Origin of the sequence: Catellatospora sp. NPDC049609 (assembly GCF_040675365.1) — a bacterium.
Lineage (GTDB): Bacteria > Actinomycetota > Actinomycetes > Mycobacteriales > Micromonosporaceae > Catellatospora.
On record NZ_JBFAOU010000061.1, the window covers coordinates 1 to 42,260 of the forward strand.

40 protein-coding genes and 1 pseudogene are annotated in these 42,260 nt (G+C 72.7%); 33 read left to right on the forward strand and 8 right to left on the reverse strand.

Annotated features, from left to right (window positions below; translation table 11 throughout):
* Nucleotides 1–177 precede the first annotated feature (177 nt).
* From AB0J67_RS18680 to ispG, 6 genes are all read left to right on the forward strand, one after another.
* On the forward strand, nt 178–717 hold the full coding sequence (locus AB0J67_RS18680; protein ID WP_363483871.1) for a hypothetical protein: 540 nt from the start codon (nt 178–180) through the stop codon (nt 715–717).
* Nucleotides 718–719: 2 nt separating this feature from the next.
* The gene (locus AB0J67_RS18685; protein WP_363483874.1) at nt 720–1,259 is read left to right on the forward strand and encodes a GNAT family N-acetyltransferase; all 540 of its coding nucleotides are present in this window, start codon (nt 720–722) and stop codon (nt 1,257–1,259) included.
* A 256-nt stretch (nt 1,260–1,515) separates the two neighbouring features.
* Entirely contained in the window at nt 1,516–2,061 is a 546-nt protein-coding gene (locus AB0J67_RS18690; protein ID WP_363483877.1) for a Uma2 family endonuclease, read from the forward strand.
* Between the two features lie 42 nt (nt 2,062–2,103).
* A complete protein-coding gene (gene dxr, locus AB0J67_RS18695; RefSeq protein ID WP_363483880.1) occupies nt 2,104–3,303 on the forward strand; it encodes a 1-deoxy-D-xylulose-5-phosphate reductoisomerase in 1,200 nt (399 codons plus the stop codon).
* Nucleotides 3,300–4,520, forward strand: coding sequence for a site-2 protease family protein (locus AB0J67_RS18700; RefSeq protein ID WP_363483979.1), 1,221 nt, complete (start codon nt 3,300–3,302; stop codon nt 4,518–4,520). Before dxr ends, AB0J67_RS18700 begins: the two co-directional genes overlap by 4 nt.
* Before the next feature lie 7 nt (nt 4,521–4,527).
* Complete coding sequence (gene ispG, locus AB0J67_RS18705; protein ID WP_363483883.1) at nt 4,528–5,694, forward strand: flavodoxin-dependent (E)-4-hydroxy-3-methylbut-2-enyl-diphosphate synthase; 1,167 nt, start codon at nt 4,528–4,530, stop codon at nt 5,692–5,694.
* A 174-nt stretch (nt 5,695–5,868) separates the two neighbouring features.
* On the opposite strand, the gene AB0J67_RS18710 is transcribed toward ispG, so the two are convergent.
* Nucleotides 5,869–6,465 (reverse strand): PadR family transcriptional regulator, encoded by a 597-nt coding sequence (locus tag AB0J67_RS18710; RefSeq protein ID WP_363483886.1) that lies wholly within the window; start codon nt 6,463–6,465, stop codon nt 5,869–5,871.
* Between the two features lie 173 nt (nt 6,466–6,638).
* Here AB0J67_RS18710 and AB0J67_RS18715 point away from each other — a divergent pair, with 173 nt between their 5' ends.
* Both AB0J67_RS18715 and AB0J67_RS18720 read left to right on the forward strand, forming a co-directional pair.
* Nucleotides 6,639–7,475 (forward strand): GNAT family N-acetyltransferase, encoded by an 837-nt coding sequence (locus AB0J67_RS18715; RefSeq protein ID WP_363483889.1) that lies wholly within the window; start codon nt 6,639–6,641, stop codon nt 7,473–7,475.
* Nucleotides 7,476–7,604: 129 nt separating this feature from the next.
* On the forward strand, nt 7,605–8,129 hold the full coding sequence (locus AB0J67_RS18720; protein WP_363483892.1) for a hypothetical protein: 525 nt from the start codon (nt 7,605–7,607) through the stop codon (nt 8,127–8,129).
* Nucleotides 8,130–8,262: 133 nt separating this feature from the next.
* On the opposite strand, the gene AB0J67_RS18725 is transcribed toward AB0J67_RS18720, so the two are convergent.
* Complete coding sequence (locus AB0J67_RS18725; protein ID WP_363483895.1) at nt 8,263–9,483, reverse strand: FAD-binding oxidoreductase; 1,221 nt, start codon at nt 9,481–9,483, stop codon at nt 8,263–8,265.
* A 131-nt stretch (nt 9,484–9,614) separates the two neighbouring features.
* Here AB0J67_RS18725 and AB0J67_RS18730 point away from each other — a divergent pair, with 131 nt between their 5' ends.
* The 7 genes from AB0J67_RS18730 to AB0J67_RS18760 all read left to right on the forward strand — a co-directional run bounded on the left by AB0J67_RS18730 (nt 9,615) and on the right by AB0J67_RS18760 (nt 16,315).
* Nucleotides 9,615–10,958, forward strand: coding sequence for a glutamine synthetase family protein (locus tag AB0J67_RS18730; RefSeq protein WP_363483982.1), 1,344 nt, complete (start codon nt 9,615–9,617; stop codon nt 10,956–10,958).
* 14 nt (nt 10,959–10,972) lie between these two features.
* A complete protein-coding gene (locus tag AB0J67_RS18735) occupies nt 10,973–12,304 on the forward strand; it encodes an aldehyde dehydrogenase family protein (RefSeq protein ID WP_363483898.1) in 1,332 nt (443 codons plus the stop codon).
* 105 nt (nt 12,305–12,409) lie between these two features.
* On the forward strand, nt 12,410–13,174 hold the full coding sequence (locus AB0J67_RS18740) for a 3-oxoacyl-ACP reductase (RefSeq protein WP_363483901.1): 765 nt from the start codon (nt 12,410–12,412) through the stop codon (nt 13,172–13,174).
* A gap of 5 nt (nt 13,175–13,179) precedes the next feature.
* Nucleotides 13,180–13,923 (forward strand): gamma-glutamyl-gamma-aminobutyrate hydrolase family protein, encoded by a 744-nt coding sequence (locus tag AB0J67_RS18745; protein WP_363483904.1) that lies wholly within the window; start codon nt 13,180–13,182, stop codon nt 13,921–13,923.
* Between the two features lie 163 nt (nt 13,924–14,086).
* Nucleotides 14,087–14,644: a pyridoxamine 5'-phosphate oxidase family protein gene (locus AB0J67_RS18750; protein WP_363483907.1), complete on the forward strand. Its 558-nt coding sequence runs from the start codon at nt 14,087–14,089 to the stop codon at nt 14,642–14,644.
* 10 nt (nt 14,645–14,654) lie between these two features.
* Nucleotides 14,655–15,512: a type I methionyl aminopeptidase gene (map, locus tag AB0J67_RS18755; protein WP_363483910.1), complete on the forward strand. Its 858-nt coding sequence runs from the start codon at nt 14,655–14,657 to the stop codon at nt 15,510–15,512.
* Between the two features lie 107 nt (nt 15,513–15,619).
* Complete coding sequence (locus tag AB0J67_RS18760) at nt 15,620–16,315, forward strand: VIT1/CCC1 transporter family protein (protein ID WP_363483985.1); 696 nt, start codon at nt 15,620–15,622, stop codon at nt 16,313–16,315.
* 96 nt (nt 16,316–16,411) lie between these two features.
* On the opposite strand, the gene AB0J67_RS18765 is transcribed toward AB0J67_RS18760, so the two are convergent.
* The 6 genes from AB0J67_RS18765 to AB0J67_RS18790 form a co-directional block, all read right to left on the reverse strand.
* A complete protein-coding gene (locus tag AB0J67_RS18765) occupies nt 16,412–16,876 on the reverse strand; it encodes a nitroreductase/quinone reductase family protein (protein WP_363483913.1) in 465 nt (154 codons plus the stop codon).
* Nucleotides 16,877–17,219: 343 nt separating this feature from the next.
* A complete protein-coding gene (locus tag AB0J67_RS18770) occupies nt 17,220–19,898 on the reverse strand; it encodes an FtsX-like permease family protein (protein WP_363483916.1) in 2,679 nt (892 codons plus the stop codon).
* The gene (locus AB0J67_RS18775) at nt 19,895–20,617 is read right to left on the reverse strand and encodes an ABC transporter ATP-binding protein (protein WP_363483919.1); all 723 of its coding nucleotides are present in this window, start codon (nt 20,615–20,617) and stop codon (nt 19,895–19,897) included. The genes AB0J67_RS18770 and AB0J67_RS18775 overlap by 4 nt, the downstream gene beginning before the upstream one ends.
* Nucleotides 20,614–21,177 carry a PadR family transcriptional regulator gene (locus tag AB0J67_RS18780; RefSeq protein ID WP_363483922.1) on the reverse strand — a complete coding sequence of 188 codons (564 nt, stop codon included), beginning with the start codon at nt 21,175–21,177 and terminating at the stop codon, nt 20,614–20,616. Before AB0J67_RS18780 ends, AB0J67_RS18775 begins: the two co-directional genes overlap by 4 nt.
* Nucleotides 21,178–21,225: 48 nt before the next feature.
* Nucleotides 21,226–21,660 (reverse strand): ferritin-like domain-containing protein, encoded by a 435-nt coding sequence (locus AB0J67_RS18785; RefSeq protein WP_363483925.1) that lies wholly within the window; start codon nt 21,658–21,660, stop codon nt 21,226–21,228.
* A gap of 55 nt (nt 21,661–21,715) precedes the next feature.
* The gene (locus AB0J67_RS18790) at nt 21,716–22,252 is read right to left on the reverse strand and encodes a hypothetical protein (protein ID WP_363483928.1); all 537 of its coding nucleotides are present in this window, start codon (nt 22,250–22,252) and stop codon (nt 21,716–21,718) included.
* 189 nt (nt 22,253–22,441) lie between these two features.
* On the opposite strand from AB0J67_RS18790, the gene rimP reads away from it, so the two are divergent.
* From rimP to dapB, 18 genes and pseudogenes are all read left to right on the forward strand, one after another.
* Nucleotides 22,442–23,098: a ribosome maturation factor RimP gene (gene rimP / locus AB0J67_RS18795; protein WP_363483931.1), complete on the forward strand. Its 657-nt coding sequence runs from the start codon at nt 22,442–22,444 to the stop codon at nt 23,096–23,098.
* Entirely contained in the window at nt 23,095–24,150 is a 1,056-nt protein-coding gene (gene nusA / locus AB0J67_RS18800; protein WP_363483934.1) for a transcription termination factor NusA, read from the forward strand. Before rimP ends, nusA begins: the two co-directional genes overlap by 4 nt.
* Nucleotides 24,151–24,210: 60 nt before the next feature.
* Nucleotides 24,211–24,486 (forward strand): YlxR family protein, encoded by a 276-nt coding sequence (locus AB0J67_RS18805; protein ID WP_363483988.1) that lies wholly within the window; start codon nt 24,211–24,213, stop codon nt 24,484–24,486.
* Between the two features lie 223 nt (nt 24,487–24,709).
* Complete coding sequence (infB, locus tag AB0J67_RS18810; RefSeq protein WP_363483937.1) at nt 24,710–27,796, forward strand: translation initiation factor IF-2; 3,087 nt, start codon at nt 24,710–24,712, stop codon at nt 27,794–27,796.
* Nucleotides 27,797–27,978: 182 nt separating this feature from the next.
* Nucleotides 27,979–28,995, forward strand: coding sequence for an SAM-dependent methyltransferase (locus tag AB0J67_RS18815; protein WP_363483940.1), 1,017 nt, complete (start codon nt 27,979–27,981; stop codon nt 28,993–28,995).
* Nucleotides 28,996–29,016: 21 nt separating this feature from the next.
* A complete protein-coding gene (locus AB0J67_RS18820; protein ID WP_363483943.1) occupies nt 29,017–29,310 on the forward strand; it encodes a DUF503 domain-containing protein in 294 nt (97 codons plus the stop codon).
* A gap of 192 nt (nt 29,311–29,502) precedes the next feature.
* On the forward strand, nt 29,503–29,985 hold the full coding sequence (rbfA, locus tag AB0J67_RS18825; protein WP_363483946.1) for a 30S ribosome-binding factor RbfA: 483 nt from the start codon (nt 29,503–29,505) through the stop codon (nt 29,983–29,985).
* Nucleotides 29,982–31,016, forward strand: coding sequence for a bifunctional oligoribonuclease/PAP phosphatase NrnA (locus tag AB0J67_RS18830; RefSeq protein WP_363483949.1), 1,035 nt, complete (start codon nt 29,982–29,984; stop codon nt 31,014–31,016). Before rbfA ends, AB0J67_RS18830 begins: the two co-directional genes overlap by 4 nt.
* Nucleotides 31,017–31,099: 83 nt before the next feature.
* Nucleotides 31,100–31,507 (forward strand): hypothetical protein, encoded by a 408-nt coding sequence (locus AB0J67_RS18835; protein ID WP_363483952.1) that lies wholly within the window; start codon nt 31,100–31,102, stop codon nt 31,505–31,507.
* Nucleotides 31,504–31,722, forward strand: a complete 219-nt coding sequence (locus AB0J67_RS18840) for a DUF6186 family protein (RefSeq protein WP_363483955.1) — start codon at nt 31,504–31,506, stop codon at nt 31,720–31,722. The genes AB0J67_RS18835 and AB0J67_RS18840 overlap by 4 nt, the downstream gene beginning before the upstream one ends.
* Before the next feature lie 613 nt (nt 31,723–32,335).
* Nucleotides 32,336–33,250 (forward strand): PH domain-containing protein, encoded by a 915-nt coding sequence (locus AB0J67_RS18845; protein WP_363483958.1) that lies wholly within the window; start codon nt 32,336–32,338, stop codon nt 33,248–33,250.
* A 58-nt stretch (nt 33,251–33,308) separates the two neighbouring features.
* Nucleotides 33,309–34,651, forward strand: a pseudogene (locus AB0J67_RS18850) (MATE family efflux transporter).
* Between the two features lie 62 nt (nt 34,652–34,713).
* Nucleotides 34,714–35,622 carry a tRNA pseudouridine(55) synthase TruB gene (gene truB, locus AB0J67_RS18855; RefSeq protein ID WP_363483961.1) on the forward strand — a complete coding sequence of 303 codons (909 nt, stop codon included), beginning with the start codon at nt 34,714–34,716 and terminating at the stop codon, nt 35,620–35,622.
* Nucleotides 35,622–36,557, forward strand: a complete 936-nt coding sequence (locus AB0J67_RS18860; RefSeq protein WP_363483964.1) for a bifunctional riboflavin kinase/FAD synthetase — start codon at nt 35,622–35,624, stop codon at nt 36,555–36,557. Before truB ends, AB0J67_RS18860 begins: the two co-directional genes overlap by 1 nt.
* Nucleotides 36,558–36,815: 258 nt before the next feature.
* Nucleotides 36,816–37,085 (forward strand): 30S ribosomal protein S15, encoded by a 270-nt coding sequence (rpsO, locus tag AB0J67_RS18865; RefSeq protein ID WP_363483967.1) that lies wholly within the window; start codon nt 36,816–36,818, stop codon nt 37,083–37,085.
* A 230-nt stretch (nt 37,086–37,315) separates the two neighbouring features.
* Nucleotides 37,316–39,643, forward strand: a complete 2,328-nt coding sequence (locus tag AB0J67_RS18870; protein WP_363483970.1) for a polyribonucleotide nucleotidyltransferase — start codon at nt 37,316–37,318, stop codon at nt 39,641–39,643.
* Nucleotides 39,644–39,747: 104 nt separating this feature from the next.
* Nucleotides 39,748–41,178 (forward strand): pitrilysin family protein, encoded by a 1,431-nt coding sequence (locus AB0J67_RS18875; RefSeq protein ID WP_363483973.1) that lies wholly within the window; start codon nt 39,748–39,750, stop codon nt 41,176–41,178.
* A gap of 211 nt (nt 41,179–41,389) precedes the next feature.
* Nucleotides 41,390–42,145, forward strand: a complete 756-nt coding sequence (gene dapB / locus AB0J67_RS18880; RefSeq protein ID WP_363483976.1) for a 4-hydroxy-tetrahydrodipicolinate reductase — start codon at nt 41,390–41,392, stop codon at nt 42,143–42,145.
* Nucleotides 42,146–42,260: the final 115 nt, after the last annotated feature.

Consider the following 42,260-nt stretch of genomic DNA (forward strand, 5'->3'; position numbering starts at 1 on the left):
CAACCCGACGCTCTCCCTACCGGCCGTCCCGCGCGCCGAACCGACCGGGGCAGCGCCACCGCCGAACTGCCGGTGGCGCTGCCCGCCGTCGGCATCGCGCGGGACGGTCGCGGCCCCTGACCAGCGACGGCGATCTTCGCCGTTGACCGGGGGAGGGGCGGTCGCGATACTGCGCGGATGCAGATCCACCGCGAGGACCTCGTCGAGGTGACGTGGATGTGGGACCGCGCGGGGTTCCGCCGGGTCGCCTGGCAGGAGCGGTCGTCGTACAACCGGTTCTACGGGATCGTCGTCACGGTGAGCCTCACCGTCGCGGCCTGGATGTTCCACCTGTGGGCGCAGGACGGCGGCACGTTCCCGTTCGGCGCGGTGTGGATCACCGCCATCGCGCTCGCGCTGACGGCGCGGGTCGCGCTGACCGGCTGGGCGTGGCTCAAGATCACCCCTGATCTCTGGTACACGCGGCTGACGGTGCGCATCGACGCGAGCGGCGTCCGGCTGACCTCGGCCGGTTCCGAGCACTTCTACCGGTGGTCGGCGCTCGGGCCGGTGGTCCGCCACGAAGACTGGATCTTCAACGCCGCCGGGATGGGCATGGTCCGGGTGCCGCGCAACGCGATCTCGCCCGCCGACGACGCGGCGATCGCGGTGGTCGTCGACCGGTACGCGCACCTGGTCGGGCGCCCCGAGGACATGCCGCCCCCGGCGGGGGTCTGACCATGCGACTGGAGACCGCGCGGCTGGTCGTCCGGGAGTGGACGTATAGCCCGGCCGACCTGGACCGCAACTACGACACCTACCGGCGCGAGGAGGTCACGCGCTGGCTCGGCGTGCCCACCCCGCTGGCCAACCCGGCCCAGTCCACGCTGCTGATCGACCGGCGCCGCGAGTACTACGCGGCGAACCCGGGCTACGGGGTGTGGGCCGTCGAGGTGCGCGCGTCCGGGCTGATCGCCGGGTCTGTGCTGCTCAAGCCGATGCCGGAGCCGGCCGACGGGCCGGGGCGGGGCGAGGTCGAGATCGGCTGGCACTTCCACCCCGACTGCTGGGGGCACGGGTACGCGACCGAGGCGGCGCGCGCCGTGCTCGCGTACGGCTGGTCGCTGGGCCTGACCGAGATCCACGCCATCGCGCGCCCGGACAACGCGCCGTCGCTGGCGGTGATGCGCCGCCTCGGCATGACCCCGCTCGGCCGCACCGGCCGCTGGTACGGCATGGAGGCCGAGCACTACCTGATCACGAAGGAGGCGTCGGCGTGACCGACGAGGTGCGTTTCGCGTTCACCCCCACCCGGCAGCACTGGCTGCCCGCAACCGCGACGGCCTGAGCCGGATTCGCCGGACGGCGGGCCGCGGCTCGGTGGGGAAACTTTTTCATCCGGTCTGTCCGGATCACGACACCTGCCGCCGCACGGAATGCGCCGTTAGGCTGGTGTCGGCAGAATCGCCCGCGGAAGGGGGTGGAGGCGCGATGGCGGCACCGGCGAGAACACGGCAGCTGCACACCATAGAGGACATGGCGGAGGTCGAGGAGTGGACGGCCGAGCTGGCGCTGCGGCTTCTCCCCGAGACGAACGGCCCCACGGTCGAGGTCTTCTGCGGGAGTGTCATCGTGTCCCCTCACGCCGACATGGATCACCAGGCGGTCATGCGTGAGCTGGTCTACCGGCTGCATCGCGCGGCCCGCGGGATCGGCTGCTGGGCATACCCGGAGAGCAACCTCATCTCGGGTGACGACCTGTTCATCCCGGACTTCGGCGTCTTCCGGAAGTCCGGTGGCGGCAGGGTGGCGATGGACATCGCGGACGCGCTGCTGCTCGGGGAGATCGTCTCGCCGGGCAACCGGCGCAAGGACGTCATCGACCGGCCCAAGCAGTACGCCGCCGCGCAGGTGCCCTGGTTCATGCGGGTCGAGTGCCGCGACCGCATCCCCGTGGTGGCGCTGCACCAGCTCGTCGAGGGGGACCACCAGCCCGTCGCGGCCGCCGCCGCGGGCACCCGGTTCGTGATGCGCGAGCCGTTCGCGTTCGAGATCGATCCGGCCGACCTGCTCGACGAGTAGCCCGCTCAGCGGGCGTCCAGGCGGCTCGGCGAGAATGGGACGATGATCCCCCGCGAGATTGTCCTGCTCGGCTCCACCGGATCGATCGGCACCCAGGCCATCGACATCGTGCGCCGCAACCCGGACCGGTTCCGCGTGGTCGCGCTGGGCGCGGGCGGCGGCAACGTGGCGCTGCTCGCGCAGCAGGCGCTGGAGCTGGGCGTCGAGGCGGTCGGGGTGGCCCGGGCCAGCACCGCGCAGGACCTGCAGCTGGCGTTCTACGCCGAGGCGCAGCGGCGCGGCTGGTCGTCGGGCGAGTTCAAGCTGCCGAAGATCCTGGCCGGGCCGCAGGCGATGACCGAGCTGGCCCAGTGGCCCGCCGACATCGTGCTCAACGGCGTGGTGGGCTCGCTGGGTCTGGCGCCGACGCTGGCCGCCCTCAAGGCGGGGCGCATCCTGGCGCTGGCCAACAAGGAGTCGCTGGTCGCCGGCGGCCCGCTGGTGCGCGCGGTGGCCGCGCCGGGGCAGATCGTGCCGGTGGACAGCGAGCACTCCGCGCTGGCGCAGTGCCTGCGCAGCGGCTCGCGGGCCGAGGTGCGCAAGCTGATCCTGACCGCGAGCGGGGGCGCGTTTCGCGGCCGCCGCCGCGAGGAGCTGGGCCAGGTCACCGTCGAGGAGGCGCTCAAGCACCCGACCTGGGACATGGGCCCGGTCGTGACGATCAACTCGGCCACCCTGGTGAACAAGGGCCTGGAGGTGATCGAGGCGCACGAGCTGTTCGGGGTGGCGTACGACGACATCGAGGTGATGGTGCACCCGCAGTCGGTGCTGCACTCGCTGGTCGAGTTCACCGACGGCTCGACGCTGGCCCAGGCGAGCCCGCCGGACATGCGGCTGCCCATCGCGCTGGCGCTGGGCTGGCCGGACCGGGTGCCCGCGGCGGCGGCGCCGGTGGACTGGACGCTGGCGCACAACTGGGAGCTGCGGCCGCTGGACGTCGAGGCGTTCCCGGCGGTGGAGCTGGCCAAGGCGGCGGGGCGGGCCGGGCGCTGCCGGCCGGCGATCTACAACGCGGCCAACGAGGAGTGTGTGGCGGCTTTCACAGCCGGGCGGCTGCCCTTCCTGGCCATCGTCGACACCGTGGCGGAGATCCTCGAGGGTGCGCCGGACTATGACGAACCGGGTACCGTCGAGGACGTGCTCGCCGCGGAGCACTGGGCGCGCACGCGTACCCATGAACTGATCAAGGAGAAGAGCGCCTGATGACTGCGTTGGGCATCGTTCTGTTCGCGCTCGTGATCCTGATCTCGGTCAGCCTGCACGAAGCCGGGCACATGGGCACCGCGAAGGCCTTCGGCATGCGGGTCACCCGCTACTTCGTCGGCTTCGGCCCGACCCTGTGGTCGTTCCGCCGCGGCGAGACCGAGTACGGCGTGAAGGGCATCCCGCTCGGCGGCTTCGTCAAGATCGTCGGCATGACGCCGCAGGACGAGGACGCCGACGACCCGAAGGCGATGTGGCGCTTCCCGGTGTGGAAGCGCTCGGTCGTGATGTCCGCGGGCTCGATCGTGCACTTCATCCTGGCCGGCGTGGCCATCTGGCTGCTCGCGATCTTCTCCGGCCTGCCCAACCCGGCCCTGCCGAACGGCCCCGAGTCGCAGCCCGCGGTGCTGGCGGTGCAGCCCTGCGTGGTCAAGACCCTGCCGCTGCGCGAGTGCGCCGCGGGCGACCCGGCCAGCCCGGCCTCGCAGGCCGGGCTGCGCGACGGCGACAAGCTGGTCGCCGTCAACGGCAAGCCGGTGGCGACCTGGGGCGAGGCGATCGAGCAGATCCGCCCGCTGACGGTGGGCCAGACCGCCGCGATGACGGTCGAGCGCGACGGCGGGCAGCAGACCGTGCAGATCGCCCCGGCCGAGGTCGAGCGTCAGATGACCGACGGCAGCACGCGCAAGGTCGCCGCGATCGGCGTCGGGCTCACCTCGACGATCCCGTACACGGTCACCTACGGCCCCGGCGAGGCCGTCGTCGCCAGCGCGAAGTACGCGGGCTCCATGGTCACCGCCACGTTCGAGGCGCTCAAGCAGTTCCCGCAGCGCATCCCGGCGCTGTTCTCGGCCATCGGCGGCGCGGAGCGCGACCCGAACACCCCGATCAGCGTGGTCGGCATCAGCATCCTGGGCGGCGAGGCGGTCGAGCGCGGCGCGTGGGACATGTTCACCGCGCTGTTCATCGGGTTCAACCTGTTCGTGGGAATCTTCAACCTGCTCCCGCTGCTTCCCCTGGACGGGGGACACCTGTTCATCGCGTGGTTCGAGAAGATTCGTTCATGGGTCTACGCTCGTCTTCGCAAGCCCGACCCGGGCCGGGTCGACTACTTCAAGCTGATGCCGCTGACCTATACGGTCATCCTCATCTTCGGTGCGTTCACCCTGCTGACCGTCACCGCGGACCTCGTCAACCCCATCTCGATCTACAAGTGAGTGTGCTGTGACTGCGATCAACCTTGGTATGCCGGCCGCTCCCCCCGCGCCGCTCGCGCCGCGTCGCAAGAGCCGGCAGATCATGGTCGGCAGCGTGCCGGTCGGCGGCGGAGCGCCGGTCAGCGTGCAGTCGATGACGACGACGCTGACCTCGGACGTCAACTCGACCCTGCAGCAGATCGCGGAGCTGACCGCGTCCGGCTGCCAGATCGTGCGGGTGGCGGTGCCCTCGCAGGACGACGTCGAGGCGCTGCCCGCAATCGCCCGCAAGTCGCCGATCCCGGTGATCGCCGACATCCACTTCCAGCCGAAGTACGTGTTCGCGGCGATCGACGCCGGGTGCGCGGCGGTGCGGGTCAACCCGGGCAACATCCGGCAGTTCGACGACAAGGTCAAGGAGATCGCCGCGGCGGCGTCGGCGGCCGGCGTGCCGATCCGCATCGGCGTCAACGCGGGCTCGCTGGACAAGCGCCTGCTGGAGAAGTACGGCAAGCCCACCGCCGAGGCGCTGGTCGAGTCGGCGCTGTGGGAGTGCTCGCTGTTCGAGGAGCACGGCTTCCGCGACATCAAGATCAGCGTCAAGCACAACGACCCGGTCGTCATGATCAAGGCGTACCGGCAGCTCGCGCAGCAGTGCGACTACCCGCTGCACCTCGGCGTGACCGAGGCGGGCCCGGCGTTCCAGGGCACCGTGAAGTCGTCGGTGGCGTTCGGCGCGCTGCTGGCCGAGGGCATCGGTGACACCATCCGCGTGTCGCTGTCCGCCCCGCCGGTCGAGGAGATCAAGGTGGGTACGGCGATCCTGGAGGCCCTCGGCCTGAAGGAGCGCGGCCTGGAGATCGTGTCCTGCCCGTCCTGCGGCCGCGCCCAGGTCGACGTCTACACCCTCGCCGAGCAGGTCACCGCGGCCCTGGAGGGCTTCCCGGCACCGCTGCGCGTGGCCGTCATGGGCTGCGTCGTCAACGGCCCCGGCGAGGCGCGCGAGGCCGACCTCGGCGTCGCGTCCGGCAACGGCAAGGGCCAGATCTTCGTCAAGGGCCAGGTCATCAAGACCGTCCCCGAGTCGCTGATCGTGGAGACCCTGGTCGAGGAGGCCATGAAGATCGCCGCCGACCTGGGCATCGACGTCCTCGGCGAGGGCGAGCCGGCCACCCCCGTCGTCACGGTGCACTGACCCCGTCGTCACCCGCGAGGGCCCCGTTCCCCTGGGAACGGGGCCCTCGCTCGTCTGCGCCACGCCCGGCGCCGGGCGCCGTGATCGCGACGATCTTGCGTGAACTGTTGCCCATCTGTCCGGCAGGTGCGTGTCGTCCCCACCGTACGCGCAAGATCGTCTGGATCATGGGGGTCACTCGGCGAGGATGGTGTAGAGCTTGCGCTTGGTGTCCTGGAGGGTGGCCAGGGCCTTGGCGCGCTGGGCGGGGGTGCCGGTCATGGCGACCTGGCGCAGCGCGTGCATGATGGCGAAGCTCGCCTCGCGGAACTCCTGGGACTGGGCGACGTGGTCGGCGTCGAAGTCCTGCCACGGCCTGCCCTGGCCGGCGTCGGTCGCCTGGGTCGCCTGCTCGCGGCCCGCCTCGGTGAGGGTGAAGCGCTTGCGGCCGTCGGCCTCCTCGCTGACGATCAGGCCCTCGTCCTCCAGCAGCTGGAGCGTCGGGTAGATCGATCCGGGGCTCGGGCGCCAGACGCCGCCCGTGCGGGCCTCCAGCTCGGAGATCATCTCGTAGCCGTGCATCGGGCGCTCCAGGAGCAGCCCGAGCACCGCCGCGCGGGTGTTGCCGCGCCGGCCCCGGCCCCGGCCGTGCCCGCGGCCGAAGCCGGGGCCGCCGCCGCCGAACGGGGGCCGCATGGGGCCGAAGGCGAACAGGCGCGGGTCGTGCCCGCCGCGGCCGTGGTGTCCGTGTGCGTGCTCGTGCAGGTCGTGTCCGTGGTGTCGGCGGAACATCTCGTCGTCCTCTTCTCTGCGACGTCCGTGGGCGATCGGTGCGGCCGCGGACTCTCGTCGATTGTCGCTGTGCTGTCGGCGATACGTTAACGATATATCGGCAATGTGTCGCCGACAACCTCTCTTTCCGGGGTACCACTGGCGGGCGGCGCGGATCTCATTAGGCTGTTGTCATGCTCACCCTCCCGGTGCGGCAGCTGGCCGAAGCTGACCGCGCGGCAGTGGAACGCCTCCTCGCGGCGTACCCGATCGCAGCGGCGCAGGTGGCTGAGCGGGTGGCCCTGCGCGGGCTGGGCTGGCGCGCCGACGGCCGCCTCTACGGCTACGGCAACCGCCGCCACCCGGAGGCAGTGCTGTGGTCCGGCGGGCAGGTGTCGCCGGTCGGCGCCGGTGCCGAGGCTGTGGCCGCGTTCGCCGAGATGGTGTCGGGGCAGCCCCGCGTGTGCGCGTCCCTGGTCGGCGAGGCGGAAGCGGTGCTGGGCCTGTGGGACCTGCTGCGCCCCGCCTGGGGTCCGGAGCGGACGGTGCGCCCTGACCAGCCGCTGATGGTGGTGGACAACCCGCCGGCCGTGACCGCCGACCCGCTGGTGCGCCAGGTCCGCCCGGACGAGGTCGACCTCGTCTTCCCGGCCTCCGTGGCGATGTACACCGAGGAGGTCGGCGTCTCGCCGTGCGGCGACGACGGCGGGCGCGGCTACCGCGGGCGCGTGGCGGAGCTGGTCAAGGCCGGACGTTCGTACGCCCGGATCGTCGATGGCACGGTGGTGTTCAAGGCGGAGCTGGCCGTGGTCACTCGGCACACCGCGCAGATCCAGGGCGTCTGGGTCGACCCGTCCTGGCGGGGGCGCGGCTACGCGACGTCCGGGATGGCGGCCGTGGTGCGCGACGCGCTGCGCCGGGTCGCGCCGACGGTGAGCCTGTACGTCAACGACTTCAACGGCCCGGCCCGCCGTGTCTACCAGCGGCTGGGATTCCGCCAGGTCGGCACGTTCGCCACCGTCCTGTTCTGACACGCCGCCGGAGCCGGGCGCGCCACGCCGTGGTCATGACCATTTTCGTGACTTCCTGCACCTAGCTAACTACGTTACGTAACGATTGGTGCTGACCAGATGTTGCGGGCCGGCGAGGTGAAGACCCCGATGGGGCGGATCGTAAAACAGCTCTCTGATACCACCACCAAGTACTACTGGTACCCCGGAGAGAAGCAGGAGTGGATCCGCGCCGTGGTGGCCGTCGGCTCCGGCGGCGCCGCCGCCGCGCTGCTGATGCTGCTGACGCGCAACACCCTGGCCGCCGTCGTGATCGGCTGCTCGGTGACCCTCGCGGTGTCCGGCTTCAACTTCGGCCGCCGCGACGCCAAGGCGCTGGCCGGATTCCCCAACCTCAGCGACAAGGCCGCCCGCCGCGCCGCCGTCGCGCACAGCGGACGCGCCGCCTGGCGGGCGAGCGCGCACGGCGTGGGCGGCGCGGTCGCCGCGATCGTGGTGCTCAACCTCGCGCACCGGGGCTGGGTCGCGGACTGGCTGCTGCCGGTCGTGCCCGCCGTCGTCGGCGCGCTGGCCCACCAGACCGGCATGATCTGGGCGCAGCTCGCCAGCACGGTCGCCACCACCGGCCCCGCCGCCCCCGCCCCCGCCGCAACCCCCAAACCCACCACCGACTGACCCTGTCTCCCCGCGAACGGCGCACTTCCGCGGCTCGCGGGCAGGCATGATCGCGAGTTTCGGTCGAGTCGTGAGGTCGGACCGCAGCTTCCGACCGACGGCGGCGATCTTGCGGGTGGCCCGGTGGGCCGGGTCAGCGGCGGAGGGCGTCGAGGGCGCGGGAGGTGGTCCAGTCGCGGTTGGCGGCGGGCGGGCCGAAGCGGTCCGGGAGCAGGGCGTCCAGCTCCCAGCTCGGGGTGCCGGCGGTGATCCACTCGGCGAGGTGGCGGCCGACGCCGCCCGCCAGCGCCATGCCGTGCAGGCCGAACCCGGCCGCGATCCACAGGCCGGGCAGCGTGGAGCGGCCCGCGAGCGGGGCGCCGTCGGGCGTGAACGCCTCCACCCCGTGCATGATCTTCACGAGCTTGGCCCGTTTCAGCTCGGGCATGCGCTCGCCGGCGAGCTGCCACAGCGGGGCGAACGCCGCGTCGTCGGGCGCGGCCAGCTCACGGGCCTTGGCCAGCGGCTCGGCGTCGCCGGTGGGCCAGGCCGCCAGCGGGTCCGGCCGGCTGCCGCCGACGATCACGGCGCCGTTGGCGGCGCGCAGGTAGAGCGACTGCTCGGGGACGCGGCAGGTGGGCGTGGTGTCCGGGTCGAGCGCGGGGTGCAGCACCTCGCTGACGCCGTACTGGTGCAGGACGGGGACGACGGGGACGACGACCCCGGCCAGCGCGCCGATCGCGCCCGCCGCCGCGCCTGCCGCGTTGATCACGACCGGGGTCTCGATGACGCCGTCGCTGGTGTGCACGGCGCGCACCCGGCCGCCGGTGGTGTCGATGCCGGTCACGCGTACGCCGGTGCGGATGCTGACGTCGTGCGCGGCCGCCCCGGCGACCAGCGCGTTGACGAAGTCCTTGGGGCGGACGAAGCCCTCGCCGGGCAGCCACGCGGCGGCCTGCACGTCACTGAGGTCGAGCCGGGGGGCCAGGCCCATGGTGGCCGACGCGCCGCGCAGCTCCAGCGGGACGCCCAGCTCGTCGGCGCGGCGGGCGAGCCGGCGCAGCTCGTCGACGTGGGTGTGGCTGAGCGCGAGCCGCAGGCCGCCGACCGGGCGCCAGCCGGGGTCGTGGCCGGTCTCGGCGCGCAGCATCGCGGCCAGCGCGGGCAGGTAGCCGGCCAGCCGGGCGTGCCAGGCGGGCCCGTCCGGGCCGCGCATCGCGGTCACGAAACCGGCCGTGTGCCAGGTCGTGCCGTCCATGAGCTCGTGCTGTTCGAGCAGCACCGTGTCGCGCCACCCGGCCCGGCCGAGGTGGTATGCCAGCGAGCAGCCGACCACGCCGCCCCCGATGATCACCGCCCGCGCACTCGCTCCCATTCGGTCAGTCGTACCCGCTGCCAACGCCGAACGGAAGGGGTCCGTCACAACTTTGCGCCGCGACCCGCCGGGAGCAGCGAGCCATGCGAGTTTGTTGACGCGGGTGTGCCGTGGCGGTAGACCTTGTGGACATGTGGTCGGTGGAGCGCCTGCGCGCGATGGTGGAGGCGGGCGACATCGACACCGTGTTGCTGGCCATGACGGACATGCAGGGCCGCCTGCAGGGCAAGCGGCTGCACGCGGCGTACTTCCTCGACGAGGTGGTCGGCCACGGCAGCGAGGCCTGCAACTACCTGCTCGCGGTGGACGTCGAGATGACCCCGGTGGACGGGTACGCCGTCTCCGGCTGGAACCAGGGCTACGGCGACTTCGTGCTGCGCCCCGACCTGGACACGCTGCGCCCGGTGCCGTGGCTGCCCGGCACGGTGCTGGTGCTGGCCGACGTGCTGTGGCACGACGGCGGCCCGGTGGTGCAGTCGCCGCGCCAGATCCTGCGCCGCCAGCTCGACCGGCTCGCCGAGCGCGGGCTCACCGCATACGTCGGCACCGAGCTGGAGTTCGTGGTCTACCAGGACACCTTCGAGCAGGCGGCGGCCCGGCGCTACCAGGGGCTGACCCCGGCCAACGGGTACAACGTGGACTACTCGCTGCTGGGCACGACGCGGGTGGAGCCGCTGCTGCGGGCGATCCGGCTGGGCATGGCCGGGGCGGGGCTGGCCCCGGAGAGCGCCAAGGGCGAGTGCAACCTGGGCCAGCACGAGATCGCCTTCCGGTACGCCGGGGCGCTGAAGACGGCCGACCAGCACGCGATCTACAAGCACGGGGCCAAGGAGATCGCCGCCCAGCAGGGCATGTCGCTGACCTTCATGGCCAAGCCGAACCAGCGCGAGGGCAACTCGTGCCACATCCACTTCTCGCTGCGCGACGCCGACGGGCGGCCGGTGATGGCCGACGGCGACCGGCTGAGCCCGCTGGGCGAGCAGGTGCTGGCCGGGCTGCTGGCCACCACGGTCGACCTGAGCGTGCTGTACGCGCCGAACATCAACTCGTACAAGCGCTACCAGGCGGGCTCGTTCGCGCCGACGGCGCTGCGCTGGGGCCGCGACAACCGCACCTGCGCGCTGCGCCTGGTGGGTCACGACAGCTCGCTGCGGGTGGAGCACCGCGCGCCGGGCGGCGACGTGAACCCGTACCTGGCGGTCGCGGCGATGGTGGCCGGGGCGCTGCACGGCATCGAAAACGAGCTGCCGCTGGAGCCGCTGTTCACGGGCAACGCGTACGCGGATCCGTCGGCCGCGCGGATGCCGACGACGCTGCGCGACGCGCTGCTGCGCTGGGAGTCCTCGGCAGTGGCGCGGGAGGCGTTCGGCGACGAGGTGGTCGCGCACTACGGCCATGCCGCGCAGGTGGAGCTGGCCGCGTACGACGCCGCGGTGACCGACTGGGAGCTGGTGCGGGGGTTCGAGCGGCTGTGAAGATCATCAACCCGGTGACCGAGGAAGCGATCACCACGGTCGAGCCGGTCGACGCGGCCGGGGTCGACGCCGCCGTGACGCGCGCCGCGAAGGCCTTCGAGAGCTGGCGCAACGTCGCCCCGGGCGACCGGGCGCGGCTGCTGCGCCGCTTCGCCGCCGTGGTGGACGCCCACGTCGAGGAGCTGGCGCTGCTGGAGGTGCGCAACGCCGGGCACACCGTCGGCAACGCGCGCTGGGAGGCGGGCAACGTCCGCGACCTGCTCGACTACTACGCCGGTGCGCCGGAGCGGCTGTGCGGGCGGCAGATCCCCGTCGCGGGCGGGGTGGACGTCACGTTCCACGAGCCGCTCGGGGTGGTCGGCGTGATCGTGCCGTGGAACTTCCCGATGCCGATCGCGGCCTGGGGCTTCGCGCCCGCGCTCGCCGCCGGCAACACGGTGGTCGTGAAACCGGCCGAGACCACGCCGCTGACCGCGCTGCGCCTGGCCGAGCTGGCGCTGGAGGCGGGCCTGCCCGAGGGCGTGCTGACCGTGCTGCCGGGCCACGGCGAGGTCACCGGCCACGCCCTGGTGACCCATCCGGGGGTACGCAAGATCTGCTTCACCGGGTCGGTGGAGGTGGGCCGCCAGATCATGGCGGCGTGCGCGGCCGACCTGACCCGCGTCACGCTCGAACTCGGCGGCAAGAGCGCCACGCTGCTGTTCGCCGACGCCGACCTGGACAAGGCCGCCACAGCGCTGCCCGGGGCGGTCTTCGACAACGCCGGGCAGGACTGCTGCGCCCGCTCCCGCCTGCTGGTCCAGCGCGAGGTGTACGACGACTTCCTGGCGCTGCTGGAGCCGCGGGTGGCGGCGTGGCGCTGCGGCGACCCGATGGACCCGGCCACCGGCATGGGCCCGCTGATCTCCGCCGACCAGCGCGCCCGGGTCACGGGCTACGTGGACGGCGCGGACGTGCTCATGCGCGGCGGCGCGCCGGACGGCCCCGGCTACTGGCACCCGGCGACCGTGCTCGCCGCGCGCGACACCGCCGAGCCGCACTGGCGCGAGGAGGTGTTCGGGCCGGTGCTGTCGGTGCTGCCGTTCGACACCGAGGACGAGGCGCTGCGGTTGGCCAACGACACCGAGTACGGGCTGTCCGGGTCGATCTGGACCCGCGACATCGGCCGGGCGCTGCGGCTGGCCCGCGGCGTGGAGGCGGGCGTGCTCAGCGTCAACTCGCACAGCTCGGTGCGCTACTGGACCCCGTTCGGCGGGGCCAAGCAGTCCGGTCTGGGGCGTGAGCTGGGCCCGGACGCCCCGCTCGCGTTCACCGAGACCAAGAACGTCTTCATCTCCACGGAGTGACTTCGCGCGGATCCCGCGCGGGGTGGTCGTCAGGTCCGGCACGCTGTCCTCACGGGCCGCGGGTCGCGCCGGGCGCCGTCAACCGAAAGGGCAGGCACAGGCAGCATGAAGCGGTTGCAGGACCGGGTGGCGGTCATCAGCGGGGCGGCCAGCGGCATCGGCGCGGCCACGGCGCGGCGGTTCGCCGCCGAGGGCGCGTACGTCGTGGCCGTCGACCTCGCCGAGCAGGCGGGCAAGCAGCTCGCCGACGAGGTGGGCGGCGAGTTCGTGCAGTGCGACGTCGCCGACGAGACGCAGGTGCGCGAGCTGTTCGACGGCGTCGCGGCCCGGCACGGGCGCGTCGACGTCGCGTTCAACAACGCGGGCATCTCCCCGCCCGACGACGACTCGATCCTGGACACCGGGCTGGACGCCTGGGAGCGGGTGCTGCGGGTCAACACCACCAGCGTCTACCTGTGCTGCAAGTACGCGCTGCCGCACATGCTGGCCCAGGGCAGGGGCTCGATCATCAACACGGCCAGCTTCGTGGCGCTGATGGGCGCCGCGACGAGCCAGATCGCCTACACCGCCAGCAAGGGCGGGGTGCTGGCGATGAGCCGCGAGCTGGGCGTGCAGTTCGCCCGCCAGGGGGTGCGCGTCAACGCGCTGTGCCCCGGACCGGTCGCCACCCCGCTGCTGATGGAGCTGTTCGCGAAGGATCCGGAGCGGGCGGCTCGCCGACTCGTCCATGTGCCGATGGGCCGGTTCGCCGAGCCACAGGAGATCGCCGCGGCGGTAGCGTTTCTCGCCAGCGACGACTCCTCATTCATCACCGCCTCGCAGTTCGTTGTGGACGGAGGCATTACCGGGGCCTATGTGACGCCGTTGTGAGCGATGTGACCAGACCGTTGATCGGTATCACCACCTACGTCGAGTCCGCCCGATACAGCGTCCACGACACCGTCGCCGCGGTGCTGCCCTGGGCGTACGTGGAGCAGGTGAGCCGGGCCGGCGGCCGGCCGGTGCTGATCCCGCCGCAGCCCGACGGCGGCGTCGAGGTGCTCGACGGGCTCGACGGGCTGATCGTGGCGGGCGGCGCCGACGTGGAGCCCGCCCGCTACGGCGAGGCGCCCCACCCGACGGTCTACACCAGCCCGCAGCGCGACGCGGGCGAGCTGCCGCTGGTGCGCATCGCGCTCAAGACAGGCCTGCCGCTGCTCGGGATCTGCCGGGGCATGCAGGTGATGGCGGTGGCCAGCGGCGGGCGGCTGCACCAGCACCTGCCCGAGGCGGTCGGCCACGGCGGCCACAGCACCCCCGGCGTGGTCAAGGTGTACGCCGAGCACGGCGTGCGCTTCGCCACCGGCTCGCGCTGCCGCGAGCTCTACGGGGCCGAGGCGCTGGTGAACTCGTACCACCACCAGGGGGTCAAGGACCCGGGACGGCTCGTGCCCACCGGCTGGTGCACCACCGACAACCTGATCGAGGCGGTCGAGCACCCCGACCACCCGTTCGCGGTCGGCGTGCAGTGGCACCCGGAGGACATGGCGGCCAACGGCCTGTTCCAGGCCCTGGTCGGGGCGGCCGCCCAGGTGCGCGGCGCCCGCGGCAGCAAGGCCGAGTTCTTCGCCGCCGCCTGAACCGCCTCGGGCGGCCCGTTTTGGCATAGACGTTGGCCTATCTGGATGACTTCGATCGCGAATCCGTCATCCAGATAGGCCAACGCCTATGAAAAGCGTGGGGCGTCCCACGTGGCGGATTCCGGGGCGGCCGGCCGGGCGGGGTGGGGGTAGCGTCGCGGGCATGGGGCAGGTGTACGAGCAGATCGACGATCGGATCCGGGACTTCCTGCTGGCGCAGCGGGTGTTCTTCGTGGCCACCGCGCCGTCCGGCCCGGACGGGCACGTCAACGTGTCGCCCAAGGGCCTGACCGACTCCTTCGCGGTGCTCGGCCCGCACCGGGTGGCGTACTACGAGTACGGCGGCTCCGGCATCGAGACCATGGCGCACCTGCGCGAGAACGGCCGGATCGTGCTGATGGTGTGCGCGTTCGACGGCCCGCCCAAGATCTACCGCCTGCACGGCCGAGGCGAGGCGGTGCTCGCCGAGGACCCGCGCGCCGCGGAGCTGATCACGCACTTCCCGGCCCCGCCGCACGTCGGCCTGCGCAGCATCGTCGTGATCGATGTCACGCGGGTCTCCGACTCCTGCGGCTACGGCGTGCCGCTGATGTCGTACGAGGGCGACCGCGACCTGCTCGTCCGGTTCTGGGAGCACAAGACCCCGGAGCAGCGGGAGCACTACCGGGCCACGCGCAACGCGGCCAGCATCGACGGCGCCCCGATGTTCGCCGAGCGCTAGAGTTCAGGGCATGAACGGCCGTGCCACGCTGACCCCAGGCAAGCTCTCCCCGTGGCGGGAGGTGCCCGCCCACATCCCGCGTCCCGAGTACGTCGGCCGCAAGCAGCCCAAGCGCTGGGACGGCCCGCTCACCCAGGACGCGGAGTCGATCGAGAAGATGCGTGTCGCCGGGCGGATCGCGGCCCAGGCCGTGCAGCTCGCGGGCGAGCACTGCAAGCCGGGCGTGACCACCGACGAGATCGACCGCCTGGTGCACGAGTTCCTGCTCGACCACGACGCGTACCCGTCGACCCTGGGCTACAAGGGCTTCCCCAAGTCCTGCTGCACCAGCCTCAACGAGGTCATCTGCCACGGCATCCCGGACACGACGGTGATCGAGGACGGCGACATCATCAACGTCGACGTCACCGCGTTCAAGGACGGCGTGCACGGCGACACCGACGCCACGTTCTGCGTCGGCGAGGTCGCCGAGGAGGCCCGGCTGCTGGTCGAGCGCACCCACGAGGCGCTCATGCGGGGCATCAAGGCGGTCGCGCCGGGCCGCCCGATCAACGTGATCGGCCGGGTCATCGAGTCGTACGCCAAGCGCTTCGGCTACGGCGTGGTGCGCGACTTCGGCGGCCACGGCATCGGCCAGTCCTTCCACAGCGGACTGTTCATCCCGCACTACGACAACCCGAACGCCGACACGGTGATGGAGGTCGGCATGACCTTCACCATCGAGCCGATGATCACGCTCGGCACGATCGCGTACGAGACGTGGCAGGACCAGTGGACCGTGGTCACCAAGGACCGCCGCTGGACCGCCCAGTTCGAGCACACGCTGGTCGTCACCGAGTCGGGCGCGGACATCCTGACCCTGCCGTGAACCCGGACAAGCCCGATCCCACCATCGGCACCCACCCCGCGGCCGATGCCGATGCCGCGGCCGGTGCGGAGCGCGCCGCCCGGTCGCATGCGACCGCCGACGCCGCGCTGCCGCCCATCGACCACGAGCACGCCGACGTGTCCGGCGGGTGGCTGCGCGCGGCGGTCTTCGGGGCGATGGACGGCCTGGTCTCCAACATCGGCCTCATCGCCGGTGTGGGCGGCGCCGGGGTGAGCTCGCACACGGTCGTGCTCACCGGGGTGGCCGGCCTGGTGGCCGGGGCGATCTCGATGGCGCTGGGGGAGTACGCCAGCGTCCGGACCGCGAACGAGCAGATCGACGCCGAGATCGCCAAGGAGCGCCGCGAGCTGCGGCACAACCCGGCAGCCGAGGCGGCCGAGCTGGCCCAGCGCTGGATCGACCGCGGGATCTCCCCGGAGCTGGCCCGGCAGCTCGCCGACGACCTGCGTGCCCAGCCGGACGAGGCGCTGCGCATGCACGTGCGCGAGGAGCTGGGCATCGACCCGGACAGCAAGCCGAGCCCGTGGACTGCCGCGATCTCGTCGTTCGTCTGCTTCTCCGTCGGCGCGCTGATCCCGCTGCTGAGCTACCTCTTCGGCAGCGACTCGCTGTACGTGGCACTGTGCGTGGGCGGTGTCGGCCTGTTCGTCGTCGGTGCGCTCACGGCCAGGTTCACCCGCCGTCGCTGGTGGGCCGCGGGCCTGCGCCAGCTGCTGCTCGGCGCGGCGGCGGCCGGGGCCACGTACCTCATCGGCGCCGCCATCGGCGTCAACGCCGCCTGACCCGAAGGAAGGGCACCTTCTTGACGCCATGCGTAGCGGAGGGCGCCCTTCTCGACGTGTCCCGGCGCGGGGTGCGCCTCACCGTGCCGCGGGGCGTCAGCGGGGGATCAGGCTGAAGACGCGGATCACCCGGTTCGACGCGCGCTGCTGATACGTGGTGTACGCCGGCCAGACCTCCAGCAGCAGCTTCAGCAGCCGCTCGCGCTGCTCGCCGGTGGCCAGCTCGCCGCGCACCGGGATCTCGCGCCCGCCCAGCGTGACGACGGCGTCGGGGTTGGCGAGCAGGTTCGCCGACCAGGCGGGGTGGCTCTGCTGGCCCCAGTTCGAGCCGATCACCACGTAGTGGTCGCCGTCGCGGGCGTACGCGAGCGGCTGGGTACGGGGCAGGCCGGACTTCTTGCCCGTGGTGGTGATGATCAGCGTGGGGATGAGGCCCAGCGCGACGACGCGGCCCTTGGTCAGCTTCGCCACGGTGCGGTCGAGCGGGACGAGGACCCGGCCGGCGCGGGCGAACCAGCTGCGGTGGCCCAGGTAGCGGGCGAGGCGTCTCAGCATCGGCACAGTGTGCCGCAGGCGTCGGCGGCGCGGAAGGGCACCGCCACCGTCCAGCCGCCCGCCAGAACCTGGCCCGTATGCCGCCCCTGCCGTCCGCGCGCCGCCGGAGGCTGCTGCAGTTTCGGGGAAAGTGCAGCTTTCAGCCGCTGATTCGCGCAGTTTCCCCGAAACTGCAGACCGCCCTGAGCCCTCGCCTCACGACCGGGCCGTCCGGCGTCGGGTCTGGAGCCGGAATCCGGCACGTGCCACCGGGTGTCGCACCCTCGGCAGGCGACCCTGCTACCCGCGGCCGAGTTAAGAAGGGCACCTTCTACAACGAATAGCGTTAAGAAGGTGCCCTTCCTTTTCGTCAGAGGCGGCGTTCGATGGGGAGGCGGGAGCGGGTGAGCAGGCCTGCGCCGGCCATGGCGACCAGGGGCACGGCCAGGACGATGGCGAGGGTGTCCCAGGGCAGGGTGAGCGTCATCGGCTTCACGTCCATCAGGTCCGCCATGCGGTTGTGGTTGACCGCGGCGATCAGCGCCGCGGCGGTGCCCAGGCCCGCCAGGACGCCGAGCACGGCACCCAGGCCGGAGATGACACCGGACTGGCTCAGCGAGAGCAGGCGGCGCACCCGGGGGCTGGCGCCGACCGCGCCGAGGGTGGCGAGGTCGGGGCGGCTGTCGGCGGCGGTCAGGCCGGTGGCGACCCCGGCCGCACCCAGGGCGATGAGCGCCGCGATGACGCCCAGCACCCAGATGATCGGCTCCTCGCGGAACTGCGCACCCCGCTCGGCGGAGAGTGTCAGCCCGCCGCCGATCTCCCGTAGCCTGCCGGTCAGCTGCTCGGTCTCCTGCTCGGTCAGCACGTGGTCCAGCGAGGCGACCAGGTCGCTGGGCCGGGTCGCCAGCCCTGCCCGGCGCACCAGGTCGGGCGAGATGACGAAGGACGCGCCCATGTCGTGCCCGGTGAGCACCGCGGCGGGCACGGACACGGTCGGCAGGGCGTACGGGTCGTCCACCGGCGGGCCGTCGAGCGTCGCGAGCGCCACCTTGCCGTCCACGACGTACCGCGCGTCGTTCACCACGACGCCGCCGGCGGCCAGGACCGCCCGCGCCGCCGCCAGCTCGTCCGGCGGTGCGGTGCTGAGCGCGGCCAGGCCGCTGCCGTCGTCGACGGCGAGGTAGAACATCCAGTTGCCGCCGCGGTAGCGGCAGCGGGGATCGTCGTCGGGCATGGTCACGACGCCCTCGGTCGGAGGGTCTGCCCACCCCGGGCACCGGTGCGCCTCGGGCAGGACCAGGTCGATGCTGCACTGGCGCTTGCGCGGATCGGCCGGCTCGGGGCAGGCGACCGTCGGTATCACGTGCGGCTCGGCGCCGGGCACGGCCTCGCGAACGGCGGACGCGAGCCGGGCGAGGTCGGGCGGCGGATCGTCGGGGCCGCTCGGGAACCGCACCGCGAAGTGGCCGACCGGCAGCTGCGGGTCGTACGTCTCGTACGAGTGCCGCGCCTCGCTGCCGACGAACGCGCCGATCGCGACCGCGCCCGCGACGGCGGCCATCACCGCCGAGATCGCGGGAGCGGCCGAGCCGCGGTTGCGGGCCGTGTCGCGCAGCGCGATCCGGGGTGCCAGCGGCAGCCACCGGCCCGCCCGCGAGATCAGCCCGACCAGTGACGGGGTGAGCAGCACCAGGCCCAGCTCGCCCACGACGAGGCCGCCGAGGATCACGTTCGCCTGCGAGCCGAACGCGCCCGCGACCGCGATCACCGCGCCGGTCGCGGCCATGACCAGGCCGAGGGTGATCCAGCGCTTGCGCGAGCGCACCACGCCGCGGCGGCCGGCCAGCACGGTGACGACGGACTGCCGGGCGGCGGTGAACGCGGGCACCATCGCGGCGAGCAGGCCGGTGCCGACCGCGGTCGCGGCGATGGCGGCCTGCCCGAGGGGCAGGAAGCGCCAGCCGCCCGAGCGGGCGCCGACCAGGTGCTCCTCGATCAGCGGCCGGGCGGCGGTGGCCAGCCCGATGCCGAGCACGATGCCGCCCAGCGCGGCGGCCAGGCCGAGCACGATGCCGTCGGCGAGCACGATGCGCCGCAGGTGGCCGGGGGTGCCACCGGAAGCGGCGACCAGCGCCAGGTCGCGGCTGCGCCGCCGGGCGCCGACCGCGAAGGCCGGGCCGGCCAGCAGCACGATCTCCAGGATGATCAGGCCGATCAGCACCACGCCGAGGCTGAGCTCCTCGACGTCGGAGCTGCGGCCGTAGTGCAGGCGCGGGTCGTCCGGGGGCGGGTCGAGCACGACGGCGCGGCTGCGTACCAGCAGGCCCTTGGTGTTGAGCTGCTGGACGTCGGCCCACAGCAGCGGCGCGGGGGTGTCCACCAGCCAGTGGCTGAAGCCGCGCGCCGCGGCGGTGGTGGTGGCGGTGGGCGGCAGCACCAGCGCCTCGCTCAGGCTGTCGGGGAACTCCACCAGCGCGGTGATCCGGTACGTGCGGTCGGGCAGCACCGTGCGCACCGTGCCGCCGACGCCGACGTCCAGCCGCCGGGCGAGGCGGGCGTTGACGGCCGCCTCGCCGTCGGCGCGCGGCGCCGTGCCCGACAGCACGCTCACCATGCCGGCGAGCTGCGGGTCGGCCACGTCGAGCGTGCGGCCGGTGATCCCGGCGACGCCGTCAGGGGTGTACACCTCGGTGAAGTCGCTCACGACCTGGGTGACCCGGGACCCGGCGGGCAGCACCCGGAGCAGGTCCTCGGCGGTGGTGGGCTTCTCGCGGGCGGGACCGTCGAACTGGTACGCCCGCCCGTCGGCGCCCTGGACGATCGGGGCGTCGGCGATCCACTGCACGTCGGCGTCGTACCGGCCGAGCTCGCGGTCGAGCTGCTCGGCGGGCCGCAGCTCGTTCATGTCGTACACGGTCGCGGCGAACGACAGCCCCAGCGCGGGCAGCCCGAGCATGGCGATGACCAGCAGCGAGCGGCCCTTGGCGCGGCGGGCCTCGCGCCGGGCGATGCGCAGCGCGGGGATCCAGGCCCGCAGCCACCTCATGACGCGGCCTCCAGCAGCTGCTCGGGCTGGGCCAGCGGGCCGGAGGCGTCGACCACCCGGCCGTCGCGCAGGAAGATCACCCGGTCGGCCCAGGCCGCGTGCCGGGCCTCGTGGGTGACCAGCACCGCGGCGGCGCCGGCGTCGACGCGGGCGCGCAGCAGGCGCAGCACCGCCTCGCCGGTCACCGAGTCCAGGGCGCCGGTGGGCTCGTCGGCCAGCACCAGGCGGCGCTGCCCGACCAGCGCGCGGGCGATGGCGACGCGCTGCTGCTGGCCGCCGGACATCTCGTCGGGGAAGCGGTCGGCGTACCCGTCCAGCTCGACCTCGGACAGCGCGGCCTCGGCCAGCGGGCGGGCCTTGCGGGCGGACAGGCCCTCCAGCTCCAGCGGCAGGGCCACGTTCTCCGCGGCGGTGAGGCTGGGCAGCAGGTTGAGCGCCTGGAACACGTAGCCGACGCTGCGCCGCCGCAGCGAGGCGAGCTGCGGGCGGCGCAGGGTGGACAGGGCCACGTCCTCGACCAGCACCTCGCCGGAGTCCGGCGCGTCGAGCCCGCCGGCCAGGTTGAGCAGCGTGGACTTGCCGGAGCCGGATGGGCCCATCACGGCGACCAGCTCGCCGGCGTGGACGGCGATGGTGACGCCGGCCAGGGCGTGCACCGCGGCCTCGCCGGTGCCGTGGGTGCGGTGGACGTCGCGCAGTTGCAGGACGGCGGTGCTCATACCTCGGACCTCCGGGGGGCGCTGTCGTGCTGCGGCAACGGCGCGGCGGCGGGCTTCTCGTAGCGCACCAGCGCGGTCTCGCAGTGGTCGAGCCAGCGCAGCTCGGCCTCGGATTGGAAGATCATGGCTTCGAGCACCAGGCGCCACGGCAGCTCCGCGTCGGCGCGCTTGAGGCGGGTGTACTCCTGCAGCGCGCGCATGGTCGCGGTGCGCTGGGTCTGCACCACCGCCTGCACGTCGATGCCGGGCGTGGTCAGCGCGAGCGCCAGCTTGATGGCGAGCTCGTCGCGCGGGCGGTCGGCGCGGGCGATCGGGGTGGCGAACCAGAGCGCGAGCTCGGCGCGACCCTCGGCGGTGATCTCGTACGGGCGCTGCCCCCCGTCGTTCTCCGGCAGCGCGCGCACGAGCCCGTCACGGTCGAGGCGGTTGAGGGTGGTGTAGACCTGGCCGATGTTGAGCGGCCAGGTCGAGCCGGTGGAGTCTTCGAACTCGGCCCGCAACTGGTAGCCATAGCGGGGCCCGCGTTCGAGCAGGGCGAGCAAACCATGCCGGATGGACATGGCTACTGAGTATGCATACCCGGTATGTGGATGGCAATCCGGGCCGGTTCACTGACCCTTTCGGCCCGGGTAGGCGGTGGTCGCGGGGGTCACGCCGGCCCGCTTGCGCCAGCGGGTGCCGCGCACCGCCGCGTCGGTGTACGCGGCCAGTACCTCGCGCCGCAGCGGGCCCTCGGCGTCGGCCAGCGCGGCCCGCCACGTCACGGCGACCCCGTCCTCCACGTACGCCGCCAGCTTCAGCGCCGCGGCCCGGTCGGCCAGCGGGAACGGCAGCGCGTAGCCCGCCTGCGCCACGGGCGCCTCGGCCTTCAGCTCGGCCAGCCGCACCAGCAGCGCGTCGCGGCGTGTGCGGTGCGCCTCCTCGCCGGCCCGGGCCTCCTTGCGGCCCGCGTTGTCCAGCAGCACCCCGAGCCGCCCGTACGCGTAGATCGCGCTGTGCTCGGCGGCCAGGGCGGTCTGCAGCCGCTCCGCCAGCGTCGTCATGCCTGCTCCCCGTCGTGCCCACCGGCGGCGTACGCCCGCCGGAGCGTGTCAGTGGTCACGCCAGCACCTCGACGTGCGTGGCGCGGGCGGCGGCGATCTCGCCGACCAGCACGGCCCGCGCCGTGGTGGTGCTCACACAGGCCTCCGCCGCCTGCTTCGCGGCCGACGCCTCCGCGGTGCGCAGGCTCGCCAGGATCGCCTTGCGGTCGCCGCCGACGGGCGCCGCGCTCGGCAGGCTGAACGCGCTCGGCGAGGGCTTCGGGCTCATGATCGCGTCGAGGGCGGCGGCGTGCGCCTTGTGGGTGTCGCGCAGGGGCGTGAGCAGGGCGGTCAGCGTCGTGTCGGCGGCCAGCGCGGCGTCGTACGCCGCCACCAGCCCGTGCGTGCCGGCGAGCAGGCCGGTCAGCGCGTCCGGCGGGGGCGGAGCGTCCGGGCCGGGGCTGAGCAGGTCGCAACCGGCCAGCGCCGGCGCGGTCAGTCCGGCGGCCGCGGCCGCGCCGCCCGCCCGCAGCAGCGCCCGTCGATTCGGCCGGGAGCCGCCCGGCCAGCTATGATCATTTACCCGCGTACGCACCGCGCCAGTCTTCCTCATCGGGCCGGGCTCCGCTAACCGCCGTTCACGTGTCGAACGCTGGTGGGCGGTCCTCGAGGGTCCGCCGTCACGGTGGGCCGCCGGGCCGGCCACTCGCGCGCGGCGACCGCAGCGCGCCGCTGGTAGCTGCCGCGTGGTCGCGGGTTACGCTCTGCGCAGTCGATGTATCACCGAGAGGGGTGCCCTCAGATGGCTCAGCGTGGCCGCGCCACGGGTCGGCAGGCGGGCCGGACGGCCGCCCGCCCGGCCGCACCCGCGCCTGCCCGGACCTCTCCGGCGGAGCTGGCCGCACGGCGCGCCCGTTTACAGGACGTGATCGAGCCGGTGGTCACCGAGACCGGCTACGACCTGGAGGAGCTCTCCGTCAAGCAGGTCGGCCGCCGGCACCTGGTCCGCGTGATCATCGACGGTGACGGCGGGGTCGGCCTGGACGCGATCGCCGACGTCTCCCGCGCGGTGTCGCGGGCGCTCGACGACGCCGAGGCGTCCGGCCGGGACCTGATCATGGGCGAGTACCAGCTGGAGGTCTCCTCGCCCGGGGTGGACCGGCCGCTCACGCTGCCGCGGCACTGGACCCGCAACGTCGGCCGCCTGGTCAAGGTCAAGGCCGGCGAGCGGACGCTGACCGGCCGCGTCGTGGACGCCGACGGTGAGGGCATCACGCTCGACGTGGACGGCAAGGAGCACGCGCTCGGCTACGACGCGCTGGGCCCCGGCCGGGTGCAGGTCGAGTTCAAGCGCATGAACGAGATCTCCGATGAGGAGCTCGCGGAGTTCGACGACGACTCGTCCGACGACGAGGACCCGGACGACGGCGAGCCGGACGACGAAGGGGAAGAGCGGTGAACATCGATCTTGCAGCGCTGCGGGCGCTGGCACGTGACAAGGAGATCTCCGAGGAGACCATCCTCCAGGCGATCGAGTCTGCGCTGCTCACCGCATACCGGCACACGGACGGCGCGCAGTCGCACGCCCGCGTGGAGATCAACCGCCAGTCCGGCGCGGCCGTGGTGTACGCGCAGGAGTACGGCGGCGAGGGTGAGCTGCTGCGGGAGTGGGACGACACCCCGCACGACTTCGGCCGGATCGCGGCGATGACCGCCAAGCAGGTCATCCTGCAGCGGCTGCGCGAGGCGACCGACGAGGTCCACTTCGGCGAGTACGTCAACCGCGACGGCGACCTGGTCACCGGTGTGATCCAGGCGCACGAGACCCGCTCGGAGAAGGGCATCGTCTCGGTCGACCTGGGCAAGGTCGAGGCCGTGCTGCCGCAGTCCGAGCAGGTGCCGGGGGAGACCTACCCGCACGGCCAGCGCATCCGCTGCGTCGTGGTGCACGTGGCCAAGAGCTTCCGCGGCCCGCAGGTGACCCTGTCGCGCTCGCACCCGGCGCTGGTGAAGAAGCTGTTCGCGCTGGAGGTGCCCGAGATCGCCGACGGCACCGTGGAGATCGCCGCGATCGCCCGCGAGGCGGGGCACCGCACGAAGATCGCCGTGCGCTCCACCGTGCCCGGGGTGAACCCGAAGGGCGCCTGCATCGGCCCGATGGGCCAGCGGGTGCGCGCGGTCATGAGCGAACTGCACGGCGAGAAGATCGACATCATCGACTGGTCGGACGATCCGGCGGAGTTCGTGGGCAACGCGCTCTCGCCCGCCAAGGCGCTCAAGGTCGAAGTGGTGGATCTCGCAGCGCGTGCGGCGCGCGTCACGGTGCCGGACTACCAGCTGTCGCTCGCGATCGGCCGGGAAGGGCAGAATGCCAGGCTGGCTGCCCGTCTGACCGGTTGGCGTATCGACATCCGCTCCGATGCGGCCGACTCGGGGGCCGCCGCGCCCCGGGGTCCGCGGTCCGGGGCTGATCACGAGACGGAGCCAGGCGGCACCCCGGTCTCCGCTTAGGGGTAGACTTTCCCGGTGGTACGACGCTCGCGGCCGGGACCGCTTGTGGAGGCCTCTCCCATCACGCCTGTGGCACCTCCGGTGCGCACGTGCGTCGGGTGCAGGCAGCGGGCGTCCGTTACCGAGCTGCTCCGCGTCGTGGCGGTGGCGTCGGGAGCTGACCAGTTCAGTCTCCGACCCGACCCGCGACGCAGATCGACCGGCCGGGGTGCGCATGTGCACCCGACAGCGGCCTGTCTCGAGTCGGCGCTGCGGCGTCGCGCCTTCGGGCGCGCGCTGCGGATCACCGGGGTCATCGACGCCGGTGAGCTGACCGAGGCGATCCACGGATCGTGACACGGTCCGAGGGATCACGACATCGATCCGAAGGATCACCGCCAGACCATCACGGGGTGGCGGACCACCGTAGACGGGCGCCTCATCAGCTCCGTCTGAGGATCAAGCAAGGTAGGACGACCGGCATGGGCACACGATGAAGTCGCAAAAATGATCAGGCTTCAAGTGCACAAGTGAGGTCGCAGCGGGTCACTGCCCGTGCGACCTCGGAGTGAGGAGTGCAGTGGCAGGCAAGGCCCGCGTACACGAGCTTGCAAAGGAGCTCGGCGTCGAGAGCAAGAACGTTCTCGCCAAACTCAAGGAGATGGGCGAGTTCGTCAAGTCCGCGTCGAGCACCGTGGAAGCTCCCGTCGCACGACGGCTGAAGGACGCCTTCGCGGCGGGCGGGGCGGCTCCGGCTGCCCCGAGCGCGCCGTCGGCGCCCCAGGCAGCCGCGGCGACGCCGGCGGCGACCAGCAACGAACCCCGGGTGACGGCGCGTCCGGCACCCCCGAAGAAGCCCTCGGCACCACCGGTGAAGCCGAAGGCACCCGTCTCGATGGTCCCGCCCACCCCGGTCACCAAGCCGGCGAGCGCCCACGACATCGAGGTCGCCGCGGCGGAGGCCCGTGCCTCGGCCCTGAAGGCCGAGCAGGAGGCCGCGGTCCGCGCGGCCCAGCAGGCGGCGAAGCAGCGTGAGGACAGCGGGCGCCCGGACGCCCCGAAGCCCAGCTTCATGCCTCCCCGGCCCGGTTCGTCCGCGGCCGGCGGCGCGCGTCCGGCCGCGCCGAGCGGCCGTCCCGGTGGGCCCGGTGCACCCGGCGGCGACCGCCGCGACGGGCGCCCGTCCGGCCCGCGTCCCGAGGGGGGCCGCGAGCGCGGTCCGCGTCCCGAGGGCGGCGGCCGTGAGGGCCGTCCGGCCACCCCCGGTGGTGGCCGCCCGCCGCGCAGCGGCGGCAACAACCCGTTCGGCATCTCGCAGGGCGGCGGCGCCCCGTCGCGTCCGTCCCCGGCCGGCATGCCGCGTCCCAACCCGGCCTCCATGCCGCCGCGGCCCAGCCCGGCGTCGATGCCGCCGCGGCCCAACCCGGCCTCCATGCCCAGCCAGCGTCCGGCGCGTCCGGGCGGCGGCGCGGGTCGTCCGGGTGGTCCCGGTGGCGGTGCCGGTCGTCCCGGCGGCGGCGGCGGTGGCTTCCGCGGCGGTCCCGGTGGCGGCGGCGGTGGCGGCTTCCGTGGCGGTCCCGGTGGCGGCGGTGGCGCCGGCACGGGCTTCCGTCCCGGTGGCGGTGCGCCCGGTGGCGGCGGCGGTTACCGCGGCGGTCCCGGTGGTGGCACCGGTGGCCCGCCGGCGGGTGGCGCCGGTCGTCCCGGTGGCGGTGCCGGCGGCCGTGGCCGCGGTGGCGGCGCTGCCGGTGCGTTCGGTCGTGGCGGCGGCAAGTCGCGCGGCCGCAAGTCGAAGAAGCAGCGGCGTCAAGAGTTCGACAACCTGTCCGCGCCCACGATGAGCTCGGGTGCGCCGCGGGGCCAGGGGCAGGCGCTCCGGCTGCCGCGCGGCGCCTCGCTGTCGGACTTCGCCGACCGCATCAACGCCAACCCGGGCTCGCTCGTCCAGGAGATGTTCAACCTGAACATCATGGTGACGGCGACGCAGTCCTGCACCGACGACGACCTGATGCTGCTCGGTGAGCACCTCGGCTTCGACGTGCAGATCGTCAGCCCCGAGGACGAGGACCGCGAGCTGCTCGCGCGCTTCAACATCGACCTCGACGCCGACGTCGACGAGGAGCGCCTGGTCAGCCGTCCGCCGGTGGTGACCGTCATGGGTCACGTCGACCACGGTAAGACCAAGCTGCTCGACGCGATCCGCTCGGCCAACGTGGTCGAGGGCGAGGCCGGCGGCATCACCCAGCACATCGGCGCGTACCAGGTGCACGTCGAGCACGAGGGTGAGGACCGCGCGATCACGTTCATCGACACCCCGGGTCACGAGGCGTTCACCGCCATGCGTGCCCGTGGTGCGCAGGCCACCGACATCGTGGTGCTGGTGGTGGCGGCCGACGACGGCGTCATGCCGCAGACGATCGAGGCGCTCAACCACGCCAAGGCGGCCGACGTGCCGATCGTGGTCGCGGTGAACAAGGTCGACAAGCCGGAGGCCAACCCGGGCAAGGTGCGCCAGCAGCTGACCGAGTACGGCCTGGTCGCCGAGGAGTACGGCGGCGAGACCATGTTCGTCGACATCTCCGCCAAGAGCCGTCTCAACATCGACGGCCTCCTGGAGGCGGTGCTGCTGACCGCGGACGCGTCGCTGGAGCTGACCGCTCCGATCGACGGCCACGCCCAGGGTCTGGCCATCGAGGCCCGGCTCGACAAGGGCCGCGGCCCGGTCGCGACGGTGCTGGTCCAGAAGGGCACGCTCAACGTCGGTGACTCGATCGTGGCGGGCAACGCCTACGGCCGCGTCCGGGCGATGCTGGACGAGAACGGCCACCCGCTGTCCGAGGCGGGCCCGGCCCGTCCGGTCATGGTGCTCGGTCTGACCGCGGTGCCGGGTGCGGGTGACACCTTCCTGGCCGCCGACGACGACCGGACGGTGCGTCAGATCGCCGAGCAGCGGCAGGCCCGCAAGCGGGCGGCCGAGCAGGCGAGCCTGCGTGGCCGGGTGTCCCTGGAGAACCTGCTCGAGAAGATCAAGGAGGGCGAGCGCACCTCGCTCGACCTCATCATCAAGGGCGACGTGTCCGGCTCCGTCGAGGCGCTGGAGGACGCGCTGGTCGCGCTGCCGATCCCGGAGGAGATCCAGCTTCGGATCATCCACCGCGGCGTCGGTGCGATCACCGAGAACGACGTCAACCTGGCGTCCGCCTCGGCGAACTCGACCGCGATCATCATCGGCTTCAACGTGCGGCCGATGGAGCAGGCTCGGGATCTGGCCGACCGCGCGGGCGTGGAGATCCGGTACTACACCGTCATCTACCAGGCCATCGAGGAGATCGAGGCGGCCCTCAAGGGCATGCTCAAGCCGGAGTACGAGGAGGTCGCCCTGGGTTCGGCGGAGGTCCGCGAGGTCTTCCGTTCGTCCAAGGTGGGTCTCATCGCCGGCTGTCTCGTCCGGTCGGGCCTGCTGCGCCGCAACGCCAAGGCGCGGGTCGTGCGCGACGGCACGGTCGTGGCGGAGAGCGCCTCGATCGGCTCGCTCAAGCGGTTCAAGGACGACGCGACCGAGGTCCGCGAGGGCTTCGAGTGTGGTCTGACGCTGAACGGCTTCGGCAACCTGCAGGTCGGCGACATCATCGAGACCTTCGAGATGCGCGAGAAGCCGCGGGTGTGAGCTAGGTAGGCGGGGCGGGCTCCCGGCGCACAACGCGCCGAGACCCGCCCCGCCCCATGTCCACCCCACCCCCCGCTATCCGCCGATCTTGCGCGAACGGTGGGTACGACACGCCCGAACCGGGCAAAAGGGCAACAGTTCGTGCAAGATCGTCGTTGGTACAGCGGCGGGAGGGTGGAGTCGTGGGTAGGTATGCACTGCTGGTGGCGCCGTCGGCGAACCGGGTCTACACGCAGTCGGCGCCGGAGCTGATGGCGTCGGAGCTGGCGGTGTTCTCGGAGCGGGCGCTCGGCGGGCGGGTCGAGCCGGCCGAGATCGCGGAGTTCGGCGGGCGGCCGTACCTGTCCTTCGAGGTCGAGGATGGTGGGCTCGGCGCCGAGGACCTGCGCGTGCTGGCGAACCTGTCGTCGGCGTACGCCCTGTTCGAGGTGGTGGGGGACGGTCTGCTCAAGCCGCTGGGCGAGCAGTCGCTGGACCGGTTCGACGACGACCTCATCACCATCCAGAAATACGCCGGCAAGACCAACGAGCACTTCACCAAGCTGCTGCTCAACGTCACCGTGCTGGCCACCTCGTGGGCCGACCAGCTGCTCGCCCGGCGGTTCACGGTGCTCGACCCGGTCGCCGGGCGCGGCACCACGCTCAACCAGGCGCTGATGTACGGCTGGGACGCCATCGGCGTCGAGCTCGACAGCAAGGACGTCGAGGCGTACAGCGCGTTCCTGAAGACGTGGCTCAAGAACAAGCGGATCAAGCACACCACCGAGATGGCGCCGCTGCGCCGCGAGGGCAAGCGGATCGGCCGCCGCTTCGACGCCCGCATCGGCGACGTACGCGACCAGCCCCAGCACCTGACCCTGTTCGAGGCCGACACCACCAACGTGCGCGGCCTGCTCAAGGGCAACACGGCCGACGTGATCGTGGCCGACCTGCCGTACGGCGTCGTGCACGGCAGCCGCAGCGCCAAGGGCCTGGCCCGGGGCCCGCTGGAGCTGCTGGAGGAGTCCCTGCCCGGCTGGCTGTCGCTGCTGCGCCCCGGCGGCGCGGTCGGCCTGTCCTGGAACACCCACGTCGCCCCGCGCGAGGACGCCCTCGACCTGCTGGAGGAGCACGGCCTGGAGGCGGTCGACGCCGAGGGCTTCGAGCACCGCGTCGACCAGGCCATCAACCGCGATATCGTGGTGGCCCGCAAGGTGTGATCTCGCGTACGCTTCACGGTCGTGCATACCGGAACAACCGTTTTCGACCTGTTGCTGCCCGGCGACTCCCGGTCGCTGAAGGAGAAGCGCTCCTACGTGCGCCCGATCATCGCGGCGCTGCGCAAGTACGAGGTCGCCGTGGCCGAGGTCGGCGCCCTGGAGCTGCATGGGCGCACCGAGATCGGGGTGGCCGTGGTCGCCGCCGATGCCGGGCACGTCAACGAGGTGCTCGACCAGTGCGAACGCCTCGTGCTCGGCCGCCCCGAGGTCGAGGTCCTCTCCGTCAAGCGCCGCTGGTACGGCGACGACGACTGAGCCGCCCGCGTCCGGTGGTGTTCGCGTGGTCACAGTGGTCTGAGCTGCGGCTGTGGGCCCGCTCATCTCGCGCGCGTGAGGGTCGGACGTGGCGGGTAGTGTCATGGTGTTGGTTTCGACCCTGGCTCGTCACCGCGCCGGCGTGAGCCGTCGCGTGGCGCGGCCGAGGTCGTCGGTCGCGGAGGTGACGTGATGGCTGATCCGGCCAAGGTGCGCAAGCATGCCGAGCGAGTGCGGGAGCTCGTCGCATCGGCGGTACGTACCCAGATCAAGGACCCCCGCCTGGGGATGATCACTATCACGGACGCGCGGATCACCGCCGACCTGCGTGAGGCCACCGTCTTCTACACGGTGCTCGGCGACGCCGAGGAGCAGGCGGGCACGGCCGCGGCGCTGGAGAGCGCCAAGGGCATGCTGCGCGGCGTGGTGGGCCGGGCCCTCGGCCTGCGCCACTCGCCCTCGCTGGCGTTCGTCTCCGACGACGTCCAGGAGCACGTCAAGCACATCGACGACCTGCTGGCCGAGGCCAAGCAGCGCGACGCCCAGGTGCAGGAGCTCGCCGCCGGTGCGGCGTACGCCGGTGACGCCCAGCCGTACAAGGTCGAGGACGACGAGGACGCGCAGGACGAGGACGACGAGGAGGAGCCTGCGCTGCGCGCGGCAGCCCAGCGGTGAACGCGGCGACGCTGGCGGCCGGCACCGTGGGCCGCCCGACCGAGCAGGACTGGGCCGCGGCCGTGGACGCCGTCCGCACCGGCCTGCGGCCCGGGGCGCGGGTGCTGCTGGTCTGCCACGTCAACCCCGACGGTGACGCGCTGGGCAGCATGCTCGGCTTCGCCCAGGGCCTGCGCCGGCTCGGCGTGACGTCGCTGCAGTGCACGTTCCCGGGCCCGCTGAGCGTGCCCGCGCCGCTGCACATGCCCGCGATGGACCTGCTCGTCCCCGAGGCCGAGGCCGACCCCGCGCCGGACCTGCTGGTGACCTTCGACGCGGCCAGCGAGTCGCGGCTCGGGTCGCTGGTGGACCGGCTGGAGACTGCCACGGTCAGCCTCGTGCTCGACCACCACGCGTCGAACACCGGCTTCGGCAAGGTCTCCCTGGTCGACCCGTACGCCGCGGCGACCTCGGTGGTCGCGGCGGAGCTGCTGCGGCGGCTCGACGTCCCGCTGGACCGGCCCATGGCCGAGTGCCTCTACATCGCGCTGGTGACCGACACCGGCTCGTTCAAGTTCGACCTGACCACGCCCGAGGTGCACGAGCTCGCCGCCCGGCTGGTCGCCACCGGCATCGACGTCGGCGGCATCTCCCGCCGCATCTTCGACAGCCGCCCGTTCGGCGCGGTGCGGCTGTTCGGCGAGGTGATGGGGCGGGCCCAGCTGGAGCCGGAGTCGGCCTGCGGCCGCGGGCTCGTATACGCCGTGGCCACGCTCGACGACCTGGCCAAGCACGACCAGCCGCCGTACGTGCTGGAGGCCCTGATCGACTCCGTGCGCTGCGTCTCCGAGGCGGACGTGGCCCTGCTGCTCAAGCAGGTCGCGCCGCGGGAGTGGGCGGTCTCCATGCGCAGCAAGGGCGGCGCCGACGTCAGCCGGGTCGCGGTCGCGCTCGGCGGCGGCGGGCACCGGCTCGCCGCGGGCTTCACCGGACACGGCAGCGCCGAGGAGATCATCGCCGCGGTACGCGCACGGCTGGCGGAGCAGGGCTAGCCCGCGACGCCCAGCGCACGACGCGCCGCGGACGGGGTGGGAAAGGGCTCCCGGCAGACCGGTCAACGGAGCACAATCGGGTCATGGAACAGCGTCCCGAGCTCGCCGTCGACCCGGTGCGGCCGTGGGCGCGCGCGCAGGTCATGCTGCCCGTGTTCGTGCCGTTCTCGCTGATCGGCGGGCTGCTCCCGTCGTTCTCCCTGGCCGCGAACCTCTACGTGCTGGCACTCGGCGGCGGCATGATGCTGGCCGGCATGTCCTCGCGGCTGCCCCGCCGGGCCGCCCCGCCGACCCTGCTGCCCGGCGTCGCCTGGTGGCTCGTCCCGATCGCGGTGTTCGTGGTCGTCGAGGTGGTCACCTTCGCCCTCGGGTCCACGCACGACTACCCGACGCTCTCCCTGCTGGCCGACCCGCTGCTCGACGGATACCTGCTGCGCAGCCTCGCGTACTTCGGCTGGCTGGCCGGATTCTGGGGGCTGGTGCGCCGATGAGCCTGACCCGATTTCTCGCCATCGCCGGGTTCGTGCTGGCGGGCCTGGCGGTGCTCGCCGTGGAGTGGGCGGCTCGCCGCCCCGACTCGCGGGTGCCGACTGTCGGCGACGTCGCGGCGCTGGTCATGCGCTACGACGTCAGCGGCATCCCGGTCGGCCGCCTGGCCATCCTCAGCTTCTGGTTCTGGCTCGGCTGGCACTTCCTGGCCCGCTAGCCGACCTTCGGTGGAGCTGTCTGCGGCCAGACCTCCTCTGGGACGGGCGACGAAAGATCGCTGTTTCGTGTCGGGATCTCCAGTGAGGCTCCGTATTTCGACACGGGATGGCGATCTTCGCGGGCGGGGCGCGGGGGTGGGAGGAGGGGGATGGGAGCCGGGTGGCTGAGCGGAGATTCAGGGGGAGATTTCCGACTTGGTGTGCGTTAAGGCGGGGTTCAGCAGGTCAGTCGTGATGCCGACGGTCCAGGATGCGGGAACGCCTGTGCAGGATGTGGAACTGAACGATAGTTTTGCCTGCAGCGGTGTTGTTCGCGGTCCCACCCGACCGGCGGCGCCCGTGGCAAGTCACACCGGCGAGAGGCTCGGCGATCCCGAGACGGCGGCGGACGAGAAAAGTGCGGCACGTGCCTCGTGCGCGCGAAATTCACCCGTTGTTCGGAAGGACCGTCCCATGCCCACGTCCAAGAAGCCCCAGCCCCAGCCCACCGACGAGGACCGCGAGCGCGAGCAGGCCCGGCGTGCCCTGCAGACCTCGATGGACACCCGGCAGTAGTCCCACCCGGGCGGAAAACGAACTCGGCGGGGTGATCGCGGCGTCTAGGCTGTCGTGATGTCCTCGACCGCCGTGCCGGCAGAACCCGCCGTCGACGATCTCCTCTCGGCCCTGGCGTCGCAGAACCGCAGGTTGCTGCTCGCGGCCTGGGCCGTCGGCGGTGCCGGGCTGGCTCTTTGCGCCGGCCTCGCCGGGCAGCCCGGCTGGTCGTGGCGGCTGGTCGCCGCCGGCACCGCGCTGGCGACGCTGTTCGCCTACCTCGGCGTGGCCCACCTGCTCTGGCGGGTACGCCGTCCCGCGGCGCTCGCGCCGGTGACCATGCCGCAGGGGTTCACCGCGCTCGGCTCGCCCGTCGCGTACGCGCGTGGCGTGCCGGCGCTGGCCGGTGCCGGGCTCGCGCTCGGGGTCGGGCAGCGGATTACCGCGCTCCTGCTCCTCCTGCTCGCCGCGCTGCTGATCCACTTACAGCCCCGGCTGCTCGTCACGCCCGGCGGGGTGACGGTGCGGCGGGTCCTCTCCCGCTCGCTGCCCTGGGCGCACCTGACCGGTGTCCGGGTGACCAGCCGCGGCGGCATCGCCGAGCTGTCGCTGGCGACGGCCGTGCCGAACCGGCCCGCCGGGACCGTGCGGCTCGCGCTGCCCTCGCTCGACGTCGACCGTGCCTTCCTCGTCCACCTGCTGCTGCACTACCTGGCCGTGCCCGAGGACCGCACCGCCATCGGCGCCCCCGCGGAGCTGTCCCGCCGCCGCGCCACCTTCCCGCGGCCCGCCGTGGACCGGCCGGCCGACGAGCTCGCCGAACTCCTCGGCGAGGACGAGCCACTGCTGACTGAAGGTGAAGCTCACCAGGGTGACCTGGCATCGCTGCTCGGTGAAGCCCACCGTGGTGCGGACGGGTCACTGCCCGATAAGGGCGAACCACCGCTGCGTGAGGGCGTGTCCCTGCGTGTCGATGAGGACGGCCTGCGGTGATCGCGGTCCGGGAGCGAGTGCGCGAGGGCGTGTCCCTGCGTGTCGGTGAGGACGGCCTGTGGTGACCGTGGTCCAGGAGCGTGCCGCTGCGAGCGGATACCGCAGGATCGCCGCGCTCGCTCTGCCCGCGCTGGTCGTGCTGGCCGCCGAACCGCTCTACGTGCTCGTCGACACCGCCGTGGTGGGACACCTCGGCCGGGTGCCGCTGGCCGCTTTGGGCCTGGCGGGGACCGTGCTCGGGCTGGCCGTGTGGCTCGGCAACGTGCTCGCGTACGGCACGACGGGCCGGGCCGCGCGCCGCTTCGGGGCGGGGGACCGGGCCGGCGCGGTCGGCGAGGGCGTGCAGGCGTCCTGGCTGGCCGGGCTCGCGGGCCTGGCGCTGGTCGCCGCCGCGCAGCTGTTCGCGGGGCCGCTGACGAGCGCGCTGTCCGGCAACGGGCCGGAGTCGGCGCAGGTCGCCGCTCAGGCTGCGCTGTGGTTGCGGGTGGCCAGCCTCGGCGCGCCGTTCATCCTGCTGGCGATGGCGGGCAACGGCTGGATGCGCGGCGTGCAGGACACCCGGCGACCGCTGTACTACGTGCTCGGCGCGAACCTCGCCTCGGCCGTGCTGTGCCCGCTGCTGGTGTACGGGCTGGGCTGGGGCATGGTGGGCTCCGCGTGGGCGAACGTGGCGGCGCAGGCGGCCTCCGGCGCCCTGTTCCTGCGCGCGCTGGTGCGCGAGCGGGTGCCGCTCGCGCCGCAGTGGGCGTGCTGCGCCGCCAGCTGTCCGTCAACGGCGCGCTGCTCGTGCGGGGCGCCGCGTTCCAGGCCTGCTTCCTGTCGGCGGCGGCGGTGGCGGCCCGCTTCGGCGCGGCGTCGCTGGCGGCGCACCAGATCGCGCTGCAGCTGTGGTTCTTCAGCGCCCTGGTGCTCGACTCGGTGGCGATAGCGGCGCAGTCCCTGGTCGGCGCGGAGCTCGGGGCGGGCGACACGGCGGCGGCCAAGGCCGTCGCGCGCCGCATCGCCTGGCTCGGCGGCTGGTGCGGGGTCGCGTTCGCCGTGGTGCTGGGGGCGAGCGTCGCGGTGCTGCCCGCGCTGTTCGTCGACGATCCCGCGGTATGGGCGCAGGCCGCGCTGATCTGGCCGTGGTTCGCCGTGCTGCTGCCACTGGGCGGGATCGTGTTCGCGCTCGACGGGGTGCTCATCGGCGCGGGCGACGTGGCGTACCTGCGCAATCTGACCATCGTCGCGGCGGTGGCGGGTTTCCTGCCGCTGACCTGGCTCGCGTACGTCCTCGGCTGGGGGCTGGGCGGGGTGTGGGCAGGCCTGACACTGTTCGTCGTGGTGCGGCTGGTGGCGCTGCTGCTGCGCATGCGCACCGGCGGCTGGGCCGTGCCCAGCCCCGCGCCAGCGGCCCCCTAGGCTGGACGTCTGCGCCGGACCCGCCCGAACCGGTCCGGTGGCCGAGTGCGGCGAGGAGAAGCGTGAGCGGCAGGAAGAACGACCGTCCGGTGACCGACGGGCTGATCGTGGTGGACAAGGCCGGCGGGATGACCTCGCACGACGTGGTCGCCCGGGTGCGCCGCATCGCGGGCACCCGCAAGGTGGGCCACGGCGGCACCCTGGACCCGATGGCCACCGGCGTGCTGGTGCTCGGCGTCGGCCGGGCCACCCGGCTGCTCACGTACGTCGTCGGCACGGACAAGGTCTACCGGGGCACCATCCGGCTGGGGCAGCGCACGGTCACCGACGACGCCGAGGGCGACGTCACCGCGACCGCGCCCACCGGCGACGTGACCGACGACGCGATCCGCGCCGGGCTGGCCGCGCAGACCGGCGAGGTCGACCAGGTGCCGTCCGCGGTCAGCGCGATCAAGGTGAACGGCGTGCGCTCCTACCACCGGGTCCGGCAGGGCGAGCAGGTCGAGCTGCCCGCGCGCCGGGTGACCATCTCCCGGATCGACGTGTCCGGGATCACCCGGCTGGACGACGTGATCGACGTCGAGGTGGAGGTGGCCTGCTCGTCGGGCACCTACATCCGGGCGATCGCCCGTGACCTGGGCGCAGCGCTGGGTGTCGGTGGTCACCTCACCGCGCTGCGGCGCACCGCCGTGGGCGGGTTCACCCTCGCCGAGGCGTACACCCTGGAGAAGCTCGCGGAGCTCGCCGACCCGGTGGCGCTGCCGCTCGCGCAGGCCCTGGGCCGCGCCATGCCGGTGCGCACGGTCGACGCGGACGCGGCGAAGATCGTGTCGCACGGCGGGCCGCTGCCCGCCGTCGGTCAGACCGGGCCGTACGGTGTGGTGGGCCCGGACGGGGCCGCGCTGGCCGTGATGTCCGAGCGCGGCGGCCGGGCCAAAGCGGAGATCGTCCTGGTGGGAGGCGAGCAGTGATGCAGCGTTGGCGGGGGTACGACGCGGCGCCCGGCGGCTGGGGCCGCTCGGTGGTGACCATCGGCGTCTTCGACGGCGTGCACACCGGGCACCAGCAGACCATCGGCCACGCCGTGAAGAAGGCCCGCGAGCTGGGCCTGCCCGCGGTGGTGCTGACCTTCGACCCGCACCCGTCCGAGGTGGTGCGCCCCGGCTCGCACCCGGCCGTGCTCACCCCGCCGCTGCGCAAGGCCGAGCTGATCGAGGGCCTCGGCGTGGACGTGCTGTGCGTGCAGCCGTTCACGCTGGAGTTCTCGAAGCTCGACGCCGACCGGTTCGTGCACGACGTGCTGGTCGAGCACCTGCACGCGGCGCTGGTCGTGGTGGGGGAGAACTTCCGCTTCGGCCACCGCGCCGCCGGGGACGTGGAGCTGCTGGCCAAGCTCGGCCGCACGTTCGGCTTCGCGGTGGAGTCGGCGCCGCTGGTCACCGGCGACGGCACGATCTTCTCGTCGACGTACGTGCGGGCCTGCGTGGACGCGGGCGACATCGAGACGGCCGCGGCGGTGCTGGGCCGCCCGCACCGGCTGGAGGGCGTCGTGGTCCGCGGCGACCAGCGCGGCCGCGAGATCGGCTACCCGACCGCGAACCTGATGGTGGCCAAGTACGCCGCCGTGCCCGCCGACGGGGTGTACGCGGCCTGGCTGGTGCGCGGCAACGACCGGCTGCCGGCCGCGGTGTCCATCGGGACCAACCCGACGTTCTCCGGGCAGGACCGGCGGGTGGAGGCGTACGTGCTGGACTTCGCCGGTGACCTGTACGGCGAGCGGCTGGCCCTGGACTTCGTCAGCCACCTGCGGCCGACGCTGAAGTTCGACGGCATCCCGGCACTGGTCGAGGCCATCGACGACGACGTCGCCCGCACGCGAGCCGTCCTGGGCGTGCCGAAGCCGTAGGATCGGCGGCTTTCCGCGGATCGAAGATCGGTGGGATGTGTCGTGATCTGCACTCGAACCGCAGTTCCTGACACGGAACGGCGATCTTGACGTTGAGGCGGCGCGCCGCGTGATGCGCCGGGTTTGCGTATCCCGTGGGGGTGGTATCCCACCTCCTGGTAGCCTTGACTCGACGCCGGGTTACCGGTGTCGGCCTCGTATGCCCTGCCCGACGCCGTGGGGATATTGAGGTGGCAAAAACCCACAGTTAGGGAGAACATGGCGCTCGACGCTACTGTCAAGACCCAGATCATGGCGGACTACGCCACCGTCGAAGGGGACACCGGCTCGCCGGAGGTCCAGGTGGCCGTCCTGACCAAGCGGATCCAGGATCTGACCGAGCACCTCAAGGTGCACAAGCACGACCACCACAGCCGTCGTGGTCTGCTGCTGCTCGTCGGCCGCCGCAAGCGGCTGCTGGCGTACCTGCAGAAGACGGACATCGCCCGCTACCGTGCGCTCATCGAGCGCCTCGGCCTGCGCCGGTGACTTGACGGGGGAGCGGCGCCAGTCGCTCCCCCGACGTTTGACCAGACATTTGGCACGCACCCGCCGTCGGGGGATATCCGGCGCTGGCGCAAGCAACACACCCAGAGCCGGTATGGGTCGGTCCTCGGTAGTGGTGTCCGGAGCGAGCTCCGGGCACTTCGATCGAAGACCGACTGTCCCACCCGAGTACGGGTCGCTCGCGTGCCGCGACAGAAGGAGCACAAAGCTTCATGACCGAGCACAACCTCGGCGAACAGACCAGCAAGGCCGTGATCGACAACGGGTCGTTCGGGACCCGCGAGGTCATCTTCACCACCGGTCGCCTGGCCCGCCAGGCCGCCGGATCCGTCATCGCCCAGCTGGGCGACACGGTGGTCCTCTCCGCGACCACCGCCAGCAAGCAGCCCAAGGACCAGTTCGACTTCTTCCCGCTGACGGTGGACGTCGAGGAGCGGATGTACGCCGCCGGCCGGATCCCGGGCTCGTTCTTCCGGCGGGAGGGCCGTCCGTCCGAGGACGCGATCCTGACCTGCCGCCTGATCGACCGGCCGCTGCGCCCGTCGTTCGTCAAGGGCCTGCGCAACGAGGTCCAGGTCGTCGAGACGATCCTGTCGCTCGACCCGGCCCACCCGTACGACGTGGTCGCGATCAACGCGGCCAGCATGTCCACCAAGCTGTCCGGCCTGCCGTTCAGCGGCCCGATCGGCGCCACCCGGGTGGCGCACATCGACGGTCAGTGGGTGGCCTTCCCGACCCACGCCGAGCTGGAGCGCGCCACCTTCGACATGGTCGTGGCGGGCCGCACGCTCGAGGACGGCGACGTCGCCGTCATGATGGTCGAGGCCGAGGCGACCGAGAACACCGCCAAGCTGGTCGCGGGCGGCGCGCAGGCGCCGACCGAGGAGATCGTGGCCGGTGGCCTGGAGGCGGCGAAGGTCGCCATCCGCGAGCTGTGCCGGGCGCAGAGCGAGCTGGCCGCCGTCGCGGCGAAGCCGGTGACCGAGTTCCCGGTGTTCCTGGACTACCAGGACGACGTGTACGCGGCCGTGAAGGCGGCGGCTGGCGGCGAGATCGCCGAGGCTCTCAAGATCGCCGGCAAGGCCGATCGCGAAGAGGCCCTCGACCTGGTCAAGGAGAAGGTCGTCGGCCAGGTCGCGCCGCAGTTCGAGGGTCGCGAGAAGGAGGTCTCGGCCGCGTTCCGGTCGGTGACCAAGTCCGAGGTGCGCAACCGCGTGCTGCGCGACGGCGTCCGCATGGACGGCCGTGGCCTGCGCGACATCCGCCAGCTCACCGCCGAGGTGCAGGTGCTCCCGCGCGTGCACGGCTCGGCGCTGTTCGAGCGCGGCGAGACCCAGATCCTGGGTGTCACCACGCTGAACATGCTGCGCATGGAGCAGGCGCTGGACACGCTGTCGCCGGCGAAGACCAAGCGCTACATGCACAACTACAACTTCCCGCCGTACTCGACCGGTGAGACCGGCCGGGTGGGCTCGCCCAAGCGCCGCGAGATCGGCCACGGCGCGCTGGCGGAGCGGGCGCTGATCCCGGTGCTGCCGTCGCGCGAGGAGTTCCCGTACGCCATCCGGCAGGTGTCGGAGGCGTTGGGCTCCAACGGCTCGACCTCGATGGGCTCGGTCTGCGCGTCCACGATGTCGCTGCTGAGCGCCGGTGTGCCGCTGAAGGCGCCGGTCGCCGGCATCGCCATGGGCCTCATCTCCGACGAGGTCGACGGCAAGACCCAGTACGTGACGCTGACCGACATCCTCGGTGCCGAGGACGCGTTCGGCGACATGGACTTCAAGGTCGCCGGCACGCCGGAGTTCGTCACCGCCCTGCAGCTGGACACCAAGCTCGACGGCATCCCGTCGGACGTGCTGGCCGCCGCGCTGCAGCAGGCGCACGAGGCGCGCCAGACCATCCTCGGCGTGATGGCCGCGGCCATCGCCGCGCCGGGCGAGATGAGCGACTACGCGCCGCGGGTCACCACGGTGAAGATCCCGGTCGACAAGATCGGTATGGTCATCGGCCCGAAGGGCCAGACCATCAACGCGATCCAGGACGAGACCGGCGCCGAGATCTCCATCGAGGACGACGGCACGATCTACGTCGGCGCGACCGACGGCCCGTCGGCGCAGGCCGCCGTGGAGCGGATCAACGCCATCGCGAACCCGACCCTGCCGAAGGTGGGCGACCGCTTCCTGGGCACTGTGGTGAAGACGGCGGCGTTCGGCGCCTTCGTCTCGCTGACCCCGGGCCGCGACGGCCTGCTGCACATCTCCAAGGTGGGCGACGGCAAGCGGGTCGAGCGGGTCGAGGACTTCCTCAACGTCGGCGACAAGGTCGAGGTCGTCATCGCCGACATCGACGCGCGCGGCAAGGTGTACCTGGACAAGATCGGCCCCGACGGCAACCCGATCGTCTCCGACAAGGCGCCCCGTGAGGGTGGCGACCGCGGTGGCGACCGGGGCGGCGACCGCGGCCCGCGCAGCGACCGCGGCGGCGACCGTCCGGCTCGCAGCGACGACGGCGAGCGCCGCCGGCGCACCCGCCGCGAGTGACCGCTCGTCGGTGACCAGCAGGAACAGCTAGAGACACAGCCCGCGGGGAAGACTCCTTCCCCGCGGGCTGTGCCCGTTACCAGCACTGAGGAACCGTGCCGCCCATGTCTTCCGCACTCACCGCCTCCGGCGACCCCGTGCCGCAGCCCACCGGATCCGCCCCCGCGGCCCGCCGCGCCGAGCAGCCGGGTGCCGCCTCCGGCGAGCAGACCCGCGCCGCGAAGCGGCCGGTCACCCGTACGGTCGACGCCGACCCGCTCGGCGGCACGGTGCGGCGTACCGTGCTGCCCAACGGCATGCGGATCCTGACCGAGGCCGTGCCCGCGATGCGCAGCGTCACCTTCGGCATCTGGGTCGGCGTGGGCTCCCGCGACGAGGCGCCGCAGCTCGGCGGGGCCTCGCACTTCCTGGAGCACCTGCTGTTCAAGGGCACCCGCAAGCGCTCGGCGCTGGACATCTCGGCGCAGATCGAGGCCGTCGGCGGGGAGACCAACGCGTATACCGCCAAGGAGTACACCTGCTACTACGCGCGGGTGCTCGACGAGGACCTGCCGCTGGCCATCGACGTCATGTGCGACGCGGTCGCGGACTCGGTGCTGGCCGAGGCCGACGTGGAGACCGAGCGCGGGGTGATCCTCGAAGAGATCGCCATGCACGCCGACGAGCCGGGCGACGAGGTGCACGACCTGCACGCCGAGGTGCTGTACGGCGACCACCCGCTGGGCCGGCTGATCTCGGGCACCACCGAGACCATCACGCCGATGACCCGCAAGCAGATCAACAGCTTCTACCGCCGCCGGTACACCCCGCCGGTGATCGTGGTGGCGGCCGCGGGCAACCTCGACCACGCCACCGTGGTCAAGCTGGTGCAGCAGAGCTTCGCCGGCACGCCGCTGGGCGACGACGCGCCCGCCGCCGAGCCGGAGCCGACCCGCTCGCACCTGCACCGGGTCAAGCACCGCCCGGCGGGCACCCTGGTCCGCGAGGACGACACCGAGCAGGCGCACCTGGTGCTCGGCGGCCCCGCCCTGCACCGCCACGACGACCGCCGCTTCGCCCTCGGCGTGCTGAACAACGTGCTCGGCGGCGGCATGTCCAGCCGCCTGTTCCAGCAGGTCCGCGAGAAGCGCGGCCTGGCCTACTCGGTGTACTCCTACACCTCGCAGTACGCCGAGGCGGGCAGCTTCGCGGTGTACGCCGGCTGCGCCCCCGCCAAGGCCGACGAGGTGCTCGCCCTGATCCGCCAGGAGCTGGCCGACGCCGCCGCCCACGGCATCACCGCCGAGGAGCTGCGCCGCGGCAAGGGCATGCTCAAGGGCTCCCTCGTCCTGGGCCTGGAGGACACCGGCTCCCGCATGAGCCGCCTGGGCAAGGGCGAGCTGCTCCACGGCGACCTCATGTCGGTGGACGAGCTGCTGCGCCGCATCGACGCCGTCACCCTCGACGACGTGAACCACATCGCCGCCAAGATCCTCACCGTCCCCATGTCCCTCGCCGTGGTCGGCCCCTTCGAAGACTCCGCCTTCACCCTCTGACCCACCTGCCCCACCTGCGGCTGCCGGCTGTGTTGATCATGAACTTGTGGCACGGTTCGGCGGCGTGTCGTGTCCACCACATCATGATCGATCGGCGCTGGTGGTGGGCCCCGGGCGGTGGTGGGCGGGCCGGCGGGGAGAGTGGCGGCACACCGTGGGACATGCGCGTGGGTGGCGGTGGGGGTGCGGCCGGATCCGCTAGGTTGGGCGCGTGACTGAAGCAGTGGAGCCGTTGCGCGTCGGCGTGCTGGGTGCCCGGGGCCGGATGGGTGCCGAGGTGTGCCGGGCGGTCGACCAGGCCGAGGACCTCGACCTCGTCGCGATGATCGATCAGGGCGACTGGCTGTTCAACGCGTCGGATGCCGGAGCCCAGGTGGTCGTGGACTTCACCACGCCCGACGTGGTGCTGGACAACCTGCACTGGTGCATCGACCAGGGCATCAACGTGGTGGTGGGCACCAGTGGCTTCACCGACGAGCGCATCGCGCAGGTGAAGGGCTGGCTGGACGGCAAGCCCGGCGTCGGCGTCGTGATCGCGCCCAACTTCGGCATCGGCGCGGTGCTGATGATGGAGTTCGCGGAGCGGGCCGCCCGCTACTTCGACTCGATCGAGATCATCGAGCAGCACCACCCGAAGAAGCTCGACGCCCCCAGCGGCACCGCGCTGCACACCGCCCGGCTGATCGAGCAGGCCCGCAAGGCCGCCGGCAGCCCCGCGATGCCCGACGCGACCACCGACGAGATGCCCGGCGCCCGCGGCACCGAGGTCGGCGGCGTACGCATCCACAGCGTCCGCGCCGCCGGTCTGGTCGCCCACCAGGAAGTGCTCTTCGGCACCACCGGCGAGCTGCTCACCATCCGCCACGACTCCTTCGACCGCGTCTCCTTCATGCCCGGCGTCCTGCTCGCGATCCGCGAGGTCGTCAACCGCCCCGGCCTAACCCTCGGCCTCAACCCCCTCCTCTGACCCACCCCACCACCCCGCCCAAGATCGCGTCGATCTTGCGTGCGCGACCGGGCCGTGCCGCCAGTCGAACAGCTCGGCGCGCAGCCCTTCGCGGGTGGTGCGGTCGTTGGCCGCG

What these genes read in the sequence shown, in the direction of transcription:
- AB0J67_RS18770 (WP_363483916.1), bottom strand. Translation starts at nt 19,898, where the DNA reads ATGAGGTGGCTGCGGGCCTGGATCCCCGCGCTGCGCATCGCCCGGCGC.
- AB0J67_RS18860 (WP_363483964.1), top strand. Translation starts at nt 35,622, where the DNA reads ATGCAGCGTTGGCGGGGGTACGACGCGGCGCCCGGCGGCTGGGGCCGC.
- AB0J67_RS18710 (WP_363483886.1), bottom strand. Translation starts at nt 6,465, where the DNA reads ATGTTCCGCCGACACCACGGACACGACCTGCACGAGCACGCACACGGA.
- AB0J67_RS18840 (WP_363483955.1), top strand. Translation starts at nt 31,504, where the DNA reads ATGAGCCTGACCCGATTTCTCGCCATCGCCGGGTTCGTGCTGGCGGGC.
- AB0J67_RS18720 (WP_363483892.1), top strand. Translation starts at nt 7,605, where the DNA reads ATGGGGCGGATCGTAAAACAGCTCTCTGATACCACCACCAAGTACTAC.
- AB0J67_RS18790 (WP_363483928.1), bottom strand. Translation starts at nt 22,252, where the DNA reads ATGAGGAAGACTGGCGCGGTGCGTACGCGGGTAAATGATCATAGCTGG.
- AB0J67_RS18740 (WP_363483901.1), top strand. Translation starts at nt 12,410, where the DNA reads ATGAAGCGGTTGCAGGACCGGGTGGCGGTCATCAGCGGGGCGGCCAGC.
- AB0J67_RS18685 (WP_363483874.1), top strand. Translation starts at nt 720, where the DNA reads ATGCGACTGGAGACCGCGCGGCTGGTCGTCCGGGAGTGGACGTATAGC.
- AB0J67_RS18730 (WP_363483982.1), top strand. Translation starts at nt 9,615, where the DNA reads ATGTGGTCGGTGGAGCGCCTGCGCGCGATGGTGGAGGCGGGCGACATC.
- dxr (WP_363483880.1), top strand. Translation starts at nt 2,104, where the DNA reads ATGATCCCCCGCGAGATTGTCCTGCTCGGCTCCACCGGATCGATCGGC.
- AB0J67_RS18680 (WP_363483871.1), top strand. Translation starts at nt 178, where the DNA reads ATGCAGATCCACCGCGAGGACCTCGTCGAGGTGACGTGGATGTGGGAC.
- AB0J67_RS18715 (WP_363483889.1), top strand. Translation starts at nt 6,639, where the DNA reads ATGCTCACCCTCCCGGTGCGGCAGCTGGCCGAAGCTGACCGCGCGGCA.
- AB0J67_RS18785 (WP_363483925.1), bottom strand. Translation starts at nt 21,660, where the DNA reads ATGACGACGCTGGCGGAGCGGCTGCAGACCGCCCTGGCCGCCGAGCAC.
- AB0J67_RS18690 (WP_363483877.1), top strand. Translation starts at nt 1,516, where the DNA reads ATGGCGGAGGTCGAGGAGTGGACGGCCGAGCTGGCGCTGCGGCTTCTC.
- AB0J67_RS18725 (WP_363483895.1), bottom strand. Translation starts at nt 9,483, where the DNA reads ATGGGAGCGAGTGCGCGGGCGGTGATCATCGGGGGCGGCGTGGTCGGC.
- AB0J67_RS18870 (WP_363483970.1), top strand. Translation starts at nt 37,316, where the DNA reads ATGACCGAGCACAACCTCGGCGAACAGACCAGCAAGGCCGTGATCGAC.
- AB0J67_RS18750 (WP_363483907.1), top strand. Translation starts at nt 14,087, where the DNA reads ATGGGGCAGGTGTACGAGCAGATCGACGATCGGATCCGGGACTTCCTG.
- AB0J67_RS18775 (WP_363483919.1), bottom strand. Translation starts at nt 20,617, where the DNA reads ATGAGCACCGCCGTCCTGCAACTGCGCGACGTCCACCGCACCCACGGC.
- map (WP_363483910.1), top strand. Translation starts at nt 14,655, where the DNA reads ATGAACGGCCGTGCCACGCTGACCCCAGGCAAGCTCTCCCCGTGGCGG.
- AB0J67_RS18845 (WP_363483958.1), top strand. Translation starts at nt 32,336, where the DNA reads ATGTCCTCGACCGCCGTGCCGGCAGAACCCGCCGTCGACGATCTCCTC.
- AB0J67_RS18875 (WP_363483973.1), top strand. Translation starts at nt 39,748, where the DNA reads ATGTCTTCCGCACTCACCGCCTCCGGCGACCCCGTGCCGCAGCCCACC.
- rpsO (WP_363483967.1), top strand. Translation starts at nt 36,816, where the DNA reads ATGGCGCTCGACGCTACTGTCAAGACCCAGATCATGGCGGACTACGCC.
- AB0J67_RS18780 (WP_363483922.1), bottom strand. Translation starts at nt 21,177, where the DNA reads ATGTCCATCCGGCATGGTTTGCTCGCCCTGCTCGAACGCGGGCCCCGC.
- rbfA (WP_363483946.1), top strand. Translation starts at nt 29,503, where the DNA reads ATGGCTGATCCGGCCAAGGTGCGCAAGCATGCCGAGCGAGTGCGGGAG.
- rimP (WP_363483931.1), top strand. Translation starts at nt 22,442, where the DNA reads ATGGCTCAGCGTGGCCGCGCCACGGGTCGGCAGGCGGGCCGGACGGCC.
- AB0J67_RS18835 (WP_363483952.1), top strand. Translation starts at nt 31,100, where the DNA reads ATGGAACAGCGTCCCGAGCTCGCCGTCGACCCGGTGCGGCCGTGGGCG.